The 57671-nt window shown below is 70.3% G+C and carries 48 protein-coding genes (1 of these 48 running past the window's edge); 22 read left to right on the forward strand and 26 right to left on the reverse strand.

Features of this window, described 5'->3' with window-relative positions; genetic code table 11:
- Positions 1–130 precede the first annotated feature (130 nt).
- On the forward strand, positions 131–2011 hold the full coding sequence (locus Taqua_RS03535) for a response regulator (protein ID WP_144324789.1): 1881 nt from the start codon (positions 131–133) through the stop codon (positions 2009–2011).
- Here Taqua_RS03535 and Taqua_RS03540 read toward each other — a convergent pair.
- Genes Taqua_RS03540 through def form a run of 4 tightly spaced genes read right to left on the reverse strand, consistent with a single transcriptional unit; the run spans position 1962 to position 4661 of the window.
- Positions 1962–2297 (reverse strand): AzlD domain-containing protein, encoded by a 336-nt coding sequence (locus tag Taqua_RS03540; protein ID WP_144324791.1) that lies wholly within the window; start codon positions 2295–2297, stop codon positions 1962–1964. The genes Taqua_RS03535 and Taqua_RS03540 overlap by 50 nt on opposite strands.
- On the reverse strand, positions 2297–3067 hold the full coding sequence (locus tag Taqua_RS03545) for an AzlC family ABC transporter permease (protein WP_132962379.1): 771 nt from the start codon (positions 3065–3067) through the stop codon (positions 2297–2299). Before Taqua_RS03545 ends, Taqua_RS03540 begins: the two co-directional genes overlap by 1 nt.
- Positions 3068–3093: 26 nt before the next feature.
- Entirely contained in the window at positions 3094–4056 is a 963-nt protein-coding gene (gene fmt / locus Taqua_RS03550; protein ID WP_144324963.1) for a methionyl-tRNA formyltransferase, read from the reverse strand.
- Positions 4057–4082: 26 nt separating this feature from the next.
- Complete coding sequence (def, locus tag Taqua_RS03555) at positions 4083–4661, reverse strand: peptide deformylase (protein ID WP_144324793.1); 579 nt, start codon at positions 4659–4661, stop codon at positions 4083–4085.
- Between the two features lie 109 nt (positions 4662–4770).
- Between def and Taqua_RS03560 the strand changes: the two genes are divergently transcribed.
- Positions 4771–5982: a LysM peptidoglycan-binding domain-containing protein gene (locus Taqua_RS03560; protein WP_144324795.1), complete on the forward strand. Its 1212-nt coding sequence runs from the start codon at positions 4771–4773 to the stop codon at positions 5980–5982.
- 6 nt (positions 5983–5988) lie between these two features.
- On the forward strand, positions 5989–7095 hold the full coding sequence (gene dprA, locus Taqua_RS03565; protein ID WP_144324797.1) for a DNA-processing protein DprA: 1107 nt from the start codon (positions 5989–5991) through the stop codon (positions 7093–7095).
- 13 nt (positions 7096–7108) lie between these two features.
- Here dprA and secF read toward each other — a convergent pair whose 3' ends face one another.
- The 5 genes from secF to Taqua_RS03590 form a co-directional block, all read right to left on the reverse strand.
- Positions 7109–8059, reverse strand: coding sequence for a protein translocase subunit SecF (gene secF, locus Taqua_RS03570; protein ID WP_144324799.1), 951 nt, complete (start codon positions 8057–8059; stop codon positions 7109–7111).
- An 18-nt stretch (positions 8060–8077) separates the two neighbouring features.
- Positions 8078–9949 carry a protein translocase subunit SecD gene (gene secD / locus Taqua_RS03575; RefSeq protein WP_144324801.1) on the reverse strand — a complete coding sequence of 624 codons (1872 nt, stop codon included), beginning with the start codon at positions 9947–9949 and terminating at the stop codon, positions 8078–8080.
- Positions 9946–10266, reverse strand: a complete 321-nt coding sequence (yajC, locus tag Taqua_RS03580; protein ID WP_132962373.1) for a preprotein translocase subunit YajC — start codon at positions 10264–10266, stop codon at positions 9946–9948. Before yajC ends, secD begins: the two co-directional genes overlap by 4 nt.
- A gap of 106 nt (positions 10267–10372) precedes the next feature.
- A complete protein-coding gene (locus Taqua_RS03585) occupies positions 10373–11341 on the reverse strand; it encodes a DMT family transporter (protein WP_132962430.1) in 969 nt (322 codons plus the stop codon).
- Positions 11342–11481: 140 nt separating this feature from the next.
- A complete protein-coding gene (locus tag Taqua_RS03590; RefSeq protein WP_144324803.1) occupies positions 11482–15132 on the reverse strand; it encodes an indolepyruvate ferredoxin oxidoreductase family protein in 3651 nt (1216 codons plus the stop codon).
- 295 nt (positions 15133–15427) lie between these two features.
- On the opposite strand from Taqua_RS03590, the gene Taqua_RS03595 reads away from it, so the two are divergent.
- The 7 genes from Taqua_RS03595 to proC are packed head-to-tail and all read left to right on the forward strand — an operon-like array spanning position 15428 to position 26577.
- Positions 15428–18370 (forward strand): bifunctional diguanylate cyclase/phosphodiesterase, encoded by a 2943-nt coding sequence (locus Taqua_RS03595; RefSeq protein ID WP_144324805.1) that lies wholly within the window; start codon positions 15428–15430, stop codon positions 18368–18370.
- A gap of 13 nt (positions 18371–18383) precedes the next feature.
- Positions 18384–19010 (forward strand): MarC family protein, encoded by a 627-nt coding sequence (locus Taqua_RS03600; protein ID WP_144324807.1) that lies wholly within the window; start codon positions 18384–18386, stop codon positions 19008–19010.
- A 47-nt stretch (positions 19011–19057) separates the two neighbouring features.
- A complete protein-coding gene (locus tag Taqua_RS03605; RefSeq protein ID WP_144324809.1) occupies positions 19058–20281 on the forward strand; it encodes a CaiB/BaiF CoA transferase family protein in 1224 nt (407 codons plus the stop codon).
- A gap of 55 nt (positions 20282–20336) precedes the next feature.
- On the forward strand, positions 20337–21983 hold the full coding sequence (gene pgi / locus Taqua_RS03610) for a glucose-6-phosphate isomerase (protein ID WP_144324811.1): 1647 nt from the start codon (positions 20337–20339) through the stop codon (positions 21981–21983).
- 48 nt (positions 21984–22031) lie between these two features.
- Positions 22032–24866 (forward strand): phosphoenolpyruvate carboxylase, encoded by a 2835-nt coding sequence (gene ppc, locus Taqua_RS03615; protein ID WP_144324813.1) that lies wholly within the window; start codon positions 22032–22034, stop codon positions 24864–24866.
- Positions 24867–24902: 36 nt separating this feature from the next.
- Positions 24903–25751 (forward strand): MurR/RpiR family transcriptional regulator, encoded by an 849-nt coding sequence (locus Taqua_RS03620; protein ID WP_144324815.1) that lies wholly within the window; start codon positions 24903–24905, stop codon positions 25749–25751.
- Positions 25744–26577 carry a pyrroline-5-carboxylate reductase gene (gene proC / locus Taqua_RS03625; RefSeq protein ID WP_144324817.1) on the forward strand — a complete coding sequence of 278 codons (834 nt, stop codon included), beginning with the start codon at positions 25744–25746 and terminating at the stop codon, positions 26575–26577. The genes Taqua_RS03620 and proC overlap by 8 nt, the downstream gene beginning before the upstream one ends.
- A 15-nt stretch (positions 26578–26592) precedes the next feature.
- Here proC and ubiA read toward each other — a convergent pair whose 3' ends face one another.
- The 4 genes from ubiA to Taqua_RS03645 are packed head-to-tail and all read right to left on the reverse strand — an operon-like array spanning position 26593 to position 31754.
- A complete protein-coding gene (ubiA, locus tag Taqua_RS03630; protein ID WP_144324819.1) occupies positions 26593–27498 on the reverse strand; it encodes a 4-hydroxybenzoate octaprenyltransferase in 906 nt (301 codons plus the stop codon).
- The gene (locus Taqua_RS03635) at positions 27498–28451 is read right to left on the reverse strand and encodes a hydrogen peroxide-inducible genes activator (protein WP_144324821.1); all 954 of its coding nucleotides are present in this window, start codon (positions 28449–28451) and stop codon (positions 27498–27500) included. The genes ubiA and Taqua_RS03635 overlap by 1 nt, the downstream gene beginning before the upstream one ends.
- A 52-nt stretch (positions 28452–28503) precedes the next feature.
- Positions 28504–30660: an ATP-dependent DNA helicase RecG gene (gene recG, locus Taqua_RS03640; protein WP_144324823.1), complete on the reverse strand. Its 2157-nt coding sequence runs from the start codon at positions 30658–30660 to the stop codon at positions 28504–28506.
- A gap of 44 nt (positions 30661–30704) precedes the next feature.
- The gene (locus tag Taqua_RS03645; protein ID WP_144324825.1) at positions 30705–31754 is read right to left on the reverse strand and encodes a GGDEF domain-containing protein; all 1050 of its coding nucleotides are present in this window, start codon (positions 31752–31754) and stop codon (positions 30705–30707) included.
- 125 nt (positions 31755–31879) lie between these two features.
- On the opposite strand from Taqua_RS03645, the gene queA reads away from it, so the two are divergent.
- The 5 genes from queA to tgt all read left to right on the forward strand — a co-directional run bounded on the left by queA (position 31880) and on the right by tgt (position 35264).
- The gene (gene queA / locus Taqua_RS03650) at positions 31880–32944 is read left to right on the forward strand and encodes a tRNA preQ1(34) S-adenosylmethionine ribosyltransferase-isomerase QueA (RefSeq protein WP_144324827.1); all 1065 of its coding nucleotides are present in this window, start codon (positions 31880–31882) and stop codon (positions 32942–32944) included.
- Between the two features lie 132 nt (positions 32945–33076).
- The gene (locus tag Taqua_RS03655; RefSeq protein WP_246094606.1) at positions 33077–33295 is read left to right on the forward strand and encodes a type II toxin-antitoxin system Phd/YefM family antitoxin; all 219 of its coding nucleotides are present in this window, start codon (positions 33077–33079) and stop codon (positions 33293–33295) included.
- A 43-nt stretch (positions 33296–33338) separates the two neighbouring features.
- Positions 33339–33668, forward strand: a complete 330-nt coding sequence (locus Taqua_RS03660; protein ID WP_144324831.1) for a type II toxin-antitoxin system RelE family toxin — start codon at positions 33339–33341, stop codon at positions 33666–33668.
- A 128-nt stretch (positions 33669–33796) separates the two neighbouring features.
- Positions 33797–34021: a putative motility protein gene (locus Taqua_RS03665; RefSeq protein WP_144324833.1), complete on the forward strand. Its 225-nt coding sequence runs from the start codon at positions 33797–33799 to the stop codon at positions 34019–34021.
- Between the two features lie 58 nt (positions 34022–34079).
- Positions 34080–35264: a tRNA guanosine(34) transglycosylase Tgt gene (gene tgt / locus Taqua_RS03670; RefSeq protein WP_144324835.1), complete on the forward strand. Its 1185-nt coding sequence runs from the start codon at positions 34080–34082 to the stop codon at positions 35262–35264.
- Here the strand turns inward: tgt and ftsH are convergent.
- From ftsH to Taqua_RS03695, 5 genes are all read right to left on the reverse strand, one after another.
- The gene (gene ftsH, locus Taqua_RS03675) at positions 35261–37108 is read right to left on the reverse strand and encodes an ATP-dependent zinc metalloprotease FtsH (protein ID WP_144324837.1); all 1848 of its coding nucleotides are present in this window, start codon (positions 37106–37108) and stop codon (positions 35261–35263) included. The two genes, tgt and ftsH, sit on opposite strands and share 4 nt — an antisense overlap.
- A 60-nt stretch (positions 37109–37168) precedes the next feature.
- Entirely contained in the window at positions 37169–37471 is a 303-nt protein-coding gene (locus Taqua_RS03680; RefSeq protein WP_144324839.1) for a MerR family transcriptional regulator, read from the reverse strand.
- A gap of 1 nt (position 37472) precedes the next feature.
- Positions 37473–38438, reverse strand: coding sequence for a DnaJ C-terminal domain-containing protein (locus Taqua_RS03685; protein ID WP_144324841.1), 966 nt, complete (start codon positions 38436–38438; stop codon positions 37473–37475).
- A gap of 85 nt (positions 38439–38523) precedes the next feature.
- Positions 38524–39780: an FIST signal transduction protein gene (locus Taqua_RS03690; RefSeq protein WP_144324843.1), complete on the reverse strand. Its 1257-nt coding sequence runs from the start codon at positions 39778–39780 to the stop codon at positions 38524–38526.
- Positions 39777–40418, reverse strand: a complete 642-nt coding sequence (locus Taqua_RS03695; protein ID WP_144324845.1) for a PhaM family polyhydroxyalkanoate granule multifunctional regulatory protein — start codon at positions 40416–40418, stop codon at positions 39777–39779. The genes Taqua_RS03690 and Taqua_RS03695 overlap by 4 nt, the downstream gene beginning before the upstream one ends.
- A gap of 158 nt (positions 40419–40576) precedes the next feature.
- On the opposite strand from Taqua_RS03695, the gene Taqua_RS03700 reads away from it, so the two are divergent.
- The 3 genes from Taqua_RS03700 (at position 40577) to Taqua_RS03710 (ending at position 42444) form a co-directional block, all read left to right on the forward strand.
- The gene (locus Taqua_RS03700; protein WP_246094607.1) at positions 40577–40966 is read left to right on the forward strand and encodes a TraR/DksA family transcriptional regulator; all 390 of its coding nucleotides are present in this window, start codon (positions 40577–40579) and stop codon (positions 40964–40966) included.
- Entirely contained in the window at positions 40963–42045 is a 1083-nt protein-coding gene (locus Taqua_RS03705; RefSeq protein WP_185969546.1) for a DUF3108 domain-containing protein, read from the forward strand. The genes Taqua_RS03700 and Taqua_RS03705 overlap by 4 nt, the downstream gene beginning before the upstream one ends.
- A gap of 108 nt (positions 42046–42153) precedes the next feature.
- Positions 42154–42444: a BTH_I0359 family protein gene (locus Taqua_RS03710; RefSeq protein ID WP_132962350.1), complete on the forward strand. Its 291-nt coding sequence runs from the start codon at positions 42154–42156 to the stop codon at positions 42442–42444.
- 54 nt (positions 42445–42498) lie between these two features.
- On the opposite strand, the gene Taqua_RS03715 is transcribed toward Taqua_RS03710, so the two are convergent.
- Complete coding sequence (locus tag Taqua_RS03715; protein WP_144324851.1) at positions 42499–43512, reverse strand: cytochrome-c peroxidase; 1014 nt, start codon at positions 43510–43512, stop codon at positions 42499–42501.
- A gap of 181 nt (positions 43513–43693) precedes the next feature.
- Positions 43694–44209, reverse strand: a complete 516-nt coding sequence (locus tag Taqua_RS03720; protein ID WP_144324853.1) for a Dps family protein — start codon at positions 44207–44209, stop codon at positions 43694–43696.
- 83 nt (positions 44210–44292) lie between these two features.
- Here Taqua_RS03720 and Taqua_RS03725 point away from each other — a divergent pair, with 83 nt between their 5' ends.
- Positions 44293–45192 carry a ChaN family lipoprotein gene (locus Taqua_RS03725; RefSeq protein ID WP_144324856.1) on the forward strand — a complete coding sequence of 300 codons (900 nt, stop codon included), beginning with the start codon at positions 44293–44295 and terminating at the stop codon, positions 45190–45192.
- A gap of 27 nt (positions 45193–45219) precedes the next feature.
- Here Taqua_RS03725 and recQ read toward each other — a convergent pair whose 3' ends face one another.
- The 6 genes from recQ to Taqua_RS03755 are packed head-to-tail and all read right to left on the reverse strand — an operon-like array spanning position 45220 to position 52544.
- A complete protein-coding gene (gene recQ / locus Taqua_RS03730; protein WP_246094608.1) occupies positions 45220–47151 on the reverse strand; it encodes a DNA helicase RecQ in 1932 nt (643 codons plus the stop codon).
- Entirely contained in the window at positions 47148–47558 is a 411-nt protein-coding gene (locus tag Taqua_RS03735) for a rhodanese-like domain-containing protein (RefSeq protein WP_144324858.1), read from the reverse strand. Before Taqua_RS03735 ends, recQ begins: the two co-directional genes overlap by 4 nt.
- Before the next feature lie 14 nt (positions 47559–47572).
- Positions 47573–48601: a porphobilinogen synthase gene (gene hemB, locus Taqua_RS03740; protein ID WP_144324860.1), complete on the reverse strand. Its 1029-nt coding sequence runs from the start codon at positions 48599–48601 to the stop codon at positions 47573–47575.
- Positions 48602–48635: 34 nt separating this feature from the next.
- Positions 48636–50000, reverse strand: a complete 1365-nt coding sequence (locus Taqua_RS03745; RefSeq protein ID WP_144324862.1) for a diguanylate cyclase — start codon at positions 49998–50000, stop codon at positions 48636–48638.
- A gap of 30 nt (positions 50001–50030) precedes the next feature.
- Positions 50031–50261, reverse strand: coding sequence for a cysteine-rich CWC family protein (locus Taqua_RS03750; protein WP_144324864.1), 231 nt, complete (start codon positions 50259–50261; stop codon positions 50031–50033).
- Positions 50262–50312: 51 nt separating this feature from the next.
- Positions 50313–52544, reverse strand: coding sequence for a malate synthase G (locus Taqua_RS03755; protein WP_144324866.1), 2232 nt, complete (start codon positions 52542–52544; stop codon positions 50313–50315).
- A gap of 123 nt (positions 52545–52667) precedes the next feature.
- On the opposite strand from Taqua_RS03755, the gene Taqua_RS03760 reads away from it, so the two are divergent.
- The 3 genes from Taqua_RS03760 to cas1 form a co-directional block, all read left to right on the forward strand.
- Positions 52668–53600 carry a LysR family transcriptional regulator gene (locus Taqua_RS03760; RefSeq protein WP_144324868.1) on the forward strand — a complete coding sequence of 311 codons (933 nt, stop codon included), beginning with the start codon at positions 52668–52670 and terminating at the stop codon, positions 53598–53600.
- 124 nt (positions 53601–53724) lie between these two features.
- Positions 53725–57093, forward strand: a complete 3369-nt coding sequence (gene cas9, locus Taqua_RS03765) for a type II CRISPR RNA-guided endonuclease Cas9 (RefSeq protein ID WP_144324870.1) — start codon at positions 53725–53727, stop codon at positions 57091–57093.
- Positions 57080–57671, forward strand: the 5' portion of a protein-coding gene (cas1, locus tag Taqua_RS03770; protein ID WP_246094609.1) for a type II CRISPR-associated endonuclease Cas1. It continues 311 nt past the right edge of the window; the window shows 592 of its 903 coding nt (coding positions 1–592); it begins with the start codon at positions 57080–57082; its stop codon lies beyond the right edge, outside the window. The genes cas9 and cas1 overlap by 14 nt, the downstream gene beginning before the upstream one ends.

The following is a 57671-nucleotide window of genomic DNA, read 5'->3' on the forward strand; positions in this document are numbered from 1 at the left end:
TGAGCACTTGAAGGTTGTCCAGCGACACATTGCCCCGCTGCCGCGGCAGGCAATCCTCGATACGCGCGAATTGCGCAGGCGTAAGTTCCATGCGCAGTATGTTAGCACGTAGTGTTAACAGGCCCTAGCGGTGCTGCTGGCGGTGTTTTTGCGCCAAGCGCAGTCGGCCGAAGAAGCCGCGCAACTGCAAGCCGACTCGCTGACGACGCTGGTGTTTCAGCACGAGCGCGAATTCATGCGCCTGCGCCACGCCATCCAGGTGGCCCTACTGCAGCGCGACGCGCCGGACTGGGACATGCTGGCCCTGCGGCACGACATCTGGGCCAGCCGCGTGGCGCTGCTGCGCGCCCCTTCCACGGCGCCCCTGCGCGACGAGCCGGACTACCAGACGGTGCTGCCGCAGCTCGAACAACTGGTGCCGCAGCTGGACGCCGCGCTGCAACAACGCGACCGCACGCGGCTGCACACGCTGCTGCCGCGGCTGGACACGCTGGGGCCGGACGTGCAAGCGCTCAGCCTACGCGCCGACAGCCGCGTCGGCGACCTGGTCGCGGCCAAGCTGCGGGAGGTGCGCACCCTGCGCCGCTGGGTCGTGGCGCTGATGGCGGCGCAAGTGGCCGTGCTGCTGACCGCGGCGGTGGCGCTGTGGCTGCGCCACCGCCGCCAAGCCCAAGAGCGCGCGCAGCTCGCCGCGCTCAACGCCGCGCTGGTGCGCGCCCGCGACGCCGCCGAAGCCGCCAGCCGCGCCAAGAGCCAGTTCCTGGCCAACATGAGCCACGAGCTGCGCACCCCCTTCAACGGTCTGCTGGGCATGCTGGCCATGCTGGACGACAGCCCGCTGGACGCCACCCAGCGCGACCACCTGCGCACCGCGCAGGCCTCGGCCGAGCACCTGTTGCAGTTGCTCAACGACATCCTGGATCTCAGCGCGCTGGACGCCGGCCAGATGCGCATCCAACCCGAACCGGTGGACATGGCGGCGTTGGTGGACGACGTGCACCGCTGGCTGCGACCGCAAGCGCAGCGCAAGGGACTTGCGTTGCACGTGGCGCTGGACGGTCTGGCTGCCGCCCCTACGACGGTGCTGGCCGACCCGACGCGCGTGCGCCAGATCCTGCTCAACCTGGTCGGCAACGCCATCAAATTCACCGAGCGCGGCGAGGTGGCGTTGCGGGTGCGTGCCGAGCCGCTGGACGACGGCCGCATCCGCTGGCACGCCACCGTGCGCGACACCGGCATTGGTATCGACCCGGCCACGCAGGCGCGCCTGTTCCAGCGCTTCCAGCAGGCCGACCCCAGCATCACGCGGCGCTACGGCGGCAGCGGGCTGGGGTTGGACATCTCGCGCTCGCTGGCGCGGCTGATGGGCGGTGACATCACGTTGCACAGCGTGCCGGGACAGGGCTCCACGTTCGAAGCCACCTGGGTGACCGAGCCGGCGCCGCCGGGGGCGACCGCGTCCGGCTTTGCCCCTACGCGCCCCGGGGAGTGGCGCGCCGATGTGGCCACGCCGCCACCCGCCCCCGCCGACGACGCCCCGCCAGCGCCGCACACCGAGCCCTGCACGCCCGGCCAAGGCAGCGGCGCGTGCGTGCTGGTGGTGGAAGACCACCCGATCAACCGCCGGGTCATCGGGCTGCTGCTGACCAAGCTCGGGCACCACGCCACCTTCGCCGAGGACGGCGTGCAGGCGGTGGAGCTGGCGCGCACGCGCGACTTCGACCTGATCCTGATGGACCTGCACATGCCCGAGCTCGACGGCTTGCAAGCCACCGAGCGCATCCGCGCGTTGCCCGGCCCGCGGGGGCGGGTGCCGATCATCGCCCTGACCGCCGACGTCATGGACGATGCGCAGACGCGCGCACGCGCCGCCGGCATGGACGGCTTTTTGGCCAAGCCGGTGCAGCCGGCGCAGCTGCAAGCGGCCATCGCGGCCGTGTGGCCCGCCGCGCGCGCCTCCGCTACCAGCCCAGGCCCAGACGCAGCGGCAGGTACACCGCCATCCCCGTGACGATGGTGCCCAGCACCCCGCCACGGTAAAAAGCCCACCACGCCCCCGCCAGCGCCGCGTACAGGCGCGCGTCGTGCCAGGTCTGCACCACCGCGCCGTCGCGCATCACGATCTCGGGCACCACCACCGCCGCCAGCGCCGCGATCGGCGCGTACTGCAAACCCCGCTCGGCCCAATGCGGCAGCCGCCACGGCCGCTGCGAGAGGAAGAAAAACCCGCGCGTGACCACCGTCACACCCGCCAGCGCGACAAACGCCACCAAGCGCCAAGGATCCAGCCCACCCATCAATGCCCACCCCCTGCGCGCAGCCAGCGCGGACCGTGCGCCTCGGCCACCAGGCACACCAGCACCGCCGCGGCGATCGCCACCAGAATGTTGAGCTTGAGCGGCAGCGCCCACGCCGCCACCGCCGCCGTGCCGGCCACCGCCGCCGACAGCACACGCAGGCGCGACGTGGCCAGTGAACACCCCACCCCCAGCAGCGCCAGGATGCCGGCAAACCCCAGCCCCCACGCCGTCGGGATGGCGTTGGCCAGCGCGATGCCGACCAGGCTCGCCCCGGTCCAGGCCAGCCAGTTCAGCCCACAGCTGCCGGCCAGGTAGGCCTCCTGCTCGGTGCGCTGCTCGGACGTGGCCCCGGGGCGCGCGTAGCGCTTGGCAAAAAAGACGTACGACAGGTCGCCCGTCAGGTACCCCGTCAGCAGACGCTGTCCGCGCGGCAAATGGGCCAGGTACGGGCGCAGGTGCGCCGAAAACACCACGAAGCGCAGGTTGACACAAAACGCCGCCGCCAGCACCACCCACAGCGGCGCGCCGCTGACCATCAGCGGCACCGCGGTGAGCTGGGCGCTGCCGGCGTACACCAGCAGCGTCATCAGCACCGCCTCCAGCGGCGTCAAGCCCCCTTTGACCATCGCGACGCCCGTCATCAGGCCCCACGCCGCGATCCCCGTGGCCGCACCCGCCAGCTCCCGGGCGCCGACGGCAAACGCCGGGTGACGCCGCAGCCGCGGACTCAAAAACGATGTGCGCCAAAATGCTGCTTCGACGGCCATCGGCAAACCACCTTCGGCAGGGCCGCTCAACGCGGCGCCGCCAACGACTGGCCCACGCGCAGCGGGGCACCGCGCACAAAATCGGCCACCGGCAGCCGCCGTCCACCGGCGCGCTGCAGCTCGGTCAGCACCAGCGCCCCCTCGCCGCAAGCCACCCGCACGCCGCCCGCGTCCACGGCCAGCACGGTGCCCGGGGTGGCCTGAGCAGTCTGGGATTCGGCGCGGGCGCGCCACACCTTCAGCGGCGCGCCGTCCAGCCAGCCCCACGCACCCGGCACAGGGTCGAAGGCACGCACCTTGCGCGCCAGCACCGACGCCGGCTCACGCCAGTCCAGGCACGCCTCGGCCTTGTCGACCTTGGCCGCGTAGGTCACGCCCTCGGCGGGCTGGGGCTGCTGAGGCAACGGGCCCTGCTCGGCCAGCCGCAACGCGCGCACGATCAGCTCCGCCCCCAGCGCGGCCAGCCGGTCGTGCAGCTCGCCCGCGCTTTCTTGCGGACCGATCGCCAGCGGCTCGGCCAGCACGATCGGGCCGGTGTCCAACCCTTCGTCCATCTGCATGATGGTGATGCCGGTGCACGCGTCGCCGGCTTCGATGGCACGCTGGATCGGCGCCGCGCCGCGCCAGCGCGGCAGCAAGGAGGCGTGGATGTTGAGACAACCCAGCCGCGGCAACTGCAGCACCCAGCGCGGCAGGATCAGCCCGTAGGCCGCCACCACCAGCACATCGGGCTGCGCCGCCTGCAACGCGGCGCGCGCGGCAGCCGCGTCGTCGGCCCAGCGGCCATCCAGCCGCAGCCCGTGGGGTTGCTGCACGGCCCAGCCGTGCGCCAGCGCCAACAGCTTCACGGGCGAAGGCTGCAGCTTGAGGCCGCGACCGGCCGGCCGGTCGGGCTGGGTCAGCACCAGCACCGGCTCGTAGCCCGCCTGCGCCATGGCGCGCAGGGCCGTGGCGGCGAACACCGGCGTGCCGGCAAAGGCCACGCGCAAGCCACGCGCGCCCGTGGGCGCTGGCGTCAAGGCTGGGCCTCCGCCACCACCGCACGCCGCGCCCGCGCCGTCCCGCCACCGCTGCGGGCCCCCTCCCGCTCGGCTTTGAGCAGCTTGGTGCGGATGCGCTCGCGCTTCAGTGGCGACAGGTATTCGACGAACACCTTGCCCATCAGGTGGTCCATCTCGTGCTGGATGCACACGGCCAGCAGGCCTTCGGCCTCGATGACGCGGCTGACCCCTTGCTCATCCAGCGCCCGCACCCGCACCGCCACCGAACGCTCCACGCCGTCGTAAATGCCGGGCACCGACAGGCAGCCCTCCTCGCCTTTGCGCTTTTCGGGGCTGGCCCACTCGATCTCGGGGTTGATCAGCACCAGCGGCTCGTTGCGCGCTTCGCTGACGTCGATGACGACGATGCGTTCGTGGATGTCGACCTGGGTGGCGGCCAGGCCCACGCCGTTGGCGGCGTACATCGTGACGAACATGCGCTGCACGATCGTGCGCACACGCTCGTCCACCTGCGCCACCGGCCGCGCCACAGTGTGCAAGCGCGGATCGGGGTAGCGCAAAATGGGGTAAGGTTGTACGTTGGTGTTGTTCATCGGTGTCGTCATTTTGCCGAATTTGACACGCCCCTGCCAGCGCAGGGGTCCGTGACCATTGCCAACGGTGGGGCTCAGCCCGCACAATCACAAGGGAGGATCCGCCCCCATGAACACCTCGCACCGACCTTGGGCTCCCCGCCAGGCGCACCTGCGCCACGGGGCCCTGCTGGCCGCCGTGGCGCTGCTCAGCGCCGGCGCGCAGGCCTTCCCGAACTACCCCATCACCCCGCAGCAACGCAGCACTGCGCAACAGGTCGCGCAGGCCGGGGTGCCGCTGGCCGACCTCGCGCCCAACGCGCCCGAGCGCTACACCGTCAAGCGCGGCGACACGTTGTGGGACATCGCCAAGCTGTACCTGCTCAAACCCTGGCGCTGGCCGGAGCTGTGGGGCATGAACCTGCAGCAGATCCGCAACCCGCACCTGATCTACCCCGGGCAGGTGTTGGTGCTGACCCGCGTCGGCGACCGTGCCGTGCTGCAGGTGGACGCCGGCACCCCCCCCACCGTCAAACTGTCGCCGCGCATCCGTGCCGAACGGCTCGATGACGGCGCCATCCCGCCGCTGCCGCCGGGCGTGATCGAGCCGTTTTTGGCCGATGTCTCGGTGGTGGACGCAAGCGCCCACGAGCAGGCCCCGCGCATCGTGGCCGGCCCCGAGCAGCGCGTGCTGTTGGCGCGTGGCGACCGAGCCTACGCGCGTGGCCAAAGCGGCCCGAGCGACGCCCTCAGCGGCGAGCCGCTGGAAGGGGGCGTGGCGCGCCAGCTCGACATCTACCGCCAGGCCTTGCCGCTCAAGGACCCGGCCACCGGCGAGCTGCTCGGCTACGAAGCGCACCGCATCGGCCAGGCGCGGCTGGTGCGCGGCGAGCGCCAAGGCACCAACGCGCAGGGCCAACCCACGTTGGTGCCGGCCACGCTCGACATCGTTGCCGCGCGCGAAGAGGTGCGGCTGGGTGACCGGCTGCTGCCCGCACACCGGCAGGCCCACCCGGCCTACGTACCCCACCCCCCAGCCGAGGCCGTGCAGGGCCAGGTCGTCAAGGTGCATGGCGATGCCGTGCACTTCGCCGGACAGTACCAGGTGGTGGTGCTGAACCGCGGGCGGCAGCACGGGCTCGAGCCTGGGCACGTGCTGGCGCTGCTCAAAGACGGCGGCCACGTCACCGACAGCACCGACCCGGCCAAACCGCAACTCGCCCTGCCCGGCGAGCGCAACGGCGTCATGATGGTGTTTCGCACCTTCGAGCGCGTGGCCTACGCGCTGGTGCTGCAAATCACCGACGGCGTGCAGGTGGGCGACCGCTTCACCAACCCCTGATCGCGCATGGCGCCGGCTGACTGGGAGGATTGGCTGCGCCTGCTGGCCACCGACGGCGTCGGCCCGGCCACGGCGCGACGGCTGTTGGCCGCCTTCGGACCGCCGGCGGCGGTGCTGGCGCAACCGCGCGCGGCGCTGGCCGCGGTCGTCGGCGAGGCGCTGGCCCAGCGGCTGCGCACCGCGCCCGACGGCTGGGCATCGCTGCGGCAGCGCACCGCCGACTGGCTGGACCATCCCGACCACCACCTGCTGGCGCTTGGCGACGACGCCTACCCGAGCGCGCTGCTGCACGCGCCCGACCCGCCGCCGCTGCTGCACGTGGTGGGTGACTGGCGCGCGTTGCACACGCCGCGGGTGCTGGCCATCGTCGGCAGCCGCCACCCCACCCCCCAGGGCAGCGCCAACGCACGGGCGTTTGCACGCGCGCTGGCCGAGCGCGGGGTGTGTGTGGTGTCGGGGCTGGCCGCCGGCATCGACGGCGCGGCACACGAAGGCGCGCTCGATGCTGGCGGGCCCACGGTGGCGGTGGTGGGCACTGGCCTGGACCGCGTCTACCCGGCCCGCCACCGTGCACTGGCGCAGCGCGTGGCCGCGCACGGCTGCCTGGTCAGCGAATATGCGCTTGGCACGCCACCGCTGGCGCCCCATTTTCCCCGCCGCAACCGCATCATCGCCGGCTTGGCGCACGGCACGCTGGTGGTCGAAGCGGCGCTGGACTCGGGCTCGCTGATCACCGCCGAGCAAGCCATGCAGATGGGCCGCGAGGTGTTCGCCATCCCAGGCTCGATCCACGCGCCGCAGTCACGCGGCTGCCACGCGCTGATCCGCCAGGGCGCCAAGCTGGTGGAAACCGTGCAGCACATCGAAGAAGAGCTGCTGGGCGTGTGGGGCGCAGCGGCAGCGCCCCCCGCCGCAGCGTCCACGGCCGCCGCCCCCGACGACACCGACCCCGTGCTGCGCGCCCTGGGCTACGACCCGACCCCGCTTGATGTGCTGCAAGCGCGCTGCGGCTGGGACACCGCGGCGCTGCAGGCGCACTTGCTGACGCTGGAGCTCGACGGCCACGTCGCGCGCCTGCCCGGCGGACTGCTGCAACGCGTAGCGCGCGGCTGAGGCCCGCCCGCCGTCAAACGACGGCGCCGGCGTTGGGATCGTTGGGGTCGGCCTTGGTGCCGCCGCCCTTGATGAGGTCTTCGCGCTTGACGCCCAACCACATCGCCACGCCGGCGGCCACGAACACCGACGAGTAAATGCCGAACAGGATGCCGATGGTCAGCGCCAACGCAAAGTAGTGCAGCGTGGGGCCGCCAAAGATCAGCATCGACAGCACCATCGCCTCGGTCGAGCCGTGCGTGATGATCGTGCGGCTCATCGTCGAGGTGATGGCGTAGTCGATCACCTCGGGCGTGCTCATCTTGCGCTGGCGGCGGAAGGTTTCGCGGATGCGGTCGAAAATGACCACCGACTCGTTGACCGAGTAGCCCAACACCGCCAGCACCGCGGCCAGCACCGCGAGCGAAAACTCCCACTGGAAAAAGGCAAAAAATCCGAGGATGATGATGACGTCGTGCAGGTTGGCCACGATCGCCGCCAGCGCGAACTTCCACTCGAAGCGCAGCGCCAGGTACAGCATGATGCCGCCGATGACGAAGGCCAGCGCCAGCAAGCCGCCTTCGACCAGCTCGCGCCCCACCTGGGGGCCGACGAACTCGGTGCGGCGCAGCTCAACATCGGGCGTGCGCGCGCGCAACGCGGCCAGCAACTGCTCGGTCTGCTGGCCCGAGCTCAGCCCCTCGCGCAGCGGCAGGCGCACCAGCACGTCGCGCGCGCTGCCAAAGTGCTGCACCGGCACGTCACCGTAGCCAAGTTGCGCCACGGCCTCGCGCACCGGCGCCAGGTCGGCCGGTTGCGGGTAGGCCACCTCGATGACGGTGCCCCCGGTGAACTCCACCGAGAGGTTGAGGCCGCGCAGCGCCAAAAACACCACCGCCAGCACAAACGTGACCAGCGACACCAGGTTGAGCGCCAGCATGTGGCGCGTGAAGGGGATGGTGCGCTGCAAGCGAAAGAGTTCCATCGTGTCGTCCCTGCCGCATCAGGCGGCCTTGCCGCCCGCCGGCGGCGCGATGCCAATGGCGATCCACTTCAGCTTGCGCTGCCGGCCGTACCACAGGTTGACCAACCCACGCGAGAACATCACCGCCGAGAACATGCTGGTGAGGATGCCGATGCAGTGCACAACGGCAAAGCCGCGCACCGGGCCCGAGCCAAACGTCAGCAACGCCAACCCCGCCAGCAACGACGTGATGTTGGAGTCCACGATCGTGCCCCAGGCGTGCTCGTACCCCTTGTGGATAGCGGTCTGTGGCGCCGAGCCGTTGCGCAACTCCTCGCGGATGCGCTCGTTGATGAGCACGTTGGCGTCGATCGCCATGCCCAGCGTCAGCGCGATGGCGGCGATGCCGGGCAGCGTCAGCGTGGCTTGCAGCATCGACAAAATGGCCACCAGCAGCAGCAGGTTGAACGCCAGCGCCAGGCTCGACACCAGGCCAAAGAACGTGTAGTACACGCACATGAAGGCCACCACCGCCACAAAGCCCCACACCACGCTGTTGAAGCCCTTGCGGATGTTGTCGGCGCCCAGGCTCGGACCGACGGTGCGCTCTTCGATGATCTCCATCGGCGCGGCCAGCGAGCCGGCGCGCAGCAGCAGCGCCGTGTCGTTGGCTTCCTGCGTCGTCATGCGCCCGGAGATCTGCACCCGGCCGCCGCCGATTTCGGTGCGGATGACCGGGGCGGTGACCACCTCGCCCTTGCCCTTTTCGAACAGCAGGATGGCCATGCGCTTGCCAACGTTGTCGCGCGTGACGTCGCGGAAGATGCGCGCGCCCTTGGCGTCCAGCGTCAGGTTGACCACGGGCTCCTGCGTCTGGTTGTCAAAGCCGGCCTGCGCGTCGGTAAGGTTGTCGCCGGTCAGGATGACTTCGCGCTTGACGATGACCGCCCGCCCGTTGCGGTCCAGGTAGCGCTCCGACCCGAACGGCACCGGCGCGGCGGGGTCGCGTTCGGCGGCCAGCCCTTCGGGGCTTTCGTCCACCATGCGGATTTCCAGCGTCGCCGTGCGGCCCAGGATATCTTTGGCTTTGGCGGTATCTTGCACGCCGGGCAGCTGCACGACGATGCGGTCCAGCCCTTGCTGCTGGATCACCGGTTCGGCCACGCCCAGCTCGTTGATGCGGTTGTGCAGCGTCAGGATATTTTGTTTGAGCGCTTGCTCCTGCAGGCGGCGCACCGCTTCGGGCCGCAGCGTCAGCGCCAGCTCCGGCTCGGCGCCGCCAGCCTGCTCGGCCACCGCCACGTCGGGCAGCTCGCGCGCCAGCAGCTCGGCGGCCTGGCGCAGGCCGGCCGCGTCGCGCGCCCGCACGCGCACCGCGTCGCCTTCGCGGCGCACACCGCCGTGGCGCACGTCACGCTCGCGCAGCAGCGTGCGCACCTCGCCCACCAGCGCGTCGAGCCGCTTGCTGGTGGCGGCGGCCATGTCCACCTGCAGCAAAAAGTGCACCCCACCGCGCAGGTCCAGCCCCAGGTACATCGGCTTGGCGCCCAGCGCCTGCAGCCACGCCGGGGTGCGCGGCAGCAGGCTGAGCGCCACCACATAGCCGGGGTTGGCGGCGTCGGGGTTGAGCGTGCGCTCGATGACGTCGCGCGCACGGATTTGGTCGTCGGTGGAGGCAAAACGCACCCGCACGCTGGCGCCGTCGAACTGCACGGCCTCGGCACGCAGCGACGCGCCGGCCAACGCCTGCTCGATGCGCGCCACCGTGCCTTGGTCGAGCCGATGCGCCGCGCGCGCCGGCGACACCTGCACCGCCGGCGCTTCGCCAAACAGGTTGGGCAGCGCGTACAGCGCGGCGACGACCAGCGCCACCGCCAGCACGGCGTACTTCCACCAGGCGTAACGGTTCACTTGAGCGTACCTTTGGGCAGCACCTGCGCCACCGCGGTGCGCTGCAGCTGCACCTCCACGCCGTTGGCCACCTCAATGCTGATGTAGGGGTCGCCCAGCTTGGTCACCTTACCCAGCAGGCCACCGGCGGTCAGCACTTCGTCACCCTTGGCCAGCGCTTCGATCATGGCCTTGTGCTCTTTTTGGCGCTTCATTTGGGGCCGGATCATCACGAACCACAGCACCACAAACATCAGCAGCAGCGGCAGCAGGCTCATCAGCGTGGAAGGGGCGTCGCCAGCGGCGGCGGCTTGGGCGTAAGCGTTGGAGATGAACACGTCGCGTTCCTTGTGGCGTGTTGAGACGGCAAAACAAGCGGCGGCGCGCCTGGCGCGCTGCCACGGCAGGCGGCCATTGTAGCGGCGCGGCTGCCCGCGCGCGCCGTCAGTCCGGATGGGCCTGCGCCACCACCGGCTGCGGCCGGAGGCGCACGCCCCACAGCACCCCGACCACCAGCAGCGCCACGCCGGCCAACGCCAGCGGCTCGGGCCAGCGCCCACGCCACAGGTAGGCGTACAGCAGCGCGGCCAGCGTCTCGAACACGATCAGCTGCCCCGCCAACGCGGTCGGCAGGCGCTGGCTGGCCGCGTTCCAGCACAGCGTGCCCAGCCACGAGGCCAGCAGCCCGATGGCCGCCATCAAGCCCAAAAACACCATCGGCCGCGGCCCCAGGGGCAGCCAGCCAGCGTCGCCGTGCCACGCCCACCACGCCGCCAGCACGGCGTAGCCCAGCGCCGCCAACGGCAGCGTGGCCAGCCCCTGGGCGGTGGACCAGGCGCGCGCGCTGCGCGTGGGGTGGGCGCGCAGCCAGTCGGCGTTGCGCAGCGGGTACCAGGTCCAGCACACCACCGCACCCAGCGCCAGCAGCGCCCCCAGCGCGTAGTCGGCCACGCGGCGCGTGGGATCGGCCAGCACCGCCGTCAGCTCCACGTGGTTGACCAGCGCGATGCCGCCGCCGATCAGCACCAGCGCTGGCAGCAGCCGCAGCCACGGCAGGCGGCCGTCACGCTGGGCGTCGCGCCAGTTGGCCACCACGGCGATGACCACCGGCAGCGTGCCGATGATGACGGTCGACAACGGGCCGCCGGTGCGCTGGATCGAGCTGGCCAGCAACAGGTAGTACAGCAGGTTGCCCACCAGCGCCAGCTCCAGCGCACGCGCCCAGTCCGGCGCGCGCAGCCGACGCAGCTCGGCGCGGTCCCACCACGCCAGCGGCACACACAGCAGGCCAAACGCCAAGTAGCGGCCCACCGATTGCAACGCCGCCGGGTACTCCGGCACCATCAGCGGCGCGACGAACACCAACCCCCACAACAGCCCGGCGGCCAGCGCCCACACGACGCCGGCGCCCACCCCGTGGTGCGCCACGCCCCCCTGCGTAACAACGTGATCGGTCATGCCCTGCGCGTCCCTCGGCTTCCTGTTCGCAAAGGGCGGCAGTGTAGCGCCACGCGGCGGGCGTCAGGCAGGGGACACGCCGCGGCCGCGGCGCATCAGGCCGCGCGCGCCGCTGCGCTGGCGCCGTCCACCGGGGTGGCCGCGCCGCCGCGCCAGCGCTGCCGCAGTTCTTCCCACTGCGGGCGGGCGCGCTGCAAGGCACGCGCCTTGACGTGGCCAAAGCCGCGCACCTGCGCCGGCCAGCACGCAATGGCCAGCGCCAGCGGCATACGCTCGGGCGTCAGCCCCGCCAACACGTCGGCGATGGCGGCTTCGTACTCGGCGATCAGCGCGCGCTCGGTGCGGCGCTCTTCGGTGTAACCAAAGGGGTCCAGCCAGGTGCCGCGCAGGCCTTTGAGGCGCGCCAACACCCGCATGGCCATGAGCACCCATGGGCCGTACTCGCGCTTGAGCAGCTCGCCCCGATCGTTGCGGCGCGCCAGCAGCGGCGGCGCCAGGTGCAGCCGCAGCCGCACGTCGCCCTCGAACTGCTCACGCAGGCGCTGCTCGAACGCGCCGTCGGTGTACAGGCGCGCCACTTCGTATTCGTCCTTGTACGCCAACAAGCGTCCGTACTGCTGCGCCACCGCCAGCGCCAGCGCATGGCCGCTGAGGCCCAACGCCGTCTCGGCCTGCTGCACGCGGCGCACCAGGGCCTCGTAGCGCTGCGCGTAGGCGGCGTTTTGGTAGCCCGTCAGGTGCTCCACCCAGGCACGCACGGTTTGCTCCAGCGTCGGCTGGCGGTGCAAGGGCACCACCTGCGCCGGCGCCACCAAGCGCAGCACCGCGGCCAGGTCGTGCGCGACGCGCCGCCCCCATTCGAAGGCGGCCAGGTTGGCCTTGACCGCCACGCCGTTGAGTTCGATGGCGCGCTGCAGCGTCTCGCGCCGCAGCGGTATCCAGCCCTTTTGCCAGGCGTAGCCCAGCACCATCGGGTTGACGTACAGCGTGTCGCCCAGCAGCTTGAGCGCCAGCGCTTCGGCGTCGAACGCGCCCACGGCGTCGGCCCCCACCGCCTCGGTGATGGCCGCCACGCAGCGCTGCGATGGGTTGACCCAATCACGGTCGTGCACGAAGGCCGCCGTCGGCGTGGCCTGGGCGTTGAGCGCCACGTGCGTGCGCCCGGGCAACGTGCGCGCCAGCGTCTCGGCGCTGGCCGCCACGATCGGGTCGCACGCCAGGATCAGGTCGGCCGCCGCGGTGGGCACGCGCGTGGTCAGGATGTCGTCCTGCCGCGCGCCGATCAGCACGTGGCTCCAGGTGGCGCCCCCTTTTTGCGCCAAGCCGGCAGCGTCCTGCGTGACGATACCTTTGCCTTCCAGGTGCGCCGCCACGCCCAGCAGCTGCCCGATCGTGATGACCCCCGTGCCCCCCACCCCGGCCACGACGATGCCCCAGGCCGCGCCGCCGGGTTGCAGCGTCGGCAGCGTCGGCTCGGGCAACGGCGGCAGGCTGTCCGGTCCAGGCACGCCCGCGTCACGCGCCGGCTTGCGCAGCGTGCCGCCCACCACCGACACGAAGCTGGGGCAAAAGCCCTTGACGCACGAATAGTCCTTGTTGCAGGTGCTTTGGTTGATCGTGCGCTTGCGCCCCAACGGCGTCTCCAGCGGCTCGACGCTGAGGCAGTTGCTCTGCTCGCTGCAGTCGCCGCAGCCTTCGCAGACGCGCTCGTTGATGACGACGCGCCGATCCGGCTCGGCCATCAGGCCGCGCTTGCGCCGGCGGCGCTTCTCGGTGGCGCAGGTCTGGTCGTAAATGATGGCGGTCACGCCGGGGGTGACGCGGCACTCGCGCTGCACGCGGTCGAGTTCGTCGCGGTGCAGCACCGGCACGTCGGCCGGCAGCGTCAGCGTCACGCCACCCAGGGTGGTGTGCTGGGCGTGGGCATACTTGGCCGGCTCGTCGGTGACGATGAAGAGCTTGCGCACCCCCTCGCTGCGCAGGCTGTGCACGATTTGCAGCACCGAGTGCCCTTCCGGCCGCTCGCCGACCGGCTGGCCGCCGGTCATCGCCACGGCGTCGTTGTAGAGGATCTTGTAGGTGATGTTGACGCCGGCCGCGATGGCCTGGCGGATGGCCAGCAGCCCGCTGTGAAAGTAGGTGCCGTCGCCCAGGTTGGCGAAGATGTGCCGCTCGTTCGTGAACGGCTGCTGCCCGACCCACGGCACGCCCTCGCCGCCCATCTGGGTGAAGGCGAGGGTGTTGCGGTCCATCCAGATCGACATGTAGTGGCAGCCGATGCCGGCCATGGCGCGCGAGCCTTCCGGTACCCGGGTCGAGGTGTTGTGCGGGCAGCCCGAGCAAAACCACGGCAGGCGCTGCGCCTGGCCGCTGGTCAACTCGATGGCGTGCAGGGCGCGCTCGCGCGCGTCGATCAGCGCCAGCCGCTCGTGCACCCGGCGCGCGATGTCGCTGCCTTCGGGCAGCAGGCCACGGCGCTGCAGACGCTTGGCCAGCGCGCGCGCGATGATGACCGGCGTCAGGTCGGCGTTGGCGCGCAGCAACTGGTTGGCGCTGGGGTTGGGCATCGACCACTCGCCGCCGGAGTGGTCGCCCTCGATCTCGTCGAACTTGCCAAGCACGTCCGGGCGCACGTCGGGGCGCCAGTTGTAGAGCTCCTCCTTCAGCTGGTATTCGATGACCTGGCGCTTTTCCTCCACCACCAGGATCTCGCGCAGCCCTTCGGCAAAGGCACGCGTGATCTGCGCCTCCAACGGCCACACCACCGCCACCTTGTGCACGCGGATGCCGAGCTGCCGGCAAGTGTCGTCGTCCAGCCCCAGGTCGTGCAGCGCCTGGCGCAGGTCGTTGTAGGCCTTGCCGCTGGCGATGATGCCGTAGCGATCGTGCGGCCCCTCGATGACATTGTGGTTGAGCCGGTTGGCGCGCACGTAGGCCAGCGCCGCGTACCACTTGAAGTCCATCAGCCGCGCCTCCTGCTCCAGCGGCGCGTCGGGCCAGCGGATGTGCACGCCGCCCGGAGGCATCTCGAAGTCGTCCGGCAGCACGATGCGCACGCGCTCGGGGTCGATCTCCACCGTGGCGCTGGACTCGACGATCTCTTGGATCGTCTTCATGCCGGTCCACACGCCGGCGTAGCGGCTCATGGCCCAGGCGTGCAGGCCGAGGTCCAGAATCTCTTGCACGCTGGCCGGGAAAAACACCGGCAGCCCGCAGGCCTTGAAGATGTGGTCGCTCTGGTGCGCGGCGGTGGAGCTCTTGGCCACATGGTCGTCACCCGCCACCGCGATCACCCCACCCCACGGCGTGGTGCCGGCCAGGTTGGCGTGCTTGAAGACGTCGCTGCAGCGGTCCACGCCCGGCCCCTTGCCGTACCACAGACCAAAAACGCCGTCGTACTTGGCGCGGCCCGGCGGGGCAAAGCCGAGCTGCTGCGTGCCCCACACGGCGGTGGCGGCCAGCTCTTCGTTGATGCCGGGCTGGAACACCACGTGGTGCGCTTGGAGGTGCTCGCGCGCCTTCCACAGCGCCTGGTCGTAGCCACCCAGCGGCGAGCCGCGGTAACCGCTGATGAAGCCGGCGGTGTTTTTGCCGGCCAGCGCGTCGCGTTGGCGCTGCAGCATCGGCAGGCGCACCAGCGCCTGGATGCCGCTCATGAACGCGTGGCCGCGCTCCAGGGTGTATTTGTCGTCCAGCGTGACGCTGGCCAGGGCACGCTGCACGTGCTCGGGCAAAGGTGCGGTCATGGCAGTGATCTCCTCTTGGGACAGCAAGGGCCGGTGGGCCCACAACCGGACGGCGGGCCTGCCAACCACGCCCGCAGCGCCGCGCGCCGGGATCTCCGGCGGCGCGCGCCTGCATGCCATGCCCGTCCGGGCGCATCGCAGCCCGCAGTGTAGGGTTCAACGGCCCGGGCGTGGCCATTACCCCCACACCGCAGGCCATTTTTGCGGGAAAACCCTAGGTCGGCGACGCCCTGCCGGCGGGCGCCGGTGCTAAAGTGGCGCGCACCTCCATCACCAAGGCTGTTGGACCACGACCATGCCAAGCCCGGACGCGCCGCCCCCGCGCAAGCTGCCCGCCTGGGCCTGGCCCTGGGTAGCGTTGGCGACCGCCGGGGCCTACGTGTTGGCCGGCTGGCTGGCGCGGGGTTTGTGTGCCGCGCCGGACTACGCCATCGTGGTGTTTTTGCCTGCCGGGGTGGCCGCCGGCGCAAGCCTGGTCGCCGGCCCGGCGGCCCTGCCTGGCGTGCTGCTGGGGTCGCTGGCCGTGCAAGCGATGACCCACCACGCGTTGGGCCACACCGAGTACCCATGGACGATGCTGGTGCCGGCGCTGGGGGCCGCGGCGATGGCGCACCTGGCCGCGTGGGCGGCGCGGCGCTGGGCCGGCTACCCAGGCCCCTTGGACGCGCCGAGGCAGGTGGTGCGGCTGTTGTTTGCGGTGTTGCCGATGACCGCGCTGCTCAACGCCAGCGTGGCGGTGCCCACGCTCGTGTGGACCGGCACCATCCCCGCCGCCGACGCCGCTGAACAATGGCTGAACTGGTGGCTGGGCGACGCGCTGGGCATGGTGCTGCTGGTGCCGCTGGCGCTGGTGCTGTTCGGCCAACCGGGCCCGCTGTGGTGGGCGCGCCGCTACAGCGTTGGGTTGCCGCTGCTGGTGGCGCTGCTGCTGGTCAGTGGGGCGGTGCACCTGCTGTTCCAAACCCAGTGCGATCGGCAGCAACTGCTGATGCAACAAATCACCAGCCAGGCGGGTCAAGCGCTGCAGCGGCGGCTGGACGCGCAACTCGACGCGTTGGAGGCGATGGCTCAGCTGCTGGCGCGCAAGCCCGACATGGACCAAGCCGAGTTCGAGGGGGTGGCCGAGCTGTGGCTGCGCCGGTACCAGGGCACGCAGAATTTCGCCTTCAACTGGCGTGTACCGCGCAGCCAGCGGGCGCAGTACGAGTGCTGCCAGCCGGGCTGGCCGATCATGGGCCGTGACGCCGCTGGCCGACGCTTCCCTGCCCCGGACGCCGACGAGCACATCGTCATCACGCGCCTGGCCCCGTTGCGCGGCAACGAGGCCGTGCGCGGCCTGGACGTGCTGACCTACGCGCCGCTGCGCGACGCCGTGCAGCAGGCCATCGCCACCGGTCGGCCGCAGGCCACCGAGCCGTTTCGCCTGGTGCAGGAAACCGGCACCCAGCGCGGCATCGTGGTGTACCATGCAGTGCGCTCGCCGACGGCGCCGCACACGCTGCTGGGCATCGCCTCCAGTGCCTTTCGCATGGGCGACGTCACGCAGGCGGCGCTGGACGCACTGCCGCTGCAAGACCTGGCGCTGTGCCTGGTGGATGAACGAGCCGGCCCCGACAACCGGGTGCTGGCCGGCGCCCCCGACTGCGTCGAGCGCTTGGGCGTGCCCGGGGGCTTTGCCCACGCCTGGCCGGTGCGCTTTGCGCAGCGCGACTGGCGGCTGCACGTGGCGCCGCAGCCGGCGTTTTGGCGCCACAGCGGTGCGGACACGCGCATGCAGCTCACCGCCGTCATCGGCTTTGCCGCGGTGGGCCTGTTGGCGGCGTTGCTGCTGGTCGGCACCGGGCAGCGCCGCCGCATCGAGCAACTGGTGCGCGAGCGCACGCTGGCGCTGGCGCACAGCCACGCGCAGCTGCAACAACTGGCCCATTACGACCCGCTAATCGGGCTGCTCAACCGCACCCGCTGGGCCGAGGTGGCGCGCGGCGTGCTGGACACCGCGCGACGCGAGCAGCGCATGGTGGCGGTGGTCTTCATGGACCTGGACCGCTTCAAACAGGTCAATGACACCCTGGGCCACACCCTGGGTGACCGGCTGCTGCAGGCGTTGGCGGGGCGCTTGCAGCAGGTGCTGCGCAACCGCGACGTGCTGGCGCGCTTCGGTGGCGATGAGTTTGTGGCGCTGTTGCCGTGGATCAAAGGGCAAGCGGGCGCCGAGGTGGTGGCGCGCAAGGTCAGCCAGGCGTTGGAAGCGCCCATCGAGCTCGACGGCACCTCGGTGCGCATGGGGGCCAGCATCGGCGTGGCGATCTTCCCCGACGACGGCGATGACCTCGACACGCTGCTGCGCCACGCCGACACCGCCATGTACGCCGCCAAGGCCGCCGGGCGCAACCAGTGGCGTTTTTTTGAGCCGTCGATGCAAGCGGGCGTGTCGCGCCGCCTGACGCTGGAGACGGCGCTGCGCGCCGCGTTGGCCAACCCCGACGGCGCGGGCCTGCACCTGCACTACCAGCCGCAGGTACGGGCCGACGACGGCCACGTCGTTGGGTTGGAAGCGCTGCTGCGCTGGCACCACCCGCAACTCGGCCCCCTGTCGCCGGCCGAAGTGGTGCGCGTCGCCGAAGAAGCGGGCATCGTGGATCGGCTCGACCACTGGGTGCTGCAACACAGCCTGGCGCAGTGGACGCAATGGTGCGCGCAGGCGCCGGCGTTGCTGCAGGACGTGCGCTTGGCGCTCAACGTCTCGGCGCAGGAGTTGGTCCACGGCACGCTGCTGGAACGCGTGCGCACCGCGCTGGCCACCCACGGCCTGGGCGCCGACGTGCTCGAAATCGAGATCACCGAAAGCGTGCTGATGCAGGCCGGCGGCGATGCCATTGAGCAGTTGCACGCCTTGCAACGCCTGGGTGTGTCGGTCAGCCTGGACGACTTCGGCACCGGCTACTCGAGCCTGAGCTACCTGAAGCGCCTGCCCATCGCCACACTCAAGATCGACCGCAGCTTCGTCGATGGCATCCCGCACGACGCCGACAGCGTCGCCATCGTGCGCGCGACCCTGTCGATGGCGCACGACCTGGGCTTGGCGGTGGTGGCCGAAGGCGTCGAAACCGTGGCGCAACGCGGCTTTTTGCGCGCGCACGGCTGCACCGTGCTGCAAGGCTGGCTGTTTGCGCGCGCGATGCCACCGGACGCACTGTTGGCCTGGCTGCGCACCCAACGCAGCACCGGCACCGCATAATCCCCGTGACGCGATGGACCTCAAACCCCTCATCACGCTGCTGGCCATCGTCAACCCGCTGGCCATCGTGCCGTTTTTCATCCACTACACGCAGGGCATGTCCCGCGCGCAGCGTCGTCGCACGGTGTGGATCTCGTCGTGCACCGCGTTTGCAGTGATCGCCGCCTGTGCGCTGGCGGGGCTGCAAATCCTGGACTTTTTCGGCATTTCGCTGGCCAGCTTCCAGGTCGGTGGCGGCATGCTGCTGCTGATGTCGGCCATGGCCATGCTCAACGCCCAGCCGGCCGAAGCCAAAACCACGCGCGAAGAGGTGCGCGACGCCGCCAGCCGCGCCTCGATCGCCGTGGTGCCGCTGACGATCCCGCTGCTGACCGGCCCGGCCACGATGTCCACCGTCGTCATCTACGCCGAACGCGCGCAGACCTTCTGGCAGCATGCGGCGCTGGTAGGCTATGGCGTGGTGGTGGCGCTGGCCACGGCGTTGTGCTTCACGCTGGCCGTGCCGATCGAACGGGCACTTGGCAAAACCGGCATCAACGTGATGACCCGCCTGATGGGCCTGATCCTGGCCGCGCTGGCGGTCGAGGTGATGGCCGCCGGTTTGCAGCGGCTTTTTCCGGCGCTGGGCGCCCCCGCCTGACGGCGGCGCCGTCGCCACCCCGGGCACACCTTGGCACAATCGGCGCCATGGACGCTGACACCCCCACCCCTTGGCCCCACGACGACCAACCCAACGGCGCGGCCGGCCCCTTGGCCGGTGTGCGCGTGCTGGAGCTGGGCCAACTGATCGCCGGGCCGTTTGCCGCGCGCGTGCTGGCCGACTTCGGCGCCGACGTCATCAAGATCGAGCCGCCCGGCCAGGGCGATCCACTGCGCAAGTGGCGCCTGCTGCGCGACGGCACCTCGGTGTGGTGGGAAGTGCAATCCCGCAACAAACGCTCGGTGTGCGCGGACCTGCGCACCCCCGAAGGTCAGGCGTTGGTGCGGCAACTGGCGGCCGAAGCCGACGTGCTGATCGAAAACTTCAAACCCGGCACGCTGGAGGCCTGGGGGCTGGGCTGGGAGGCGCTGCACGCCCTCAACCCGCGCCTGATCATGCTGCGCGTCTCAGGCTACGGCCAAACCGGCCCCTACGCGCACAAACCCGGCTTTGCCATCCTGGGCGAAGCCATGGGCGGCCTGCGCTACCTGACCGGCGAGCCCGGGCGCGTGCCGGTGCGCTGCGGCGTGTCGATCGGCGACTCCATCGCGGCGCTGCACGGCGTCATCGGCGTGCTGCTGGCGCTGTACCACCGCGACGCCCGCGGCGGGCAGGGGCAAATGGTGGACGTGGCGCTGTACGAGAGCGTGTTCAACCTGATGGAAAGCCTGCTGCCCGAATACGACGCCTTTGGTGTGGTGCGCCAGCGCGCGGGCAGCGCCTTGCCCGGCATTGCGCCATCCAACGCCTACCGCTGCCGCGCGGCGGGCGATGACCCCGAGCCCTACGTGTTGATCGGTGGCAACGGCGACGGCATCTTCCGACGCCTGATGCACGCCATCGGCCGCCCCGACCTGGCCGACGACCCCGCGCTGGCCCACAACGACGGCCGCGCGCGCCGCGCGGCGGAACTGGACGCCGCCATCGAGGCCTGGACACAACAGCGCACGGTGGAGGAAGTCATCGCGGCGCTGGAGGCCGCCGACGTGCCCGTGGGCCGCATCTACACCGCAGCCGACATCGCCCACGACCCCCACTACGCCGCGCGCGGCATGGTGGTGCACGCCACCGACCGCGAAGGCCGGCCCCTCAAAGTCCCGGGCGTCGTGCCCAAGCTCAGCGCCACACCGGGGCGGCTGCGCACGCCCGCGCCACGCCTGGGCGAACACGGCGCGCAGGTGGCCGGCGGGCGCTGGCCTGCGGCCGAATGATGGGCACCGGCGTGGGCGCTTGCGGTTTCACCATCCACCGACACCGACGCTGACGATGACAGGGAGCTCGACCATCACCGCGGCGCGCAGCGCCGCACCCGCCAACGCTGCGGGCACCGCGCCGCTGACACCACCGCCGCAGCGTGCGGCATGGCGCCGCCTGGCGGCGCTGGCGCGCCCGCCGCAACCCCACCTGCGCACGCTGCTCGACGCGCGCGACCCGGCGCGTGCGCAGGCGCTGCGGTTCGAAGCCGCTGGGCTGACCTTGGACGCCACCCGGCAAGCGTTGACGCTGCCCGCCTGGCACGCGTTGCTCGACCTTGCCGACGAGGTGAGCGTGCGCGACCACGCCCAAGCGATGTGGCGCGGCGCGCCGATCAACGCCACCGAGGGACGCGCGGTGCTGCACGTGGCGTTGCGCGGCAGCCACGTGGACGACCCACCATGGGGCAGCGCCGTGCGCGACGCCGTGTGGCACGAGTTGCAGCGTTTTCTGGGCATGGCCGAACGGCTACGCGCCGGCGCCTGGCGGGGCCACGGCGGCCAGCCGATCACCGACGTGGTCAACCTGGGCATCGGTGGCTCCGACCTTGGGCCGCGCATGGCGGTGCAGGCGCTCGGCCCCACCCACGCCGGCCCGGCGCGGGTGCACTTCGTCTCCAACCCCGACGCCTGGGCGTTGTGGGAGGTGCTGCGCCCGCTGCAGCCCGAGCGCACGCTGTTCATCGTCCAGAGCAAGACCTTCACCACCCAAGAGACGTTGCTGCTGGCGGCCAGCGCGCGACGCTGGCTGGCCGACGGCGGCATCCTCGAGCGGGAGCAAACCCCGCATTGGATCGCCGTCACCGCCCACCCCGAACGTGCCCAGGCCTGGGGGGTGGTAGCCGACCAGGTGTTGCGGATCTGGGACTGGGTCGGGGGGCGCTATTCGCTGTGGAGCGCGATTGGGCTGCCGCTGGCCATCAGCATCGGCCGCGCCGCGTTCGAGCAACTGCTGGCCGGTGCGTATGCGATGGACGAGCATTTCTTGCACGCCCCGCTGGAACGCAACCTGCCGCTGGCGTTGGCGCTGTTGGGCGTGTGGAACCGCAATTTTCTGGGTTGCCCCACCCACCTGCTGGCGCTGTACGACGCGCGGCTGGCGGAGTTCGCGCGCTTCATCCAGCAGATGGACATGGAGTCCAACGGCAAATCGGTGCACATCGACGGGCAGCCTGTCACGGTCGACACCGCGCCGATTGTCTGGGGTGGCCTAGGCATCGATGCCCAGCATGCGTACTTCCAGCTGCTGCACCAGGGCACCCACCGGGTACCGGTCGATTTCATAGGCGTGCGCGAAACGGACGCCCCGTTGCCCAACGTGGCCGAACACCAACGCCTGCTGCACACCAACCTACTGGCCCAGGCCGAGGCGCTGGCCCGCGGCCGCGATGCCGAAGCCACTGCAGCCGCACTGCGCGCGGAAGGTTTGGACGACGCCGAGGTGCTGCGCCTGACGCCGCACCGCACCTACCGCGGCAACGTGCCCAGCAACATTCTGTGGCTGCCACGGCTGGACCCGTTCCATTTGGGCGCGCTGGTGGCTGCCTACGAGCACAAGGTGTTTTGCCAGGCCACGTTGTGGGGCATCCACGCCTACGACCAGTGGGGGGTGGAGCTCGGCAAGACGATCGCGCGCACGCTGGCGACCGACGCACCGTAAACAAATTACACTCGAACCAGCCCCCAACGACCGACCGCCCTCACCGCCATGCCCCGATCGACGACCACCCACGCCGCCCCGCACCGCGTCCCGGCCAAGGATGTGCCGTTGGTCGAAGATATCCGGCTGTTGGGCCGCATCCTCGGCGATGTCATCCGCGAACACGAGGGGGCGGCCACCTTTGAGCTGATCGAGCGCATCCGCCAGCTGTCGGTGGCTTACCGGCGGCACGCCGATCGGCGCGCGCAGCACGCGCTGCAGACGCTGCTGCAGGGGTTGTCGGATGCGCAGGCCGTCAGCGTCATCCGTGCGTTCACCTACTTCAGCCACCTGGCCAACCTGGCCGAGGACCGCCACCACATCCGCCGGCGCGAGGTGCACGAGCGCGCCGGGCATGTGCAACCCGGCAGCCTGGCGCACACGTGGCGGCGGCTGCAGCGCCGTGGCATTGGGCACGAGCGGGTGCGACAAACGTTGGCGGGCGCCTATGTGTCGCCGGTGCTGACCGCCCACCCCACCGAAGTGCAGCGCAAAAGCATCCGTGACGCCGAGGCGGCGATCGCCGACTTGCTGCGCGAGCGCGACGCCATCCGGGCCCAAGCCGCCGCCGCCGGCAGCCGCAGCCACGACCGCGTGCTGCAGCGAGCGCTGGACGCCAACGAGGCCGCACTGCGCGCGCGCATCACCCAGTTGTGGCACACGCGGCTGCTGCGCTTTTCGCGCCTGACGGTGGCCGACGAGATTGGTAACGCGCTGGCGTATTTCGAGCGCACCTTCATCCCCGAGCTGCCGCGCCTGTACGCCGACCTGGAACACACCCTGGGTGCGCCGGTGCCGCCGTTTCTGCGGCTGGGCCAGTGGACGGGGGGCGACCGTGACGGCAACCCCAACGTCAATGCCGACACGCTGCACCTGGCGCTGCAACGCCAGGCTGACCTGATCCTGCGCCATTACCTGCGTGAAGTCCACCTGCTCGGCGCGGAGCTGTCACTGTCGGCGATGTTGCTGCCCCCACCGCCCGCGCTGCAGGCACTGGCCGCGGCCTCGCCCGACCGCAACGCGCACCGCGAAGACGAGCCGTACCGCCGCGCGCTGATCGGCATCTACGCCCGGCTGGCCGCCACGCTGCAGCAACTCACCGGGGGCGAGGCGGCACGCCATGCGGTCGCGCCGCAGGACCCCTACCCGAGCGCCGACGCCTTTGTGGCCGACCTGCGCGTGCTCGACGAGGCGCTGGTGCAACAGGGCTGCGCCGCGCTGGCCGAGCCGCGTCTGCGCCCACTGCTGCGCGCCGCGCAGGCGTTTGGCTTCCACCTGGCCACGCTGGACCTGCGGCAAAGCAGCGACCAGCACGAGCACGCGGTGGCCGACCTGCTGGCCGCCGCCGGCGTGCATGCTGGCTACGCCGACCTGGCCGAAGCCGACAAGCGCCGCGTGCTGCTGCAGGCGCTGGCCGATCCGCGGCCGCTGCGCATCCCCGAGCGCGCCTACAGCCCCATCACCGAGCGCGAGCTGGCCGTTTTTGCCGCCGCACGGCAGGCGCGCCGCCAGTACGGTGGGGCCGCCATCCGCCACGCCATCATCAGCCACACCGAGGCCGTCAGCGACCTGCTGGAGGTGCTGGTGCTGCAAAAAGAAACCGGGCTGCTGCACGGCGCCTGGGGCCACGACGCGCGCGCCGAGCTGATCGTGGTGCCGCTGTTCGAAACCATTGAGGACCTGCAGCGCGCCGCCACCATCATGGCCGAGTACTACGCCGTTCCTGGCGTGGCGGCGCTGGTGGCCCACGGCGGGGCGCTGGAGTACGGCGAGCAAGACATCATGCTCGGCTACTCGGACAGCAACAAGGACGGCGGCATTTTCACCAGCAACTGGTCGCTGTACCAAGCCGAGGTGGCGCTGGCGGCGCTGTTCGACCGCCTGGCCACCGAGCTGCCGCGGCCGGTGCGCATGCGGCTGTTCCACGGCCGCGGCGGCACCGTCGGGCGCGGCGGCGGCCCCAGCTACGAAGCCATCCTGGCGCAGCCGGCCGGCACCGTGCGCGGGCAGTTGCGCCTGACCGAACAGGGCGAGGTGATCGCCTCCAAGTACGGCCACCCCGACATCGGGCGGCGCAACCTGGAAACCCTGGTGGCCGCCACGCTGGAAGCGACCCTGCTGCCGCCGCGCCAAGCGGTGCCCAAGCGCTTCGTGCAAGCGGCCGAAGCGCTGTCGCACGCCAGCATGGCCGCGTACCGCGCGCTGGTGTACGAAACACCGGGGTTTGCCGATTATTTTTTCAGCGCCACCCCGATCCGCGAAATCGCCGAACTCAACATCGGCTCACGCCCGGCGTCGCGCACCGGCTCGCAGCGCATCGAAGACCTGCGCGCCATTCCGTGGAGCTTCAGCTGGGGGCAGTGCCGCCTGACGCTGCCGGGGTGGTACGGTTTGGGCAGCGGTGTGCAGGCGCTGTGCGACCAGATGGGGCGCGACGCCGCGCTGACGCTGCTGCGCGAGATGCACGCGCGCTGGCCGTTTTTCGCCACCTTGCTCAGCAACGTCGACATGGTGCTGGCCAAAAGCGACCTGGCGCTGGGCGCGCTGTACGCGCAACTGGTGGACAACCGTGCCTTGCGGCGCCGCGTCATGGGGGCCATCGAGGCCGAATGGCACCGCACCCACGAAGCGCTGGCCGCCATCACCGGTCACGCGCAGCGCCTGGCCAACAACCCCGCGCTGGCACGTTCGATCGAGCACCGCTTCCCCTACATCGACCCGCTGCACCACCTCCAAGTCGAGCTGATCCGCCGCTACCGCGCCGGCAACCACGAAGAAAAGGTCAAGCGCGGCATCCACTTGTCGATCAACGGCATCGCGGCGGGGCTGCGCAACACGGGCTGATGGCGCGGCCGGTGCCGATTGGTGGATACTCGCACCATGCTCGAACGCATCCAAGCCTGCCTGCCCTCGTTGCCCGCGGCCGAACAGCGCGTCGCCCGACTGGTGCTGGACGACCCACGGCGCTTTGCCAAGCTGCCGGTGGGCGAGCTGGCGGCGCTGGCCGGGGTCAGCAAGCCAACGGTGCTGCGCTTTTGCCGCAGCCTGGGCTACGACGGCCTGACCGACTTCAAGCTGAAGCTGGCCGGCACCGTCAGCGAAGGCGTGCCTTACATCCACCGCAGCGTCGACGAGGGCGATGACGTGCCCGAGGTCGCCGTCAAGGTCATCGACAACACGGTGGCGGCGTTGCTCCAATTTCGCAACGACCTCTCACCCACCACGCTGCGCAAGGCGGTCGACGCGCTGGAGCAGGCCTGGCGTGGTCGCCACCGCATCGAAATCTACGGGGTGGGCAACTCGGGCGTCGTCGCGCTGGACGCGCAGCACAAGCTGTTTCGCCTTGGCGTCAACTGCCGCGCCTTCGCCGACGGGCACCTGCAGGTGATGAGCGCCGCGCTGCTCAAGCCCGGCGACGTCGTGCTGGTCGTGTCCAACTCCGGCCGCACGCGCGACCTCATCGACGCCACCGACGTCGCCCGCAAAAACGGCGCACTCACCATCGCCATCACCCGCACGCGCAGCCCGCTGGCGCTGACCGCCGACATCCACCTGCCGGCCGACCACGCCGAACGTTACGACCAGGACATGCCGATGCTGTCGCGCCTGATCCACCTGGTGCTGGTGGACATCCTGGTGACCGCGCTGGCGCTGCGCATGGGCACGGCGCTGGTGCAGCCGATGCTCAAAGCCGTCAAAGCCCAAATCAGCAGCAAACGTTATGCCTGAACACACGATCGATCCCCTGCTGCCGCTGGCCTTCATCGGCGGCGGCAACATGGCCCATGCCATCGTCGGCGCGTTGGTGCGCGTCGGGCACGTGGCGCACCACATCACCGTCGTCGATCCCAACGACGACGCGCGCCTGCGCCTGCAGCAGCGCTGGGGCGTGACGACGCTGGCCGAGCCCGGCCCGGCGCTGCGCCGCGCGGCGTTGGTGGTGTGGGCCATCAAGCCGCAGCAGTTTCGCGAGGCCGCCCAAGCGGCGGCGCCGTACCTGGGCGACGCGCTGCACCTGAGCGTGGCCGCGGGCATCCGCTGCGCCAGCATCGCCGCCTGGAGCGGCAGCGCGCGCATCGTGCGCGCCATGCCCAACACCCCGGCGCTGGTCGGGCAAGGCATGACCGGCCTATACGCCACCCCGTCGGTCAGCGGCGACGACCGTCGGCTGGCCGAGGCGGTGGTGGCGTTGACCGGCGAGTACCTGTGGGTGGACGACGAGGCGCTGCTGGATGCGGTCACGGCCCTGTCCGGCTCGGGGCCCGCCTATGTGTTTTACCTGCTGGAAGCGATGCGCGACGCCGGTGTGGCCATGGGCCTGAGCGCCGAGCAGGCGCTGCGGCTGGCCACCGCCACCTTCGCCGGCGCAGCACGGTTGGCGCGCGACGCCGGTGAACCGCCCGAGACGCTGCGCGAGCGTGTCACCTCCAAAGGCGGCACCACCGCCGCGGCGCTGGAGGTGCTGCACGCCCACGACGTGCGCGGCGCGTTCGCGCAAGCGTTGCAAGCCGCCCAGCGGCGCGCCGCCGAGCTGGCCGACGCGTTTGGCCGCTGAGGGTCGGGGCAGGCGCTACGCCGCCCCGCCCAGCGCGAGCTGCAGCACCACCCCGGCAAACAGGCTGGCGCCCAGCCAGTGGTTGCGGCGAAACGCCGCAAAACACCCCTCACGTGTGCGGTGGCGGATCAGCCACGCGTGCCACACCACCTGCGCGGCCGCCAGCGCCACCCCGGCCGCCAGCCACGGCCCGCCCGCCAGCGGCCACACCAGCCACGTCCACAGCACCAGGTGCAGCACGTAAAACGCCAGCACCGCCGCCACATCCCAGCGGCCCAGCGTGATGGCCGAGGTGCGAATGCCAATGCGCAGATCGTCGTCGCGGTCCACCATCGCGTACTCGGTGTCGTACGCCAGCACCCAAAACAGGTTGGCCACGAGCAAGGCCCACGCCAGCGCCGGAACCTCGCCGCGCACGGCGGCAAACGCCATCGGGATGCCAAAGCTGAACGCCACGCCCAGCACCGCCTGCGGCATGGCAAAAAAGCGCTTCGTGTAGGGGTAGAACACCGCCACGGCCAGCGCGGCGAACGACCACGCCACCGCGGCCGGGTGGGTCGTCAACACCAGCGCGAACGCCAGCAGCGCCAACGCCGCGCCCACCAGCAGGGCCTCGCGCACGCTGAGGCGACCGCTCGTCACCGGACGCTGGGCGGTGCGTTTGACGTGGCGGTCGAAGTCGCGGTCGGCCACGTCGTTGACACAGCAGCCAGCACTGCGCATCAGGATGGTGCCGCCCACGAACACCAGCAACAGGTGCCACCCCGGCCATCCCCCCGCGGCCAGCCACAGCGCGCTGAGGGTCGGCCACAACAGCAGCAACCAACCCGCGGGCCGGTTCCAGCGGATCAGGTCCAGGTACAACGCCAGCCGCGTGCGCCACGCGGGCGGCAGGGGGGGCAGGGTCGCGTTCACACTCATCAGGTCAGACGGCGGCAGCCCGGCAGTTCGCAGGCGTAAACGGCGTTGCGCAACGCGGCGATGGCCTCGTAGCGGGTGAAGCTGCGCCGCCAGGCCAGCACCACACGGCGCGTCGGTGGCTCGCCGGCCAGTGGCAGGTAGCGCACGTAGCCGGCGTCGCCCTCGGTGGCGACGCCCGTGCCATCCAGCGCGCCCTTGGGCACCGACAGGCGCGGCACCAACGTCACCCCCATGCCGGCGGCGACCATGTGCTTGATGGTCTCCAGCGACGAGCCTTCGAAGCTTTTTTGGATGCCCTCGCTGTGGTCGGAAAAACGCGCAAACTCCGGACACACCTGCAGCACGTGGTCGCGAAAGCAGTGCCCGTTGCCCAGCAGCAGCATCGTTTCGCGCTTGAGCTCGTCCACCGTCACCGCGTCGCGCGCCGCCAGCGGGTGGTCGCGCGGCACAGCGGCCACGAACGGCTCATCGTACAGCGGCGCCACCGCCAGGTTGGTGTCGGGAAACGGCTCGGCCAGGATGGCGGCATCGATCTCGCCCAGCCGCAGCTGTTCCAGCAGCTTGACGGTGAAGTTTTCTTGCAGGATCAGCGGCATTTGCCGCGCGCGCTCGATGACCTGCTTGACCAGGTCCGGCAGCAGGTACGGCGCAATCGTATAGATCAACCCGAGCCGCAGCGGGCCGACCAGCGGGTCTTTGCCGCGCTTGGCGATTTCCTTGATCGCTGCGGCTTGCTCCAGCACCACCTGGGCTTGGCGCACGATCTCCTGTCCCAGCGGCGTCACGGTCACTTCGGCAGCGCTGCGCTCGAAGATTTTGACCTCCAGCTCCTCCTCGAGTTTTTTGACCGCCACCGACAGCGTTGGCTGCGACACGAAGCACGCCTCGGCCGCCCGGCCAAAGTGCCGTTCGCGCGCCACGGCGACGATGTATTTGAGTTCGGTCAGCGTCATCGATCGTCCCATAGGGGACTGCCTCCGTCGGTGGGGCAGCCCACGACCCCTCTCAGGCTTTCAGGTAGTCCAATTTTGCCCCGAGCCAGCGCTGCACGTGCGCCTGCGCCTGCTGCGGCGCGTGCGTCCACATCCACGGCGCCCAGCGCTGCGCCCACTCGATCAGGTCGGCGTCGCGCTGCAGGTCGGCAAAGCGCAGCATCGGCAGGCCCGACTGGCGCGCGCCCAGAAATTCGCCGGGGCCGCGGATCGCCAGGTCACGCCGCGCGATCTCGAAGCCATCGTGCGTCTCGACCATCGCACGCAGCCGCTCGCGTGCCGCCGCGCTCAGGCGACCGTCCTGGCCCGGACTGTACAGCAGCACGCACGCCGCCGCCAGCGAACCGCGCCCGACGCGGCCGCGCAACTGGTGCAGCTGGCTCAGACCAAAGCGCTCGGCGTGCTCGACCACCATCAGCGTCGCGTTGGGCACATCTACGCCGACCTCGATGACCGTGGTGGCCACCAACACCGCCAGCTCCCCGCGCGCAAAGGCCGCCATCACGGCCTTTTTGTCCGCCGTCGGCAAGCGGGCGTGCAGCAACCCCACCTGCACCGGGCGCCCGTGGGCGTCCAGCACCCCGTGCAGCGCCGCGGCCAGTTCGGCGTGCGTGGCGGTGGCCGCGCGCAGGTCCAGGGCCTCGCTTTCCTCGACCAATGGGCACACCCAGTACACCTGCCGCCCCTGCGCCACCTGGGCGCGGATGCGCTCGATGACCTGCGCGCGGCGCGTGTCGGCCAGCAGCTTGGTCACCACCGGCGTGCGCCCCGGAGGCAGCTCATCCAGCGTCGACACGTCGACGTCGCCGAACGCGGTCATGGCCAGTGTGCGCGGGATCGGGGTGGCGCTCATCATCAGCAGGTGCGGCTCCAGCCCCGGCGCGTCGGCGCCCGCCTTGCCGCGCAGCGCCAGCCGCTGCTCGACGCCAAAGCGGTGCTGTTCGTCGACGATGGCCAGCCCCAGGCGTTGGAACACCACCTGCTGCTGAATCACCGCGTGCGTGCCCACCACCAGCGCGGCCTGTCCCTGCGCGATGGCCTGCAGCATAGCCTGACGCTGCGCGCGCGGCTGCGCCCCGGTCAGCCACGCCACGCTGCGCCCCAGCGGCTGCAGCAGCGGCTCGAGCCACTGCACCAGCTTGCCAAAGTGCTGCTCGGCCAGGATTTCGGTCGGCGCCATCAAAGCGCACTGCCAGCCCGCGTCGATGGCGACCGCAGCCGCCAACGCCGCCACCACGGTTTTGCCGCTGCCGACGTCCCCCTGCAGCAAGCGGTGCATCGGGTGGGCGCGGGCCAGGTCCGCGGCGATGTCGGCCACCACACGCCGCTGCGCCCCGGTCAACGCGAACGGCAGCACCGCCTGCAACCTGGCCGGCAGCCCGTCGGGCGCGGCGCGCAGAACCGGGGCACGCTGGGCTGCGCGCTGCTGGCGTGCCTGCCACTGCGCCAGTTGCTGCGCCAGCAACTCCTCGGCCGCCAGGCGCCGCCAGGCCGGGTGGGTGCGCTGCTGCAGCGCGTCGCGCTCGACGTCGGGCGGCGGCTGGTGCAGCAACCGCAACGCCTGCTGCAGCGTCCAGGCCCGTGCGTGGCCGCCGGGCAGTTCGGCCAAGGCGGCAGAGGGGACCGTCTCGTCCCACGCCAGGCGCGCCAGCGCCCGCTGGATGGCGGCGCGCAGGTACGCTTGCGGCAACCCCGCGGTGGTGGGGTACACCGGCGTCAAGCCTGTTGGCAGGGCGGCGTCGGGTGCCAGCAGGCGCGGATGCACCATGCTCCATCCGGCCCAGCCGCCGCGCAGCTCGCCATGCACCCGCACCCGTGCCCCAACCGCCAGCCGCTGCCGGTGCGTGGGGTAAAAGGTAAAAAAGCGCAGTGTCAGGCGCACGCCGTCGTCCGCCTGCACGACGGCCACCAACTGGCGCCGCAGGCGCGTCAACACCTCGCAGCTCAGCACCACGCCTTCCACCAGGGCCTCGTCGCCGTCGCGCGCCTGCCCCAGCGGGGTGACGCGGGTCAGATCCTCGTAACGCAGCGGCAGGTGCAGCGCCAGCGCGCTATCGTCGGTCAGCCCCAGGCGCTGCAACGCCCGCTGCGCGGCGCTGGCTGGCGCACGCGGGCCTGGCGCGCCGGCTGGGGGCGCGGGCTCAGTCGGGGCAGCGGCGCGACGCGGCATGGACCGATGCTAGCACCGCCCACCGCCCCAGCGCCGCGCCGCCTTTAGCTGCGCGCCACCATCGCGGGGCCAGGCGGTGCCCACGCCGCACGGTCGCGCCCAGTGCGTTTAGCATCGTACAGCGCGGCGTCGGCGCGCGCCAGACAAGCCTGCCACGGCTCGCCGACGGCATGCACCGCGACCCCGGCCGAAAACGTCACCGGCTGCTGGTCCGCCTGCACGTCCTCGGCCACCCGGGCGCGCAGGCGTTGCAGCAACGCTTGCACCGCCTGCGGCTCGCCCTGCGGCAACCACAGCACGAATTCCTCGCCCCCCAGCCGGTACAGACGATCACTTTTGCGCAGCACGCCGCGCGTTACATCGGCAAAACGGCGCAGCACGGCGTCGCCCTCATCGTGGCCCAGGCGGTCGTTGATGGCCTTGAAGTGGTCCAGGTCCACCACCACGAGTGTGCCCAAGGCCCCGCCCGCCTGCGCCAGCTCCAGCTCCAGCAGCCGGCGGTTGCCCACCCCCGTGAGGGCGTCGAGCAGACTCAACGTGCGCCAGCCGCGAATGTGCTGCTGCGCTTGCTGGGCCACCACGTAGCCCAGCAACGCCGTCAGCGAGGCGGTGAAGATAAAAAACAGCAGCCCCTCGTGGCCACCCAGCTCTCCCCACGAGAGCGCCGCCGCCCCGGCGATGGCGGCCAGGCCCAGCACGATGGCCGCCGCCGGCGGCACCAGAAAAAACAGCATCAGCACGCCGGGGTAGATCCAAAACAGGGCCGCAAACCGCGCCGCCCACCCGATGGCCCAGATGCCGCCCACGATGGCCAGCCCCACCACCCACCCCGCCCGCCGGGTGTCGCCGCTGCGCCAGGCGTACCCCGCCGCGCCGCTGAGCAGCGCGGACAGCACCAGGTCGTTGGCCATCGCCAGCCAGTTGCCCTGCCAGGCGCGGTACAGCGCAAACGGCAGCAGCCACACCACCGCGACGACGACGCCCAACACCAATACGCCCAGCGTGTAGTCGCCGCGCACGCGCTGCCACAGCGTGTGCACACCCCCAGTGGGCAGCGCCGACGGCGGTGCACGCCTGTCATCAAAAGGTGGCATGGGACGGTCTCCTCGGCCGGCACGAACGTTCGTTTGTTGTGATGGTAGCCCGATTGACCCGCGCTGGGCGACAATGGCGCCTTCGCGTTTTCCCTTGGTACGGATCCGTCCGGTCCTCAAGTCCCATGAGCATTTCAACCCCCCATACGTGGCGCACCACCGATTTCGATTTTGAGCTGCCACCTGAGCTGATCGCCCAGCACCCCGCGCCCGAGCGCAGCGCGTCACGGCTGCTCGATGGTCGGCGCTGGCCACCAATCGACCTTATTTTCCGGCAGTTGCCCGAGCTGCTGCAGCCCGGGGACTTGATGGTGTTCAACGACACCCAGGTCATCAAGGCTCGCCTGTTCGGCGTCAAACCCACCGGTGGCAGGCTGGAGGTGCTGGTCGAGCGCGTGCTGCCCGACGGCGAGGTCGTGGCGCACATGAAAGTCAGCAAAAAACCCGCCGTCGGCACTGAGCTGCGCATGGCGCCCGACGCCCACGGCACGCCCGCGTTCACCGCCACGCTGCTGGGGCGCTGGCCCGAGGCGGATGGGCCGCTGTTTCGGCTGCGTTTTTCTGGCGACCCGTACACGCTGATGCAGCGCTACGGCCACGTGCCGCTGCCGCCGTACATCCAGCACCCGGACAGCGCCGACGACGAGCAGCGCTACCAGACGGTGTTCGCCAAGCACCCCGGCGCGGTGGCCGCGCCCACCGCCGCGCTGCATTTTGACGAGGCGGTGTTGGCCGCACTGGACGCGCGCGGGGTGCGCCGGGCTGCTGTCACCCTGCATGTCGGCGCCGGCACCTTCCAGCCGGTCAAGGTCGACGACATCGCCCAACACCGCATGCACAGCGAGTGGTACCGCATCCCCCCCGAAACACTGGCCGCGCTGGAACAGACCCGCCGCCAGGGCGGGCGCATCGTGGCCGTCGGCACCACCACCGTGCGCACGCTGGAAAGCTGGGCCGCCACCGGCCAGACCGAGGGCGACACCGACATTTTCATCACCCCTGGGTTCAGCTTCCGCGTGGTGGATGGGCTGATCACCAACTTCCACCTGCCGCGCAGCACGCTGATGATGCTGGTCAGCGCCTTCGCGGGCTACGAGCGCATCATGGCGCTGTACCGCCACGCCGTGCAGCAGCGCTACCGTTTTTTCAGCTACGGCGACGCGATGCTGCTGCGGCGCGAGGGCGGTTAGACGCCGCTCCACCCCGAATCCCCACAGGGCACGGCAAATACACGGGGTTGACGGCCCTACGTTTCGTAGCCATATTGATGTCGAACATGGGAGTCGCTGATGGAGCCGATCCTTGCAGATATCGCTGTAAGCATGTCCGAGTTCAAGAAGAACCCGGCTGCCGTCCTGCGGCAGGCCAAGCACCGGCCGGTGGCGGTGCTCAGCCACAACCGCACGGCGTTTTACATGGTGGAGCCGCGTTTGTTCGAGGCAATGATGGAAGAGCTCGCTGACCGTGAGCTGTACCGAAAAGCCGCGAGCCGTCTGGCCGAGAAGTCCAAGGCCGTCGAGGTGGACATTGACGAACTCTGACGGTTTGCAGCCAAAGCGCACGCACCGCTACAAGCTTCGCTTCATGCCGGAGGCGCTCGATGAATGGCGCAGCCTGGACGGCTCGGTCAAGGCGAACCTCAAGAAGCTGCTCGAGAAGCGCCTGGACAACCCTCACGTCCCGGGAGCAGAGCTGACTGGAGCATTGGCGGGCTGCTACAAGATCAAGTTGCGCAAGCAAGGTGTGCGTCTGGTGTATTCGGTCGAGGACGACCACCTGCTGGTTGTTGTGCTCGCGGTGGACAAGCGCGAGGATGCGGTGGTCTACAAGTCTGCTGTTTCGCGGTTTTCTGCCATCGTGCAAGAGCTTGCAGAGGCCTTGCGCATCCAACCCACCAAGGGGTCCGGCGGCTAGGTGCCGATGGCCGCGGCCAGCCGACGCCGCGGGTGCCCCTCGCCCAACGCCGCCCGACGCACCCAAAGTACTGGACGCATACAAACACCTTGCGTGCCCTGGCGCAACGCACTACGATAGGGGCCGTGATGAACATCGCCTCCACCCCCTCGTTTGTCTCGCAGGCAGCCACGGCCGTGTCCGACACGCCGGGGGCGGCGCAGGTGCTGGCGCTGCGCAAAGCCCTGCAGGTGCAGCAGCAGGGGGCCTTGGCGTTGTTGCAGGCGCTGCCCCAGCCCCCGGCCGGCCCCACCGGCGAGCAGCCACTGGCCACCCAAGGCCCGTTGGGCACCCGCCTCAACGTGATGGTCTGAGCGCAGGGCCGTCGCTGCCGGCCACCCGCGTGTCCCGGTGATCGGGGACAATGCGGGGATGTTGCGCTTCGACGTCCTGGCCACCGACCCCACCAGCCACGCCCGGCGCGGGCGGCTGACGCTCAACCACGGCGTGGTCGAGACCCCCATCTTCATGCCCGTTGGCACCTACGGCACGGTCAAAGGTGTCACACCGCGCAGCCTGCACGAGATGGGCGCGCAAATCATCCTGGGCAACACCTTCCATCTGTGGATGCGGCCTGGGCTGGACGTGATACGGGCTTTCGGCGGCTTGCACGCCTTCGAGCAGTGGCACAAACCGATCCTGACGGACTCGGGCGGCTTCCAGGTCTGGTCGCTGGGGGCGATGCGCAAAATCACCGAAGAAGGGGTGCACTTCGCGTCGCCCGTCAATGGCGACAAACTGTTCATGTCGCCCGAGGTCAGCATCCAAATCCAGACCGTGCTGGGCAGCGACATCGTCATGCAATTGGACGAATGCACGCCGTACTGGCAGGGGGACAAGGCCAGCGGCCACGTCACCACCGAGGCCGAGGCGTGCGCCAGCATGGAGCTTAGCCTGCGCTGGGCGCGCCGCTGCAAGGCCGAGTTCGAACGGCTGGGCAACCCCAACGCGCTGTTTGGCATCGTGCAGGGCGGCATGTTCGAACACCTGCGGCAAGCGTCGCTGGAAGCGCTGGTGGAGATGGACTTCCCTGGCTACGCCATCGGTGGCGTGAGCGTGGGCGAGCCCAAAGAGGAGATGCGCCGCATCATGGCGCACACGCCGCACCGCCTGCCGGCGCACAAGCCACGCTACTTGATGGGCGTGGGCACCCCAGAGGATCTGGTGGAAGGCGTGGCCTGTGGCGTCGACATGTTCGACTGCGTGATGCCGACGCGCAACGCCCGCAACGGCACGTACTTCACGCGCTACGGCGACCTGAAGATCCGCAACGCACGCCACAAGACCGACCCGCGGCCGATCGACCCCAGCTGCACCTGCTACGCCTGCGCCGGCTCCAGCGGCGTGCCGTGGGAAGCCGGGGGGCGCGAGGGTTTTTCACGCGCGTACCTGCACCACCTGGACCGCTGCGGCGAGATGCTGGGGCCGATGTTGGCCACGATCCACAACCTGCACTACTACCTGAACCTGATGCGCGACGTCCGCGCCGCCCTGGAGGCGGGCCGCTTCGGCGAGTTTCGTCAACGCTTTGCCGCCGAACGCAGCCAAGGCGTTTAGTGGCCGCTGGCCGGCGCGGTGGCTTGCGCGCGCACGTCGGCGGTCAGTTGCGCCAGCGCCGCTTCGTCCAGCGTTTCGCGCGCCAGCAGCTCGCGCGCGCAGCGCTCCAGTACGTCGCGGTGGCGCTGCAAGATTGCCGTGGCCTGCTCAAAGGCCTCCATGACGATGCGCCGCACCGCCTCGTCGATGCGCGCCTGCGTCTCGGGGCTGCGCGGGCAGCCGCCGCTGCTCAGGCCCGGCACATCGAGGAACGGCGTGCGTTGCGCTTCATAGGCGATGTAGCCCAGCGACTCCTCCATGCCGTAGCGCGTGACCATATCGCGCGCGATGTCGGTGACCTTGGCGATGTCATCGGCCGCGCCGGTGGACAGGTGACCGAAGACGAGTTTTTCGGCGGCGCGCCCGCCCAGCAACACCATGATTTTGCGCTGCAACTCCTCGCGCGTCATCAGGTAGCGATCCTCGGTGGGACGCTGGATGGTGTAGCCCAAGGCCCCGATGCCACGCGGGATGATGGAAACCTTGTGCACCGGGTCGGTGCCGGGCAGCGCCAGCGCCACCAACGCGTGGCCCATTTCGTGGTACGCGACGATTTCGCGCTCGCGCGGGTTGAGCAGGCGGTTTTTCTTTTCCAGCCCCGCGACGATGCGCTCAATGGCGACAGTGAAGTCGGCCAGCGTCACCGCGTCGGCGCCGCGGCGGGTGGCCGCCAGCGCCGCTTCGTTGCACAAGTTGGCCAGGTCCGCGCCCGAAAACCCGGGCGTCAGCGCCGCAATCTGCTCCAGATCCACATCCGGGGCCAGCTTGATTTTGCGCGCGTGCACGCGCAGGATTTGCACGCGACCGGCCTTGTCCGGGCGGTCCACCAGCACCTGGCGGTCGAAGCGGCCGGCGCGCAGCAGCGCGGGGTCCAGGATCTCGGGCCGGTTGGTCGCGGCCAGCAGCACCAACCCCGTGCCGCTGTCAAAGCCGTCGAGCTCCACCAGCAACTGGTTGAGGGTTTGCTCGCGCTCGTCGTGGCCACCGATGGGCCCAGCCGCACCACGCGCACGGCCCAGCGCGTCGAGCTCGTCGATGAAGATGATGGCCGGCGCCTTGGCGCGCGCCTGCTCGAACAGGTCGCGCACGCGCGCCGCGCCCACACCGACGAACATTTCGACGAATTCGCTGCCGCTGATGCTGAAAAACGGCACACCCGCCTCGCCGGCCACGGCCTTGGCCAGCAACGTCTTGCCGGTGCCGGGCGGCCCCACCAGCAGTACGCCCTTGGGCGCGCGCGCCCCGAGCCGGCCGTAGCCCTGCGGGTCTTTGAGGAAGGCCACGATTTCCTGCAATTCAGCCTTGGCTTCGTCCACACCGGCGACGTCGGCAAAGGTCACGCCGGTGTCGTTTTCCACATAGACCTTGGCGCGGCTCTTGCCAATGTTCATGAAGCCGCCGACGCCCTGGCGCTCCAGCACCTTGCGCACGACAAAAAACCACAGCGCAAAAAACACCAGCGCCGGCACCACCCACGACAGGATGTCGCGCAGCCAGGTGTTTTCCACCACGCGGGTGTAGGGCACGTCGTAGCGGCTGAGCCGCTCGGCCAGCTGCGGCTCGACGCGGTTGGCCACGATGACGCTTTTGCCGCCCGGCTCCGGGGACTTGAGGCGGCCGGTGATGGTGGTCTCGCCGACGATGACCTCGGCCACCTTGCCCTCGGCCAGCGCCTGCTCGAAGGCGCTGTAGGGCACCGGCTCGACGGTGCGGGCGGTCTGCCACAGGTTTTGCATCCACAGCAGCAGCATCAGCGCCAGCAGCCAGTAGCCAACGTTCCACGAGGTTTTCGGGTCGGGTTTCATTGTCGTAACGGCTCCTACGGCAGACCCGGCTGCGCCGCGGCAGATCCGGGCCGGTGGGGGTCAGGTGTCCAGCGCGGCGCCCAGGCGGCGCAGCCGCGCGCGCAGGCGCTCGATCTCGCCTTCGAGTTGCACCACCAGCGCCGCCAACTCGGGGTCGGCGTCGAAGTGGCGTTGCAGCCACGCCCAGCGGCGCACCCGCTGCAGCGCCGCGGCATCCAGCGGCTCGCCAGTGCCCATGGCCGGCACCAGCCCTGCTTGGGCCGCCGCCTGCCACCACGCCGCCGACACGCCCGTTGCGCGGCACAGGGCTTCGGCGTCGGTGACCTCGCTGAGCACCTCCACGCGAATGACGTTGACTTCCATCTCACTGGCTCCTTTCGGCTTCGGCCGCCGCCACGCGGCGGGCGTCGAAGTCGGTCAGCTCGGCGGCCATTTGTTCGTACAGCGCGCGCGCCCGCGGGTCGTACGCGCTGGGCAGGATGACGCGCAGCTGCAGCTCCAGGTCGCCGGGCTCGCGCGCCGGCAGCCCCTTGCCACGCACGGTCAGCGTCTGCCCCGATTGGCTGCCTGCGGGCACGCGCACCTTGAGCGAGCTGCCATCGGGCAGCGTGACCGGCACCACCGCGCCCAGCGCCGCTTCCCACGGGGCCAGCGGCAGCTCGGTGATGAGCGTTTTGCCGTCCAGCCGGTAGCGCGGGTGCGGGCGGATGGCCACCTCCAGGTACAGGTCGCCCGGCGGCTCGCCCGGGCCACCCTGGCCGGCCAGACGGATCAGTTGCCCCGGCCGCACGCCAGCAGGGATGGTGACTTGCAGCGTGCGGTGCCGCAGCACGACGTGGCCGCGCTCGTCCAACTCGGGCGCCTGCAGCGTCAGCGTGTGCGTACCGCCACGCCAAGCCTGCTCCAGATCCAACACCACCTTGGCGTGGTGGTCCTCGCCGCGCAGGCCGCGCCCGCGCGCGGCATGCCGCCCAGCGGCGCGCGCGCTGGCCATGCGACCGAACAGTTCACTGAAAAAGTCGCTGAACTCGGCCGCGTCCATGCCTTCGGGCGCGCCGTGAAACTCGAAGCCAGCATCCCAGTCCGGCGGCGGGGTGAAGGTCTGCCCGGCGCGACGCCCCTGCGCCAGGCGATCGTAGGCGGCGCGCTTGCCCGGGTCGGACAGCACGGTGTAGGCCTCGTTGACCTCGCTCATGCGCTGCGCCGCGTCCGGCTCCTTGCTGACGTCCGGATGGTACTTGCGCGCCAGCTTGCGGTAAGCCCGCTTGATGTCGTCGGCGCTGGCGTCGCGCGCCACGCCCAGCACCGCGTAATAGTCTTTGAACTCCACCTCAGCTCCTTTGTGCGTCGGGGATGCACTGCAACGTCAAGTGGGGTGACACCGCGCCGTTTCAACCCCAGCACGCCCTGCGTCGTCAGCGCTCGTCGGCGTCGGCCACAAACACCGTCAGCACGCCAGTGTAGCCGTACAGCCGGTGGTGCGCGATCTCGCCGGCGGCAAAAAAGCCCACCAACGGCACGTCACCCAGCGCCTGGCGCAGCAGTTGCAGCTCGGCGTTGGCACCGCCAAAGTGCGGGCCACCGCGCCCGTTGCAACTGACGTACACCGCGCCGGCCACGCGCTGCAACGGGTCGGCGTCGGACTCGCCAGCCAACGTTTCGCGGACCTCGGCGCCGATGCGCAGCAGGTCCGCCCGCGCCGCGTGCACGTGGCGCTCGCACAGCATCCAGCCCGCACCGGGCGGCAGCTCATCGGCCACCACCAGGGCACGCTGCGCCGGGTCGATGCCCACCAGATGCCGCACCAATACGTCCTCCCCCAAGCGCAGCGGCACCCGCCCGGGCACCGGCGGGGCGGGGGTGCGCGCGGCCGCGGGGGCCACCCAACCCACCAGCGTGCCACGCAACCGCGCCACGATCGCCCCCAGGTCGTGCGCCGGCAACCCCAGGTCGCGCAGCACCACGTCCAGCGCCGGCTCGCCATCCAGCGCCTCGACCCGGTGGCCGTGCACAGCGGTCACGCGCCGCAGCGGCGTGATCGCCCGCACACCCTGGGTCACCCGGGCCACGATGCCGACGTCGGGCGCCCAGGCCACGCCGCTCAAGCCGCCCTCCCACACACCCTCGGCGGCGGCTTGGCCGTGCCCGGCCAGCCCCACGCGGCTGCTGCGCGCGATCTGCACCGCGCCGGCACGGCTGGCCACCAGCCCGCCGAATACAAAATGCCCCACGGTTCGCTCGGCCAACTCACGCACCAACTCCGGCAGCTCCGGCGTGGCCGGATCGGCGTGCACCAGCGCCGTTTGCGGCACGAAGCCATCCGGCCCGCGCGCCGCCGGCAACGGCGCCAGCCCATGGAACACACGGTAGCGCGTCGGCTCCAGGTCGCACAGCATGACGCTGAGCGCGGGCTCGTCGATGTATTCCACCCCTTGGGCGGCAATGCCCAGGGCCACCGCCCCGGCCCAGTCGGTCACCTGGGGCAGCTCGGCGCTCAAGCTGGCCAGCAGCTCGCGCGCGTGGTCGGCGTAGTGGTCGGTCAGGTACAGCAGACCCAGCGGCCAGCGCCGGTCGGGGTGGGCCGCCATCTGCGCACGCAACTGCGCCACCACCTGCGCGGTGGCCACCGACCACTGCGGGTGGGTGGCGTGGGCGTGTACAAACCGTTTCATGGACGCTGGGGGGGCGGTGTGCGACGTCCCGCGCGACGCGCCGCGGCTGGGGCGGCAGGCGGCGCCCCTTGAGCGTTCGGGGCCGGGTTTGGCGCAGACGTTGCCACGCCGCGCGCCGCGTCGGCCATGGTTTGCTGGGCGATGGTCTGAAACTGCTCGCTCAACGCTCGCCACCAGCTCACCGGGTCGAAGCCCGGTGCCGTGCCGCTGGCCTGTTGCGCGTCGGCCGCGGCGCTGCCAGCGGACGTTGGCGCCACGCCGGGGGGCTGGGCGGATGGCGCCGAGGGCGATGCCCCCTGCGCCGCGGCGGCGTTGGCCTGCGCCATCGTCTGCAAGCCGACGTTCATCGAGCGCAGCGCCGCCAACGTCATGCGCTGCACTTGCAACGCCTGAATCGTGGCCTGCAGCGCGCGGGCGTTTTGTTCCAACCAAAAGTGCACGGCCTGCAGGTCGCGGATGCGTCGGTCCAGTTCATCCACGTCCAGCACCGGCGCCACCCACCCGGCCCAAGGCGGCGCAGGCGTGCCAGCGTCGGCCGCTTGGACCGGGGCCGCTGCGGGCGACTCCGGCATGCCGGGAAACAGGCGCGCAAACGGCGCCCAGGCCTGGGCCCACGCGCCGGGGTCGGGTTGGTTCATGGCCAGCCTCCTGGGGTTGGTGTGACATCCGTAGCATGCCACAGTTGGCTTGACACGGATCAAGCGTCGCCCGTGCAGGCACCGCCTTGGTCTTGGCGGGGATACGCTTTGCCCGCACAATGCCAACCATGCGCCCGCAACGGGCGGCCCAGGAGCCCATGACCATGACCCAAGCCATTTCGGACACGTTCGCCCAGCAACTGCAACAGATGCGCGCCGACCTCATCGCCCACCTGCGCCAGCGCCGCGGTGGCAAGGTGGGGCGCGCCCAGGCCGCCCCCGACCCGCACGAGGTGCAAAGCGGCGACTGGAACCAGTTCGACAGCGAGCGCGACCTCGAGCAGGCGCTGGACGAGCGCGAAACCGCGGCGCTGCGCGACATCGACGCCGCGCTGCAGCGCATCGCCGACGGCACCTTCGGGTTGTGCGTGGACTGCGGTGCCGAAATCCCTGCCGCACGGCTGCACGCTGCCCCCACGACGCTGCGCTGCCTGGCATGCCAACAACGCTACGAACGCGAGCATCCCATCGTCGCACCGTCGCTGTGACGGCGCTGGCGGTGCTGGCCGCCCACGCCGTGGTGCTGGGGGGGTGGGCGCTGCAACCCGCGCCGCCTCGGCCGACGGACGCCGGCGTGCTGGCGGCCTGGACGGTGCCAGCGACCGCCAACGCCACACCCACCCAAGCCCCCGCCCGCGCCCGGGGGACGGGCGCTGCGCACGCCCCAGCGACGCCTGCGAGCGCCGCACCGCCTGCGGCAGCCACGTCGAACGACCCGACGATGGAGCCGCCCGAGCCGCCAGCGCCGGACGCGGCCAGCCCCACCGAGCCACCGGTGGCGGCCGAGGCGGTGGCCGCCCTGCCTGAGCCGACCGTCACGGCCAGCGCTGCGCCACCCTCCAACGACGGGCCAGCCAGCGCCGCACCGGCCACGGCGGAGGTCCGCCCCCCGACGCCTTGGGCCATCCCCCCCGACGTTTGGCCGCGCAGCGCGGAGCTGCACTACGACGTTCGTGCGGAAATGCGCGGCCTGGGCCTCGGCGCCCGCGCCACGTTGCAGTGGCAAGCCGAAGGCCCCCACTACAGCGCGACGCTCACCTTGGGCGCGCTGTGGGCGCAGCGCAGCCAGCGCAGCGCGGGAGACATCACACCGGCGGGCCTGCGCCCTGCCGAGTACGCCGACCAAGGCAAACGCACGCGCACCCTGCGGCTGACCTGGGCCTCGCCGCACGAGCCCGGCCAAGCGCAGCGCGAGGACGGCCGCACCCTGTCCCCGCTGCCCAGCGGGGCCCAAGACCGCTTGAGCATGTTCATGCAACTGGGGGCGTGGGTGACGCTGCTGCAACCGCCACCCGGCGCGCGGTTGGTGGTGCCGGTGGTCGGCCTGGGTGAGGTGCAAACCTGGACCTTTGTGGCAGGGGAGCACGAGGCGCTGGAGCTGCCGGTGGGCACGCTGCGCGCCGTGCGCGTGCAGCGTGTGGTCGACGGCGGTCGCGCCCTCGGTGTGACCTTGTGGTACGCCCCGGCGTGGGGCGTGCTGCCGGTGCGTGTGCTGCTGCAGGAAACCGACGGTCAACGCATCGATCAAAGTCTACAAAGCGGTCGACTGCAAACCGCGTCCCCTTGAAAAGCCGGCTCGCGCCCTGATATCCGGGTCGAATCCCCAGACCCAGCGCGGCCCCGGTGTTAGGACGGACGCTTGCAGGGTCATCCCTTTTTCGAGGACAGTTACGCCATGCAGATGCTCTACAACTCCGACAGCTTTGCGGTGGTCCACATCCTGGCCAACGCGCAGGAGGTGGCCAGCGCTGCCAGCGGCGAATCCACCGGGCCGGTGCTGCCGCGCCACGGTTTCGAAATCGTGGACAAGCGCTCCGGCAAGGAGGTGTACCTGGACGGCTCGTGGGCCGAGCTGTTCCAGCGCCAGATCGAAGCCTGGCAGCGCGAGCACCCGACCCAGGAAGAGGTCGAAGAAGCGCTGGAGCGCTACGCGACACTGGCGCAAACCCCGGTGGTGGTGCACTGACGCTGCCCGCCTGGTCGGCGCGGACCAGGCGGGGGGCCAGCAGCGTGTGGACGCTCAGTCGAACGGCCGCGGCCGCAGTGTCTTCTCGTTGGACGGCGGCAGGATCGGCAGGCGGAGCACCGGCTGCTCGCCCGTCAGCGTCTTCAGGAAAGCGACGATCTGCGCGTTTTCCTGCTCGGTGAACTTGCGGCCGAGCTGCAGCCGGCCCATGATGTCCACCGCCTCGGCCAGCGTCCAGGCCGCGCCGTCGTGGAAGTACGGGTAGGTCAGCTCGACGTTGCGCAGCGTCGGCACCTTGTAGCTGAAGCGGTCGGCGTCCTTGCCGGTGACGGCGGCGCGGCCGTCGCCGGCGCCCTTGTACGGCTCGACGATGCCCATTTTCTGGAACGAGTTGCCGCCCAGGTTCGGGCCGTTGTGGCAGGCCACGCAGCCGCTCTCGTTGAACAGCTTGTAGCCGGCCAGCTCGTCCTTGGTCAGCGCGTCCTTCTTGCCCAGCAGGTACTGATCGAAGCGCGAGTTGGGCGTCACCAGCGTTTTCTCGAACTCGGCGATGGCGTCGGTCACCATGTCGATGTCGATCTTGTCCTTGCCGTAGATCAGCTTGAACTCGCGCGCGTACGCCGGGATCGACTGCAGCACGTCCACCGCCAGCGTGTGCTGGAACGCCATCTCGCCGGGGTTGGCGATCGGCCCGCCGGCCTGCTCCTTCAGATCAGCGGCGCGACCGTCCCAGAACTGCGCCAGGTTCAGCGCCGAGTTCAGCACCGTCGGCGCGTTGATCGGCCCTTTTTGCCACTTGTGCCCGATGGAGGTGCTCAGGTTGTCCGAGCCGCCCATGCTCAGGTTGTGGCACGAGTTGCACGAGATGAAGCCCGACTGAGACAGGCGCGGGTCGAAGAACAGCTTCTTGCCCAGCTCGACCTTGCCGAGGTCGACCGACTTGGGCGGTTGGATCGGGGCATAGAGTTGGTCGAATGAACGCTCTTGCGCCACCACGGCCAGCGCGGCAGCGGCCACCGCGCCGGCCACCAGGGTCACGCGGGCGAGACGACGTTTGCGGGAGTTCATGATGAGTCCTTTCTTGGTCTGCGGATTGCCAGTCGGTGCCCATCCGGCAATGGCAAAAACCATTTTGGACTCGTGGTTTTCAGGTGCGATTGACCTCGATCAAAAAGTCACCCGAACTGGATAGAACTCGACAATCGCAATCATTGCCCGCATCTATCGGGTGCGCCCGCGTCCCGCCCGCTCACTCCTCCAGCAGGCTGCGCAGCATCCACGCCGTCTGCTCGTGCACCGACAGGCGCTGCGTCAGCAGGTCGGCGGTCGGCTCGTCGTGCGCCTCGTCCACCAGCGGGAACAGGCCGCGCGCGGTGCGCGCCACCGCCTCGTGGCCCAGCGCCAGGATGCGCACCATCTCCATCGCCTTCGGCGGCTCGGCCGGCGCGTCCGGCAGCGAGCTCAGGCGCGCGTACTGCGCGTACGAGGCCGGCGCCACATGCCCGAGCGCGCGGATGCGCTCGGCGATCGGGTCGATGGCGTTCCACAGCTCGGTGTATTGCTGCATGAACATGTCGTGCAGGCTGTTGAACATCGGCCCGGTGACGTTCCAGTGGAAGTTGTGCGTCGTCAGGTACAGCGTGAAGGTGTCGGCCAGCAGCCGCTCCAGCCCCTGCGCGATGGCGGCGCGCTGCGCCGGCGCGATGCCGATGTCCACCGGGGTGGCGGCGCGGCTGGCGGTCTTGGTGGTGTTCTTCTTGGCCATGGTCGTCAAGCTCCTCGACAGGGTTGGGGGTACGAAATCGGTGTCACACCCCATCATAGCGGCACCGCGCCGATAATGGGCGCATGACGACCGACCCGGCACGCCGGCGCTGGCTGCGGCACGGGGCCGTCGCCACGCTGGCGGCGCTGGCCCCGTGGGCGGGTGCGCGCGCCCGCACGGCGGCGGGCGACGACGCGCGCGCCGTGGTGAGCGACGAGCAGGCGCGGCTGGCCTGGGTGCGCGCGCGGCTGGCGGCGCTGCCGGGCGCGGCCGACTGGCTGCTGCTGGGCGAGCAGCATGACGCCGACGCCCACCAGTGGCTGGAGGCCGCCGCGGTGCAGGCGCTGGCGCGGCATGGGCGGCTGGCCGCGCTGGTGCTGGAAATGGCCGAGCGCGGCCGCGACACCGCGGCGCTGGCCCCCGACGCCGACGAGGCCGCGGTGCGCGCGGCGCTGGCTTGGCACGACGCCGGCTGGCCGTGGCGGCGCTACGGCCCGGTGGTGATGGCGGCGGTGCGCGCCGGCGTGCCGGTGGCCGGCGGCAACCTGCCGCGGCACCAGCACGGCGAGGTGATGCGCGACACCGCCTGGGACGACACGCTGCCGGATGCGCACCAGCGCGCCGCGCTGCACCGCGCGCTGGACGAAGGCCACTGCGGCCTGCTGCCGGCCGCGCAGCTGCCGGCGATGGCGCGCATCCAGCTGGCGCGCGACGACGCGATGGCCGCCACGCTGCTGGAGCGGCGCAGCCCGGGCCGCACGGTGCTGCTGGTGACCGGCGCGCAGCACGCCCGGCGCGACCGCGGCGTGCCGCACCACCTGGCGCGCCGCGCCGGCACGGACGCCGCGCGCGCCTGCCTCAGCATCGAGCTGCGCGCCACCGACGCCGCGCGCGCCAAGCCCGACCCGGCGTTCGATGCGCTGTGGCTGACGCCGGCGGTCGCGGCCGTCGATCACTGCGCCGGGCTGCGCGGCCACGGCTGAAGGCACCGCTGCCGCCCCCGCGCGCCGTCAGGGCCACGCCACGAGTGGCTCCGGCGCGGCGGGCCCGGCGGCCTGCAGCGCCTGCGCGACGACGCGCAGCACCTCGGCGCCGTAGGCGGCGCGCTTCTTCTCGCCCAGGCCTGGGATGCCGTCCAGGTCGCCGTCGCAGGCCGGCTGGCGCTGCGCCAGCGCCACGAGCGTGGCGTCGTGGAAGATCACGTAGGCCGGCAGGTCGTGCGCACGCGCCACCTCGGCGCGCCAGCGCTTCAGCGCCGCCAGCACCTCGCGCTCGCGCAGCGGCAGGCGTGCCTCGCTGGCCAGTGCCCGCGCCTGCCGGGTGGCGCGCCCACGGCCTGCCCCGCTGGGCGCCGCGGCCACCCGCAGCCGTACCGCTTGCTCACCGCGCAGGATGGGCCGCGCCGCGGCGGTCAGATGCAGGGTGTGAAACTCGCCCGCCACCTGCACCGCACCCAACGCCACCAGTTGGCGCAGCACGCGGCGCCACTCGGTCTCGTCCAGCTCGCGCCCGATCGCCCACGTCGACAGCCGTTCGTGTCCGTGCTGGCGCACCTTGTCGGTGGCCTGCCCGCGCAGCACGTCGATGACGTGCCCCGCCCCCCACGCCTGCCCGGTTTGTTGCAGGCGGTAGATGCACGACAGCAGCTTGCGCGCGGCTTCGGTGGCGTCCCAGGTCTGGGGCGGCGCCAGGCAGTTGTCGCAGTTGCCGCAGGGGCTGCTGGCCTCGCCAAAGTAGGCCAGCAGCTGCTGGCGGCGGCAGGTGGTGGACTCGGCCAGCGCCAGCAGCGCGTCCAACTTGCCGCGCTGCACGCGCTTGAAGTCGTCGCTGGCTGCGCTGTCGTCGATCAGGCGGCGCTGCTGCACCACGTCGCCCAGGCCGTAGGCCATCCAGGCGTTGGCCGGCTCGCCGTCGCGGCCGGCGCGGCCGGTCTCCTGGTAGTAGCCCTCGATGTTCTTGGGCAGGTCTACGTGGGCCACGAAGCGCACGTCCGGCTTGTCGACGCCCATGCCGAAGGCGACCGTGGCCACCATCACCAGCCCCTCCTCGCGCAGGAAGCGGTCCTGGTGGCGCTGGCGCGTGGCGGCATCCAGCCCGGCGTGGTAGGGCAGCGCCTGCAAACCCGCCGCCTGCAGCCGCGCGGCCACCGCTTCGACCTTGCGGCGCGAGGCGCAGTAGACGATGCCGCTGTCATGGTGGCCGTCGGGCAGGGTGTGCTCGTCGCCAATGAAGCGCAGCAACTGGCGCAGCGTGTCGCGCTTTTCGACAATGGTGTAGCGGATGTTGGGCCGGTCGAAACTCGCCACGAAGGTGCGCGCTTGCTGCAGGTGCAGATGCGCCACGATGTCGGCCCGGGTCAGTGCGTCGGCGGTGGCCGTCAGCGCCACGCGCGGCACACCGGGCAGCCGCTCGGCCAACACCGCCAGCTCACGGTACTCGGGCCGGAAGTCATGCCCCCATTGGCTGACGCAGTGCGCCTCGTCGATGGCCAACAGCGCCAGCCGCCCCGCCGCGTGCAGCGCCTGCAATCGGGCAACAAAGCGCGGGGTGACCAAACGTTCCGGCGCCGCGTACAGCAGCGTCAGTTCGCCACGCACCAGGCGCTGCTCGACCTCGGCGGCCTGCGCGGGGGTTAGCGTGGAGTTGAGGTACGCGGCCTCCACCCCGGCCTCGCGCAGCGCCCCCACTTGGTCGTGCATCAGCGCGATCAGCGGCGACACGACGATCGTCACGCCCAGCCCGGCGCGTTGGCGCACGATGGCCGGGATCTGGTAGCACAACGACTTGCCGCCCCCGGTGGGCATCAGCACCAGCGCGTCGCCACCGGCGGCCACGTGGGCCACCACGTCGGCCTGCAACCCCCGGAAGTCCGCGTAGCCGAACACCTCGGCCAGCACGGCGCGGCCTGCCTGCAGCGCCTGTGCGGGCGTGAGCGCGCTCACATCTGTTCCCAGGGCAGCCCCTCGAAGCGCCAGCCGTTGCGGCTGGAGCGGTGGAAGTGCTCGTCCAGCTCGCCCTCGAAGCCGTGCACCACGTGCGCCACGTCGGTGAACCCGGCGGCCTCCAGCGCCGCGCCGGCGTCCAGCGTGCGCTTGCCGCTGCGGCAGATCAGCAGCACCGGGCGGTCCAGCCGGCCGGCCTCCTGCAGCACCTTGCGCGCAAAGCCCTGCGGATCCGGCCTCAGGTCGGGGTACTCGTACCACGGGATGTTGACCACGCCCGGCGGGCGGCCGACGTAGAGCGACTCGATCTCCATGCGCACGTCGACGAACAGCGGCTGCTCGTCCGGCGGCAGCCCACGCTGCGCCTGCAGCCAGGCCCACGCCTCCTTCGGCAACCAATGCCGCATCGCGCGCCCCGCCCTCAACCCTGCGCCGCCAGCTTGCGCGCCGCTTCCAGCGCAAAGTAGGTCAGCACGCCGTCGGCACCGGCGCGCTTGAAGGCCAGCAGGCTCTCCATCATCACCGCATCGTGGTCCAGCCAGCCGTGGGCAGCGGCGGCCTTCAGCATCGCGTACTCGCCGCTGACCTGGTAAGCAAAGGTCGGCACCTTGAACTCGTCCTTGACGCGGCGCACCACGTCCAGGTACGGCATGCCAGGCTTGACCATCACCATGTCGGCCCCCTCGGCCAAGTCCAGCGCCACCTCGCGCAGCGCCTCGTCGGAGTTGGCCGGGTCCATTTGATACACCTTCTTGTCGGCCTTGCCGAGGTTGGCGGCGCTGCCGACCGCGTCGCGAAACGGCCCGTAAAAGCTGCTGGCGTACTTGGCGCTGTAGGCCATGATGCGCGTGTGCACATGGCCGCGCGCCTCCAGCGCCTGACGGATGGCGCCGATGCGGCCATCCATCATGTCGCTGGGTGCGACGATGTCCACGCCGGCGGCGGCCTGCACCAGCGCCTGCTTGACCAGCACCTCCACCGTCGCGTCGTTGACGATGTAGCCGGTCTCATCCAGCAGGCCATCCTGCCCGTGGCTCGTGTAGGGGTCCAACGCCACGTCGGTCATGACCCCGAGGTCGGGCACTTTGGCCTTGAGCTCGGCCACCACGCGCGGGATCAGCCCGTCGGGGTTCCAGGCCTCGCGCCCGTCGGGGGTCTTCAGCGCCGGGTCGATCACCGGAAACAGCGCCAACACCGGGATGCCGAGGTCGGCGCACTCGCGCGCCACCGGCAGCAGCTGATCCAGGCTCAGGCGCTCCACCCCCGGCATCGAAGCCACCGGCTCGCGCCGGCCGTGGCCGTCCAGCACGAACACGGGGTAGATCAGGTCGTGCACCGTCAGGTGATGCTCACGCACCAGGTTGCGTGTGAACACGTCGCGGCGCAGGCGGCGCGGCCGCGACAGCGGATACGGGGCCGGATGGCCGGCGCAGGGGCTGGGCACGTTCATGGACCCGTATTGTGACGCGACTGCGCGGCGCACCTCATGCGCGCGGCACGCCCTGCGCGACCTCGACCACGCTGCGGTCGCGTCCCGCACCTTTGGCACGGTAGAGGCAGCGGTCGGCGCACACCAGCAGGCCGCGCAGCACCGCGGTCGCCTCCTCGGCGCTGGCCGCAGCCCCGGGGGTTGGAGCCGGCTGCCACACGCAGGCGCCGATGCTGGCCGTCAGCGCCAGTCCGGCCAGCGGGCGCTGCGCCACCGCCTGACGCAGCCGCTCGGCATGCGCCGCGGCCACCTGGGGGCCAAGACTGGGCAGCAGCAGCGCGAATTCCTCGCCGCCGTAGCGCACCAGCACATCCTCGGGGCGGACGTGCTCGCGCAGCCGCTGGGCCAGCGCCTGCAAGACCTGGTCGCCGCGGTCGTGGCCGTGCCGGTCGTTGACGTCCTTGAAGTGGTCCAGGTCCAGCATCATCGCCGTCAGCGGCTCGCCACCGCGCCAGGCGCGGCGCACGAGGCGCGGACCCAGATCGTCCAGCAGGTAGCGGTTGTGCAGCCCGGTCAGCGCGTCGGTGACCGCTTGGCGCATCATCAACGCATGCTGGCGGCGCACCTGTTGCAGCAGCCGCCAGTAGCGCACCAGGTTGCTGACGCGGGCGCGCAGCTCGTCGGCGTCGATCGGCTTGGTGACGTAGTCGTTGGCCCCGCGGCGCAGCATCTCCACGCGCCGCGCCCGCTCGTCGTAGCCGGTGTAGGCCAGCACCGGCAGCTCGGCCAGGTCATCGCGCCGGCTGCGGATGGCCGACAGCAGGCCCAGCCCCGTCAGCACCCCGGGCAGCACGACGTCGACGATGACGAGGTCGAAGGCCTGCTGCTCCAGCCGCTCGAGCGCTTCGTGCGCCCGCAGCACGTGCTCCACCTCCATGCCCAGCGGGGCCAGCGCCTCGGCAGTGGCCGCCGCCATGGTGGGCGAGTCCTCCACCAGCAGGATGCGCGCACGTTGCAGGTCGACCTGGCGGCGCAGCAGCGCGCGCAGGTGCGGCGCCAACTGCTCGGGTGCTGCGCGCAGCAGCACCTCGGTGAAGCCACCCTCCAGGGCGCTCAAGCGCAGCGATTCGGTGGCATCGCCCGTGATCAGCACCACCGGCAGCACCGCGCCGCCCGGCAGCTGGCGCAGCCGGCGCAACAGCTCCAGCGCCCCCATGTCCGGCAGGTGCCGCGACACCAGCACGACGTCCACACGCAGGTCACCGGCCAGCGCCAGCAGCGCTTCCTCTCCGTGGCCGAAGGCGTGCACGTCGGCACCTTCGGCCTGCAGCAGACCCTGCACGACCGCGCGCGCGGCGGCGTTGGCATCGATCAGGGCGACACGAACGGGCGGCGCAGCGGAGGCGGCGGTTTCGACCATCGGGCAACGGACGCTGGAGGAGCGCCCATCCTAACACGCACGGGGGCCAGCGCCCTCGGCCGCGCAGCGCGGGCAGAGGCAGGCGCGGCCGCGCGCCACCTCGGGCACGCGCGCCAGCAGATCCGGCGCGAAGGAGACGCGCGTGCACCAGCACGGCGGCTGCGGCTGACCGCTGCGGTGCTGCGCCTGCATCGCGCAGGCGTTGTCGCCGCCACACAGCGGGCAGCGAGCCGGATCGACGGTCGGCTCCTCGGCGGTCATCGGCGCCCCTCGTTCACCTCCGTGGCCGGCGCGTCGGGGGGCCCCCGGCGCTCAGCGCGCCGCCGCGGCGGCCTTGACCTTCTGCCGCCAGGCGTGCAGCAGCGGCTCGGTGTAGCCGCTGGGCTGCTCCTTGCCCTTGAACACCAGGTCCAGCGCCGCTTGGAACGCCATGCTGGCCTCGAAGTTCGGCGCCATCGGGCGGTAGGCCGGGTCGCCGGCGTTTTGCTGGTCGACCTTGCGCGCCATGCGCTCGAAGGTAGCGCGCACCTGCTCAGGCGTCACCACGCCGTGGTGCAGCCAGTTGGCCACGTGCTGGCTGCTGATGCGCAGCGTGGCACGGTCCTCCATCAGGCCCACGTCGTTGATGTCGGGCACCTTGGAGCAGCCAATGCCCTGGTCCACCCAACGCACCACGTAGCCCAGGATGCCCTGGATGTTGTTGTCCAGCTCGGCTTGCTTGTCGGCCTCGCTCCAGTGGGGGGTGGACGCCACCGGCACGGTCAGCAAGCCGGTCAGCAGCGTGTCGCGCTCGGCGTCGGCGTCGATGCGCTCCAGCTCTTGCTGCACCGCCGCCACGTCCACCTGGTGGTAGTGCAGCGCGTGCAGCGTGGCCGCGGTGGGGCTGGGCACCCACGCGGTGTTGGCGCCGGCTTTGGGGTGGGCGATTTTTTGCTCCAGCATCGCGCGCATCAGGTCCGGCATCGCCCACATGCCCTTGCCAATCTGCGCGCGCCCGCGCAGCCCGCACTTGAGGCCCACCAGCACGTTGTTGCGCTCGTAGGCCTGGATCCAGGCGCTGGCCTTCATGTCGTTCTTGCGGATCATCGGGCCAGCCAGCATCGCGGTGTGGATTTCGTCGCCGGTGCGGTCCAGGAACCCGGTGTTGATGAAGGCCACGCGGCTGGCGGCCGCGGCGATGCACGCCTTGAGGTTGACGCTGGTGCGGCGCTCCTCGTCCATGATGCCCAGTTTGACGGTGCTGTCCGGCAGGCCCAGCATCTGCTCGACGCGCGCAAACAACTCGGCCGCAAACGCCACCTCCTTGGGCCCGTGCATCTTCGGCTTGACGATGTAGATGCTGCCGGCGCGGCTGTTGCGGATCGGCTCGCCGCTGGGCAGCTTGCCGTGACCCTGCAGGTCGTGCAGCGCGATGGTGGTGGTGATCACCGCGTCCATGATGCCTTCGGGGATTTCGCGCACGGTGCCGTCGGCGTCGGTGTACAGGATCGCGGGGTTGGTCATCAGGTGGCCGACGTTGCGCACGAACAGCAGCGAACGCCCGGGCAACACCACCTCGCCCTGCCCGTCGGGCGCGGTGTAGCGGCGGTCCCCGTGCAGGCCGCGCGTGAGCGTGCGGCCGCCTTTGTCAAAGCTCTCGGTCAACCAGCCTTGCATCATGCCCAGCCAGTTGCGGTAGCCCAGCACCTTGTCCTCGGCGTCCACCGCGGCCACCGAGTCCTCCAGGTCCAGGATCGTGGACAGCGCCGCCTCCACCACCACGTCGCACACACCGGCGCGGTCGGTCGCGCCAATGGGGTGGTTGCGGTCGATGCGGATGTCCAGGTGCAGCCCATGGTGGCGCAGCAAGACCGACGACGGGGCCGAGGGCGCGCCATGGTACCCCACGAACTGCGCCGGATCCTTGAGCCCGGTCACCGCGCCACCGGCCAGCGTCACCTGCAGACCGCCATTCACCACCGCGTACGCCGTGGCGTCGGCATGCGAGCCCTGCGCCAGCGGGGCGGCCTGGTCCAGCACGCCGCGCGCGTAGGCAATCACCTTGGCGCCGCGCTTGTCGTTGTAGCCGGGGCCTTTGGCGCAGCCGTCGTCCTCGGGGATCACGTCGGTGCCGTACAGGGCGTCGTACAGACTGCCCCAGCGTGCGTTGGCGGCGTTGAGCGCGTAGCGAGCGTTGAGGATCGGCACCACCAACTGCGGGCCGGCTTGCGTCGCCAGCTCGGCGTCGACGTTGGCGGTGGTCACGCGCACCTCGCCGGGCGGGGGCACCAGGTAGCCGATCGTCTCCAAAAATTGGCGGTAACCGGCCATGTCGCGGATCGGGCCCGGGTTGGCGCTGTGCCACTTGTCCAGCTCGGCCTGCAGGCGGTCGCGCTCGGCCAGCAGCGCGCGGTTTTTCGGCGCCAGGTCGGCCACGATGGCGTCAAACCCGCGCCAGAAGCGCTCGCTGTCGATGCCGGTGCCCGGCAACACCTGCTCTTCGATAAAACGGTACAAGACGTCGGCCACCTGCAGGCGGCCCTTGGTCACGCGGGGCGTAGACATGGGTGCAATCTCCGTGATACAGGGCGGCGCAAGGCCGGATCAGGCGAACTTTAGCGCAAGCCAACATCACGATCGAGCCCCTATCAGGCCATAGACTCATGACTTTTAGTTGCATAATTTGGCATGGACAAGCTCAAGGCCATCGAAACCTTCGTCGCCGTGGCGCAGCGCGGCAGCCTGGCCGCCACCGCCCGCGCCGAAGGGGTGGTGCCGGCGGTCATCGGGCGACGGCTCGACGCGCTGGAGGAGCACCTGGGCGTCAAGCTGCTCGTGCGCACCACGCGGCGGCTGACGCTCACGCCGGAGGGCAGCGCCTTTTTGGAAGACTGCCAGCGCCTGCTGGCCGACCTGGCGCAGGCCGAAGCCAATGTCAGCGCCGGCGGCAGCCGGGTGCGCGGCCACCTGCGCGTAACCGCCCCGGCGGGCTTTGGGCGCCGCCGCGTCGCGCCGCTGGTGCCGCTCTTTCGGCAACAGTACCCGGAGGTCACCGTGTCGCTCAACCTCAGCGACCGCGTGGTGGACCTGGTGGCCGAGGGCTACGACTGTGCGGTACGGGTCGGCGACTTGCCCGACTCGTCACTGGTCAGCGTCAGACTGGCCGACAACCGCCGCCTGGTCGTGGCGGCCCCCGACTACCTGCGCCGCCGCGGCACCCCGCAAACGCCGCACGACCTGCTGCAGCACGACTGCCTGCTGCTGTCGTCCGAGGCGTCGCAAACGCGCGGCTGGGCCTTCACCGTCCCGGACGAAGCCGGCCGCCGCAAGGTGATCCACATTCGCCCGCGCGGCCCGCTGGACTGCACCGACGGTCAGGTGTTGTACGAATGGTGCCTGGCCGGCCTGGGCCTGGCATGGCGCAGCACCTGGGAAGTGCAGGCCGACCTCGACGCCGGCCGCCTGGTCGCCGTGCTGGACGATTACGCCGCCCCCCCCAATGGCATCTACGCCGTCTTCCCCACCGCCCGCCACCTGCCGCGGCGCGTGCGGGCCTGGATCGATTTTCTAAAGGACCACTATGGGCGGGCGGAGTTTTGGGGGGCCAACAAGTCCCTTTGATTCCTGCTCCAAATGAAAAGCCCAGCAAGCAAGCTTGCTGGGCGGATACAGGCTTTCGCCTTTATTGTAGCAACGGCTCTCACCCCGGATAGCTACAATGGCCGCATTATAAGGGAGATTCGTCGTGAGCCACAACAAGACACCGGAAAGTCTGGTCTTCGGATTCGACATCGGCATCGCCTCGGTCGGCTGGTGCGTGCTATCCGACACTCGTATCGTCGATCTTGGCGTGCGCTGCTTCGACAAGGCCGAAACCGCCAAGGACGGCGAGCCGCTGAATTTAGCGCGGCGCATCGCGCGCTTGATGCGCCGCCGGCTGCGCCGCCGTGCCTGGCGGCTGGTGAAGCTCGCCCGCCTGCTCAAGCGCGAGGGCTTGATCGCCCACCTCGACGAGGTACGCAGCCCCGCGCCCGTCTCGCCCTGGCGGCTGCGTGTCGAAGGGCTGGATCGCCGTTTGACGAGCGAAGAATGGGCGCGGGTGCTCTACCACCTCTGTAAGCACCGCGGCTTTCATTGGCTAAGCCGTGCCGAAGAGAAGAAGGCCGAAGGCGACAAGAAGGAAGGCGGCAAGGTCAAAGAGGGGCTCGCCAACACCCAGCGCCGCATGAAGGAGAAAAACTATCGAACCGCCGCCGAGATGGTGCTGGCCGAATTCCCGGACGCCTGGCGCAACAAGGCCGGCGCCTATGACAAGTCGCTCTCCCGCGCTCTATTGGCGGACGAACTGGCCCTGTTGTTCCAGCGCCAGCGCGAACTCGGCAACCCACATGCCGGTACGGCGTTGGAGGCGAAGATTCTCGGCACGGGCAACAGGAAGAGCGGCATCTTCTGGGAGCAAAAGCCGCCGCTGTCGGGCGAGGCGCTGCTCAAGATGCTGGGCCGCTGCACCCTCGAGAGAACGGGCGGGCCTGATGGCAAGGGCGAATACCGCGCGCCGAAGGCGAGCTTTACCGCCGAGCGCCACGTGTGGCTGACGCGCCTCAACAACCTGCGCCTCGTCGTCGATGGCGTCACCCGGCCGCTCACCGAGGCCGAACGGCAGATCATTTTGCCGCTACCTTACCGGCAAGCGGGCGACTTCAAGTACGAACACGTGCGCAAGGCGCTCACCAAGGCGGGGCTTGGCGATTTCACCTTCGCTGGCGTCAATGAGGACAAGGAAAAAGACGTGCTCGTCAAACTGCCCGCATGGCAGACGCTGCGTAAGGCGATGAAAGACAAGGGGCTCGAAACCGAGTGGGAGGGCCTGGCCGGGCGTGCCATTGGTGGCGACCCGGCGATGCTCGATGCCATCGCCTGGGTGCTCTCCGTCTTCAAGGACGGCGCCGAGGTCGAGGCCGAGCTCGCCAAGCTGAACCTACCGGGCGGCGAGAAGATGATCGAGGCGCTCTCGGAGGTGAGTTTCGACAAGTTCCACAACCTCTCGCTCAAGGCACTCCGAAAGATCGTGCCGCACATGGAGGGCGGCCTGCGCTACGACGAGGCCTGCCAGGCGGCCGGCTACCACCACAGCCAGCCGCAGGCTGGCGAGGGGAAAAAATCGCGCTTCCTGCCGCCGCTCTATTCCGGCCGCGACAAGGATGGCCGGATGATCTTCAATGACCGCTTGGACGTGCCGCGTAATCCCGTCGTGCTGCGCGCACTCAACCAGGCGCGCAAGGTGATGAATGCCTTGATCCGGGAATACGGCTCGCCTGCGGCCGTGCACATCGAGATGGCGCGCGACCTCTCACGGCCCTTTGACGAGCGCAACAAGATCCGAAAGGCGCAGGAGGAATACCGCGAGAAGAACGAAAAAGACAAAGCCGCCTTCGCCGCCGAATACGGCATCGCCGCGAAAAGCCGCGAGTTCGAGAAGTTCCAACTCTACCGCGAGCAGCAGGGCAAATGCGCCTACTCGCTCAAGCCGCTCGATCTGCACCGCGTGATCTTCGAGCCCGGTTATGCCGAGGTGGACCATGTCCTGCCCTATTCGCGCAGCTTCGACGACGGCAAGAACAACAAGGTGCTCTCGCTCACCGAGGAAAACCGTAACAAGGGCAACCGCACGCCCTACGAATACCTGATGGCGATCGACCCCTCGGGCGAGCGTTGGCGCGAGTTCGCCGCCTTTGTCGAAGCGAACAAGAACTACCGCCTCGCCAAACGCCAGCGTCTGTTGCGCAAGGATTTCACGGGCAAGGCCGCCGAGGAGTTCCGCGAGCGCAACCTGAACGACACGCGCTATATCTGCCGCTTCTTCAAGAACTGGGTCGAAAATCATCTTCAGCTCGCCGAAAAGGTCGAGGCCGACGGCACGGTGTTGCCCGTTGCCAAGCGCTGCGTGGTGTTGAACGGCCAGACCACCGCCTTCCTGCGCGCTCGCTGGGGCTTGCTGAAGATCCGCAGCGAGAGCGACCGCCACCATGCCCTCGACGCCGCCGTCGTCGCCGCTTGCAGCCACAGCATGGTCAAGCGTCTCGCCGATTATTCGCGGCGCAGGGAACTCGAAAACCTGCGCGCCGGCTTCCCCGACCCCGAGACCGGCGAAATCCTCGATCCGGCGATGTTCCAGCGCCTCGCCGAACATTTCCCCGAGCCTTGGCCGCATTTCCGCCAAGAGTTGCAGGCGCGCTTATTCGTGGACGACGCGGAGGAGCTACGCACTCGCCTGGAGGTGTTTGGCACCTATTCCAAGGAGGCGCTCGCCGCCGTGCGGCCGCTGTTCGTCTCGCGCGCGCCGCAGCGGCGAAATGGCGGCGCGGCGCATAAGGACACCATCTATGCTCAGCCTGAACGCTTGAAGGCCCAAGGCGGCGTGACACAGCGCGTGCCGCTGGCGAGCCTCAAGCTCGCCGACCTCGACAAGCTGATCGACCCGCACCGCAACGAGAAGCTCTACGCCGCGATCCGCGCGCGGCTCGAAGCGCACGGCGGCAAGGGTGAGAAGGCCTTCCCGCCCGACAACCCGCTGCGCAAACCCGACCGTGACGGCAACCCGACCGGCCCGATCGTGCGCACCGTGACGCTGGTGATCGACAAGCTCTCGGGCATTCCCATGCGCGGCGGCATCGCCAAGAACGACACCATGCTGCGCGTCGACGTCTTCCGCCACAAGAAGGACGGCAAATTCCATCTCGTGCCAATCTACGTGCATCACGCGGCGATCTACCGGCGAACCGGCGAGCTGCCAAACCGGGCGATCGTCGCGTTCAAGGATGAGGAGGACTGGACGCTGATCGATGACCAGAATTTCGACTTTCTGTTTTCTGCGCACCCCAATGATTTTTTACGTATCGCTTTGAAACAGGAAGTACTCTCAGGCTATTTCGCCAGCTGCGACCGTTCGACTGGAAATATCGGCCTTTGGGCGCATGACCGCAACTCCGGTGTCGGCAAGGATGGCTTCATCCGCACCGGCGTAAAAACCGCAACTGCTTTCGAGAAATTCCACGTCGACGTCCTCGGCAACCTCTACCCCGCGCCGAAGGAGGTGCGCCGTGGTCTGGCGTAGCGTGATGATCTCGCGTCCGGCGCGGCTGCGGCGGGCGCATTATTCGCTCGCCATCGAGCAGGAAGAAACCGCCTTCGTGCCCTTCGAGGACATCGCGGTGATCGTGCTCAATCACCGCGAGATCACGCTCACGCACCCGGTGTTGTCGGCTTGCGCCGAATACGGGATCGGCCTTTATGCGACCGGGCACAATCACCAACCCGCAGGCATCTTTTTGCCTTTTCTTTCGCACTCGCGCAGCACGCGCATGATGCGCAAACAATTGGGCATTTCAAAACCAACGGCCAAGCAAGCCTGGGCCGAGATCGTGCGGCGCAAAATCGAAAACCAAGCCGCCTGCCTGGCGCTGAGCGCTCGCGCAGGCGCGGAGCGCTTGGCTTCTCATGCCCGCCGCGTGCGCTCAGGCGACCCCGATAATCTGGAGGCGCAAGCCGCGGCGTTTTATTTCGCCCAGCTATTTGGCAACGCTTTCAATCGCGCCGACGCGCATTGGACGAATGCCGCCCTCGATTATGGCTATGCCGTGTTGCGTGGCGCGATAACCCGCGGCTTGGTCGCGCACGGGCTGCACCCTAGCA

The organism is Tepidimonas aquatica, from assembly GCF_007556585.1.
GTDB lineage: Bacteria > Pseudomonadota > Gammaproteobacteria > Burkholderiales > Burkholderiaceae_C > Tepidimonas > Tepidimonas aquatica.

What these genes read in the sequence shown, in the direction of transcription:
- Taqua_RS03755 (WP_144324866.1), bottom strand. Translation starts at nt 52,544, where the DNA reads ATGTCTACGCCCCGCGTGACCAAGGGCCGCCTGCAGGTGGCCGACGTC.
- proC (WP_144324817.1), top strand. Translation starts at nt 25,744, where the DNA reads ATGCCTGAACACACGATCGATCCCCTGCTGCCGCTGGCCTTCATCGGC.
- ftsH (WP_144324837.1), bottom strand. Translation starts at nt 37,108, where the DNA reads ATGAAACCCGACCCGAAAACCTCGTGGAACGTTGGCTACTGGCTGCTG.
- Taqua_RS03605 (WP_144324809.1), top strand. Translation starts at nt 19,058, where the DNA reads ATGGACGCTGACACCCCCACCCCTTGGCCCCACGACGACCAACCCAAC.
- def (WP_144324793.1), bottom strand. Translation starts at nt 4,661, where the DNA reads ATGAACAACACCAACGTACAACCTTACCCCATTTTGCGCTACCCCGAT.
- Taqua_RS03720 (WP_144324853.1), bottom strand. Translation starts at nt 44,209, where the DNA reads ATGGCCAAGAAGAACACCACCAAGACCGCCAGCCGCGCCGCCACCCCG.
- Taqua_RS03645 (WP_144324825.1), bottom strand. Translation starts at nt 31,754, where the DNA reads ATGCCACCTTTTGATGACAGGCGTGCACCGCCGTCGGCGCTGCCCACT.
- Taqua_RS03710 (WP_132962350.1), top strand. Translation starts at nt 42,154, where the DNA reads ATGCAGATGCTCTACAACTCCGACAGCTTTGCGGTGGTCCACATCCTG.
- pgi (WP_144324811.1), top strand. Translation starts at nt 20,337, where the DNA reads ATGACAGGGAGCTCGACCATCACCGCGGCGCGCAGCGCCGCACCCGCC.
- tgt (WP_144324835.1), top strand. Translation starts at nt 34,080, where the DNA reads ATGTTGCGCTTCGACGTCCTGGCCACCGACCCCACCAGCCACGCCCGG.
- ubiA (WP_144324819.1), bottom strand. Translation starts at nt 27,498, where the DNA reads ATGAGTGTGAACGCGACCCTGCCCCCCCTGCCGCCCGCGTGGCGCACG.
- secF (WP_144324799.1), bottom strand. Translation starts at nt 8,059, where the DNA reads ATGGAACTCTTTCGCTTGCAGCGCACCATCCCCTTCACGCGCCACATG.
- Taqua_RS03600 (WP_144324807.1), top strand. Translation starts at nt 18,384, where the DNA reads ATGGACCTCAAACCCCTCATCACGCTGCTGGCCATCGTCAACCCGCTG.
- Taqua_RS03545 (WP_132962379.1), bottom strand. Translation starts at nt 3,067, where the DNA reads ATGGCCGTCGAAGCAGCATTTTGGCGCACATCGTTTTTGAGTCCGCGG.
- recG (WP_144324823.1), bottom strand. Translation starts at nt 30,660, where the DNA reads ATGCCGCGTCGCGCCGCTGCCCCGACTGAGCCCGCGCCCCCAGCCGGC.
- Taqua_RS03680 (WP_144324839.1), bottom strand. Translation starts at nt 37,471, where the DNA reads ATGGAAGTCAACGTCATTCGCGTGGAGGTGCTCAGCGAGGTCACCGAC.
- queA (WP_144324827.1), top strand. Translation starts at nt 31,880, where the DNA reads ATGAGCATTTCAACCCCCCATACGTGGCGCACCACCGATTTCGATTTT.
- ppc (WP_144324813.1), top strand. Translation starts at nt 22,032, where the DNA reads ATGCCCCGATCGACGACCACCCACGCCGCCCCGCACCGCGTCCCGGCC.
- Taqua_RS03690 (WP_144324843.1), bottom strand. Translation starts at nt 39,780, where the DNA reads ATGAAACGGTTTGTACACGCCCACGCCACCCACCCGCAGTGGTCGGTG.
- Taqua_RS03660 (WP_144324831.1), top strand. Translation starts at nt 33,339, where the DNA reads ATGCCGGAGGCGCTCGATGAATGGCGCAGCCTGGACGGCTCGGTCAAG.
- Taqua_RS03715 (WP_144324851.1), bottom strand. Translation starts at nt 43,512, where the DNA reads ATGAACTCCCGCAAACGTCGTCTCGCCCGCGTGACCCTGGTGGCCGGC.
- Taqua_RS03725 (WP_144324856.1), top strand. Translation starts at nt 44,293, where the DNA reads ATGACGACCGACCCGGCACGCCGGCGCTGGCTGCGGCACGGGGCCGTC.
- Taqua_RS03595 (WP_144324805.1), top strand. Translation starts at nt 15,428, where the DNA reads ATGCCAAGCCCGGACGCGCCGCCCCCGCGCAAGCTGCCCGCCTGGGCC.
- Taqua_RS03590 (WP_144324803.1), bottom strand. Translation starts at nt 15,132, where the DNA reads ATGACCGCACCTTTGCCCGAGCACGTGCAGCGTGCCCTGGCCAGCGTC.
- dprA (WP_144324797.1), top strand. Translation starts at nt 5,989, where the DNA reads ATGGCGCCGGCTGACTGGGAGGATTGGCTGCGCCTGCTGGCCACCGAC.
- Taqua_RS03665 (WP_144324833.1), top strand. Translation starts at nt 33,797, where the DNA reads ATGAACATCGCCTCCACCCCCTCGTTTGTCTCGCAGGCAGCCACGGCC.
- Taqua_RS03695 (WP_144324845.1), bottom strand. Translation starts at nt 40,418, where the DNA reads ATGAACCAACCCGACCCCGGCGCGTGGGCCCAGGCCTGGGCGCCGTTT.
- Taqua_RS03540 (WP_144324791.1), bottom strand. Translation starts at nt 2,297, where the DNA reads ATGGGTGGGCTGGATCCTTGGCGCTTGGTGGCGTTTGTCGCGCTGGCG.
- Taqua_RS03655 (WP_246094606.1), top strand. Translation starts at nt 33,077, where the DNA reads ATGTCCGAGTTCAAGAAGAACCCGGCTGCCGTCCTGCGGCAGGCCAAG.
- Taqua_RS03760 (WP_144324868.1), top strand. Translation starts at nt 52,668, where the DNA reads ATGGACAAGCTCAAGGCCATCGAAACCTTCGTCGCCGTGGCGCAGCGC.
- Taqua_RS03620 (WP_144324815.1), top strand. Translation starts at nt 24,903, where the DNA reads ATGCTCGAACGCATCCAAGCCTGCCTGCCCTCGTTGCCCGCGGCCGAA.
- Taqua_RS03735 (WP_144324858.1), bottom strand. Translation starts at nt 47,558, where the DNA reads ATGCGGCATTGGTTGCCGAAGGAGGCGTGGGCCTGGCTGCAGGCGCAG.
- Taqua_RS03700 (WP_246094607.1), top strand. Translation starts at nt 40,577, where the DNA reads ATGACCATGACCCAAGCCATTTCGGACACGTTCGCCCAGCAACTGCAA.
- Taqua_RS03750 (WP_144324864.1), bottom strand. Translation starts at nt 50,261, where the DNA reads ATGACCGCCGAGGAGCCGACCGTCGATCCGGCTCGCTGCCCGCTGTGT.
- Taqua_RS03560 (WP_144324795.1), top strand. Translation starts at nt 4,771, where the DNA reads ATGAACACCTCGCACCGACCTTGGGCTCCCCGCCAGGCGCACCTGCGC.
- Taqua_RS03745 (WP_144324862.1), bottom strand. Translation starts at nt 50,000, where the DNA reads ATGGTCGAAACCGCCGCCTCCGCTGCGCCGCCCGTTCGTGTCGCCCTG.
- hemB (WP_144324860.1), bottom strand. Translation starts at nt 48,601, where the DNA reads ATGAACGTGCCCAGCCCCTGCGCCGGCCATCCGGCCCCGTATCCGCTG.
- Taqua_RS03635 (WP_144324821.1), bottom strand. Translation starts at nt 28,451, where the DNA reads ATGACGCTGACCGAACTCAAATACATCGTCGCCGTGGCGCGCGAACGG.